Source organism: Mesorhizobium sp. WSM4842 (genome assembly GCF_055901575.1).
In genome coordinates this window covers 4,934,898-4,991,727 of the sequence record NZ_CM148372.1, presented here as the reverse complement: position 1 = coordinate 4,991,727, position 56,830 = coordinate 4,934,898, and the positions used below count along the sequence as shown (strand labels likewise).

Genomic DNA, 56,830 nt, shown 5'->3' with positions numbered 1-56,830 from the left:
AATTGGCGAGCGGCCGCATCAACGAGACGACCTGGTAGCAGTCGGTGACGTCGAACAGCACCACGGCGAGGAACGAGGCGGCCGCGATCGTCAGCGGGTATTGCCAGGCGAGATGGCTGAAGAAGCCGACATGGTAGAAATAGACGCAGAGGCCCGACAGGAAAAGCAGCGCGAATTCGACCATGCGCAAGACGCCGCTGACCATGATCGGCGACATCGTATCGCGCCGGTATTGCGACGCGACCTGACGGGCGACGTCATTCATCCCGCCAAGCTTATCGCCGCTGGCCGGGCCGTCGAATTTGCGCACCGCGTCTATCGAAAAGCGGCGTGCGGGATCGATCTCGTTCATGGGTGCATCCGCAAAGCTTTCCCTCAGGTGAATAGCAAAAGAGAGCTAAGAAACCCTTGAAACAACAGGTGGCTTTGGAGAAGCTTTTGGGGCTAGCGCCCTTGGGGCTAACGCTTGAGCGCGGCGAAATAGGCCGTCTCGATCGCGGCGGCCATCACGTCGGCGCCGAATCGCGTCTTGAGGTCGGCGGTGTCGGGCATCACACTGCTATACGCTTCGGGGTCGGCCAGCGCCACGCTCATCTTGCCGGCGAGTTCGCGCGGGTCAGGCCGGATCAGGGCAGGGGAACCGGCTCCGAAGATTTCCGGGATGCCGCCGACGGCGGTGGCGATCATCGATTTGCCGGCGGCGAGCGTTTCCAGCACGATGTAGGGCATGGCTTCCGCGCGCGAGGGAACGACAACTAGTTCGGCCAGCGCGAAGGCCTTTCGCGCCGGCATCGGCGGCAGGAAGTGCATATGGCCTTCGAGCCCGAGCCGTTTCACTTGCGCATGGTAGCGCGGCAGGTCGTCGCCGTCGCCGACCATCACCGCTTTCACCGGGCGGCCGAGCCGCGATCCGGCAAGGACCAGCGCATCGATGAAGATGTCCGGTCCCTTGAGGTCGCGCATCATGCCGATATAGAGGACGTCGGCCGCAGTCTGCTCGGTCCGCACCGGCTCGAACTCGGCGGCGCTCAGGCCGTTGTAGACAAGGTTGTTCGGGATGGGCGGTTCGCCGACCTTTCTGCGATATGTCTGCCTTTCGTAATCGGAGACAAACAGAAGATAGTCGGTGAAGCGCGCCATGAACCGTTCGAGCGCGAAGAACAGCTTCCCCGTGGCGGTGGTCTCGTCATAATGAAGAGAGCCGCCGTGAGGCGAATAAAGGCGGGCTACGCGAGACCTTGATACCCGCAACAATGAGCCGAACAGGCGGGCATAAGCGCCACCCTTGGCGCCGTGCCCGTGGAGCACGTCCGGCCGCAATTCCTTGATGATCCCAAATGTGCGCCAGGCCGAGGCGAGGTCGCCCGGTCCGACATGCCGCTGCATCGGCGTACGATGGATGCCGAGCGCCATTGTGCCCTTCATCTGTTCGAACAAATGTTCCTCGAAGTCGCCGCCCGTCGTCGAATCGCAGACGATGCCGACGGCATGCCCGGCGGCGGCCTGCGCCTCGGTCAGGTCGCGCACGTGACGAAAAATCCCTCCGACAGGTGAGCGAAAGCAGTGAACGATCCTGAGTGTGTCCGCCACGTGGACTAGAACAGGCGTTCGCGAACATAGACCGTGTCGCCGGGCAGGAGCGGGTCGGAGGTGGCCACGCGACCGGTCATGACTTTGCCGTTGATGTCGCGGGTGATATCGACGCTTTCCTGGTTGGCGCGGGGACTGAAACCGCCGGCGATGGCAATCGCCTTTTGCACGGTCAGGCCGGGAACATAGGAGTACTGGCCCGCGGCACCGACTTCGCCCATGATGAAGATCGGCCGGTAGCGGTCGATCTCGACCGAAACGTCCGGATCGCGCAGGTAACCCTGGCGTAATTTGTCGGCGATCTCGCCTTCAAGTTGCTGTGCGGTGTGGCCGCGCGCCGGTACGGCGCCGACGAGCGGGATCGACAGGTAACCGGATTGGTCGACGCTGTAGACGTTGGTCAATCCTTCCTGCTCGAACACGGTGACGCGGACCCGGTCGCCGGCGCCGAGGCGATAGGGCTGATCGAGCATTTTATGAAAGGCGGCCGGCGCCGGCCGGTAGCTGGAGCAGCCGGCAAGCAACGACACGGTGAGCAGCGCGCGGAAGAGGGAAGCAGTGCTTTTCATGCCGGACACGTACCTTCGACTGGCCGCTGTTACACCGCGGCAAACTTTGGGAGTCGAGGTCCGTTATCATCCCGTTAGGGTTAATGGCCGGTAAAGGCGCGCGGCCGAAGCGACGAGAGACGGCCGGTTCCGATGCTTTTACCTGCCGCTTGCGAGTAAAAACCTAACAGATGCTTACCGCGATATTAACGGCTGAGTTACCATAGTTGTTTACGGTGCATCCTGACCAATGCATGTCGCCCCAAAAGTGCGCAGCGGTTTTGGGGCAACGACATGCATGAAAACAAGAGCTTAAGCGCGTCGCATGAACCTGTGCAACGCGACGTGCTTTAGGTACCGGAGCAGGATGCATGTCCGTTCAATCCGCGGCCGCAGATGTCGACGTCGATCTCAGGCAGCTCTTCGCAAGCATTGCGAGGAATTGGCTGCGCATTCTAGTCGTCGCGCTAGTCATAACCGGCCTGGCGTTCGCGCTCACCTGGCTCGCCACGCCGCATTACAGGGCCGAAACACGGCTTTTGATCGAAACGCGTGAATCGGTCTATACGCGCCCCGACGGCACCAATGACAACGACAAGCCGATTCTCGACGAGGAAGGCGTGACCAGCCAGGTCGAGGTCATTTCCTCGACCGACATCCTCAAGCAGGTGGCGCAGAAGCTCAATTTGTCGCGGCTTGCCGAATTCGACGAGACGGCGGACATGCCGGTACTGAGCCGTCTGCTCGTCATCGCCGGCCTGAAAAGCGACCCCAACGAGATTCCGCCGGAAGAACGCGTGCTGACGAAGATGCGCGAGAAGCTCAACGTCTATCGCGTTGAAAAATCTCGCGTTATCGTCATCGAATTCTCCTCGGAAAATCCCCGGCTCGCTGCTGAAATTCCGAACGCCATAGCCGACGCTTACATCTCCGTCCAGGGCAATGCCAATATTGAATCGAATTCCGCCGCGACCGACTGGCTGGCGCCGGAGATCGCCGACCTGTCGAAGCGGGTGAAGGATGCCGAGGCCAAGGTAGCAAGCTACCGCGCCCAGTCCGATCTTTTGATGGGCGGCAACAATTCGGTGCTCGCGACGCAACAGCTTTCCGAACTGTCCAGCGAACTGTCGCGGGTGCGCGCCAATCGCGCCTCGGCGGAAGCGACTGCCGACAGCGTGCGCAGGGCGCTGCAGAATGGCGGCTCGCTGGATGCGGTACCGGAGGTGCTGTCTTCCGAACTCATCCAGCGGCTGCGCGAGCGGCAGGTCGAGCTCAAGACCAACATAGCCGACCTTTCCACCTCATTGCTCGATAATCATCCGCGCATCCGGGCGCTGAGGTCGCAGCTTGCCGATCTCGACCGCCAGATCCGCAACGAGGCCGAAAAGATCATGAAAGGGCTGATGACGCAGGCGCAGACCGCCCAGGCCCGCGAAAACCAGCTTGTCGCCGACGTCAACACGCTGAAGGCCGCATCGGCGCGCGCCGGCGATCAGCAGGTCGAACTGGACGCGCTGCAGCGCGAAGCGACCGCCCAGCGGCAACTGCTCGAATCCTATCTCACCCGTTACCGCGAGGCGTCCTCGCGCAAGGACAGCAACTATCTGCCGGTCGACGCCCGCGTCTTTTCCCGCGCGGTGGCCCCGTCCGAGCCCTATTTCCCAAAAATCCTGCCGATCACCGGTGCGGCCTTCGTCGGCTCGTTGCTGCTGATGGCGATGGTGACGCTTCTGCAAGAGCTGTTTTCGGGTCGCGCCATGCGGCCGGCCGCCGGCGCCCGCTTCGAGCGGATCGAACAGGTCGCGATGCCGGTTGCCCGCGAACCGTCCAACCGCGAACCGGCCGATATCGAGGACGTCGAGGATCGGGCGGAAGCGCAGGCAGAGCCGGAAGCGGCTGCCGCGGCGCCGGCAACTGCCCCAGCAACTGGCGAGGACGTCGAGCCGGCGCGCCCCACGCTTGGCGAGGTCGAAATCGACAGGGCGGTTGAAAAACTGATCACAAGCGCTGCGGCACGCGCCATATTCGTGTCGCCGGAAGGCGACGAGGCGGCCGCCTCGGCGGTGCTGGTGGCGCGTGAGGTTTCCGACGCCGGCCTGCGTGTGCTCCTGCTCGATCTCACCGCTTCGGGCGCCGCCTCGCGGCCGATGCTGGACAGCGGGCTTTTCCCGGGCATCACCAATCTGCTCGCCTCCGAAGCGCAGTTCAGCGACGTGATCCACCCCGATCTCTATTCGGACTGCCACGTCATTCCCGTCGGCACCGCCGCTCCGGTCCGCGCCATGCGCGCCGCCGACCGCCTGCCGATCATCATGCAGTCGCTGACCACCGCCTACGATCTGGTCGTGGTCGAATGCGGACCCGCAGACGCGCAAGGCATCAGCCGCCTTGTCGGCGAGGACACCGAGGTCTTCCTGTCGCTGCTGGAGCCGGACGACGAGGTGGCTCAGGCCGCAGTCGAGCTGATCGAGAGCGGCTATCCCGACCTGACGCTGGTGACGCCGGTCGGCCACGAGACGCCAGGGACGCCGATACCCGGACGGCGCTCCGCCGCCTGAGACGTCCCGGAAATCTCGGCAGCGATCAGCTGTCTTCTTCGCCCGCCGCAGGTGCTGCCTGTCCGGCGGTCCTGCGGCGCAGCATCTTGGTCAGCTTCCAGATCGTCGGGCTGTTCTTGATGACGGCTTTCAGGCGCGCGCCTTGCCGCAGGACGAACACCAGCGCGCGGCCCTTCATCGTCAGCGGAATCAGGACCTCGAAATGCTGGGTCTCGATATCGCACCACAGCCGCTTGTAGGGTTCGTCGCCGACCGAGAAATCATAGACATCGAACCCCCTCTCGCAGGCTTCCTCGATGTTGTCGAAGAACAGGAAGTCGCCGGGGCTGGCATGGGCGACGTCGTCGTCGGCGATCGCTCCGAACTCGCAGATCAGGCGTTTTCCCGAGCGGCTCGATCCGGTGACGGCGCGAAGCTTGCCCGCGACTTCGAGCCCGTGCAGCACGAAGGACGGCGTGTCGTCGGAAAGCGCTTCGACGAACAACGCGCGGAAGAAAGCACGAACCTTCGGCTCGCCGAAGACGTTAGCGACGCCCATCTTGCGGAAGCGGAACTCCTTCATCTCGAAAAATGCATCGAGCAGTCTGTTCACCTCGTCCACTGTCTGCGCCTCGATGCGGCGGTGGCTGCCGACGGCTTCTAACTTGCGCGCCTGCGAGCGGTGCCTCTTGCGCCTGCGCTTGCCGCTTGCGCGGGAGAGCAGCGCATCAAAACCTCCCGCCAAGTCGACGGCCAGCGACAGGTTGGGGCTGGGAAAATGCGGGAGGGATAGAAGCGGATTGGCAATGCCGTCGAGATCGGGCAGCAGCCGTTCCAGTGCGACGAGGTCGATGTCCGGCCGCGCCCTGGCGATCGCCGCCAGCATCGAGCGGACTGCCGCGCCATCCGCCTTGGTCAGCCAAGACGGATCGGCGGCGGCGAAATTGCCGTTGGCATGGCGGCCGCCCATGAAACGGGCGACGCGGAACGGACCGCGGCTGGTGACTTCCAGCGCCAACGAAAAAGCCGGTCGGCCGTCAGCGTTCAGCGTCACTAAGACGGTGTTCGCTTCGGCATATCTGGCCCAGTTCAGGATCCAGGCCGGGCTTTGCGCCGGCGCGAACAGCGCCGAACCGCAGAACTCGGCATAGCCCGCAAGTGCCGCACCGCCGGCGACCGAGACCGACAGGCCGGCATGATCCGCAGGCAACGCGCGCGGCGCCGCCTCCATTGCTTCGAGCCGATTGCCGTCAAATGACGCGGTGGCGTCAACCATACCTCAATCCTTTAAGGCGTATTCACCGCGATTGGGGGCTCGCATAGGCGCATTCCGTGCTTGGATGAGCCTAGGCGCAAAAGGTGAATGAATGATCGACGGGGGCGAGGCGATCCGGAAACTGGCGCTCAACGTCGTCCGCTATACCGGTCTTGCCCCGCTGGCCAAGCCGTTTGTCGGCGGCATCGGCGCCATCCTGATGCTGCACCGGGTCACCGCGAGGCCGGAAAAACCTGATAGCGTCAACCGGCATCTCAACATCGCGCCGGAGTTCCTCGACGCCGTGATCGCCGATATGACGGTGAACGGCTATACGTTCGTCTCGCTGGACGAAGCGATCGAGCGCATCAAGGCCGGCGGCAAGGATGGCCAGTTCGCGGCGATCACCGCCGACGACGCCTACCGCGACAACATGACCGAAGCGCTGCCGGTGCTGGAAAAGCACGGCGCGCCGGTCACCATCTATGTCGCGCCGGGGCTGATAAACGGCGCCGCCGATCTATGGTGGGAGGTCGTCGAGGACATCGTCAGCGCGCGCGACCGGTTGATTCTGACAACACCGGACGGTCCGGTGACGATCGATTGCTCGACCCCGGGCAAGAAACTCCAGGCCTTTGCGCGCCTGCACGACTATCTGACGCTGGACGTCGGCGAGGAGGACCAGCGCGCGGTGCTGCGCGAATTGGCGCGGTCGAACGGTATCGAGCGGGACGCGCGCCAGAGCACGTTGATGAACTGGGACGAGATCCGGACCATGGCAGGGCATCCGCTGGTGACGATCGGCGCGCACACCGTCAATCATCGCAATCTGAAGCGGCTTCCCGAAGCCGATGCGCGGCACGAGGTCGACGACGTCAGGCGCATATTGCAGGCCGAACTCGGCGAGGCGCCGCGCCATTTCGCCTATCCCTATGGCTATGCCAGCGCCGTTGGCGACCGCGAAGTCGGCTTTGCCCGCGACGCCGGCTATGCCTCGGCGGTGACGACACGCCACGGCGTGCTGCGCGCCGAACATGCCGGCTTCCTGCAGGCGCTGCCGCGCATTTCGGTCAACGGTCGCTATCAGAGCGTTGCTCATATCCGCACGATGCTGTCGGGCGTGACGACGCCGCTGGCCAATGCCGGCAAGATGCTTGTCACCATCTAGTGGATGCTATGGGGCGAGCGGCGAGGGTGTGGCATCCTTCGGCGCTGTCAAAACCACCATCAGAAGGAGGCGCGCCCCATGTCGCAATCTTTTGACACGAGCCGGTCCCTTACCGCTCTCGAACAGGATAACACGATCGTCGCCGTCATCGAATTGAGCAAGGCGAAATGGCTGATTGCCTCGCTTGTTCCGGGTTTCAAGCGCCAACCCCTCAAGAAGATCGATGCCGACGCACCATCACTGTTGAAGTTGCTGCAGCGCTGGCGCGACGAAGCCGGCCGGACCGGGCGCCAGATCAAGCGGATCGCCGTCGCCTATGAGGCGGCCGGCGACGGCTTCTGGCTGGCGCGCTGGCTGCGAGCGCGCGGTATCGAGGCTTACGCCATCCACCCCGCTAGCGTTGCGGTGTCGCGCGAGCACCGGCGCGCCAAGACCGATCGTCTCGACACCGAGCTTCTGATGCGCGCCTTTCTCGGCTGGCTGCGCGGCGAGAAGCGCCATTGCAGTATGGCGCCGATCCCGACGCTCGAAGAGGAGGACGCGCGGCGGCCGAACCGCGAGCGGGAGACCCTGGTCGGCGACAAGACGCGGATTATCAACCACATCAAGGCGATCCTCGCCCGCTTCGGCATCCGCAGCTTCCGGCTGAGCCTGCGCCAGGCGGCGGACAGGCTCGAGACCATCCGCACGGCGGAGGGAACACCGCTGCCGGACAACACTCGCGCCGAGCTCTACCGCCTCCTTGAGCGGCTCAGCCTGGTGCGCGAGCAGATCCGCACGATCGAGCAGGAACGCCTGCGCCGACTCGCCGCGGCTCCGGCTGCGGCGAACGGTCCGCACGCGATGGTTCGCCTGCTGGCGCGGGTCATCGGCGTCGGTGTCGAGACGGCGGACATGCTGGTCCACGAGATGCTGTCCCGCAAGCTGCGCGATCGCCGCGCCGTGGCGCGCTATGCCGGTCTCACGGGGTCGCCGGACGAGAGCGGCAAACGCCGCCGCGAGAAGGGACTGGCACGCGCCGGCAACGCCCGCGTCCGGCGCGGCATGATCCAGTTGGCGTGGCGCTTTCTCCGGTTCCAAAAGGACAGTGGTCTCGCCCGATGGTTCCAGGCGCGCACGGCCGACGGGCGCAAAACCACGCGCAAGACGATGATCGTGGCGCTGGCGCGCAAGCTGCTGATCGGGTTGTGGCGTCTCGTCATCACGGGCGAGCCGCCGCAGGGCGTCACATTACGTGCGGCGTGATGGGGGCACGCAGGATAGAGGAGAACACAACCCAATTGGCGGCCCCGGTAGCGGGGTCTGCCGATGACGATCCGAGGTGGCGGCAACCCGAATTTTCACATGGTCATTTCATTTCGATCCGCCTAGTAGAATGGGTCCGCCGCCCCGGAGCTTCGCCGCCGATGCGCATGGCTGCATCATGGTTTAGATCCAACTGAGATCTACCGAATACAAGTCTGCCCCGCGACCTCCGCGCCTGGGCCTCATAGCGAACTCCCCCTCGGAACTGTCGTCGGCTGCCGAATGGCGCGCGCCCGATCATTCAAGCCTGCCGCCCGTGCTCATGACCGTCAAGGACAAGTCCGCTGCGCGATGGGCCCCCGGCCCATCCTTGACCGTCACTGCGCGCGGCGGCCAGTTCGAAGTCAAGGTCGGGACGAGGAGATGGTCACCAGCTGGCCGAACAAGGAGATGAGGAAACGAAGCAAGATCAAGCTTGACAATCATCGCCCCATACAGGTGAAAGTCTGACACTTGGCACCGGTGGACGGCAAGAACCGACCCCTTGCGGACCATCCCTGATGGGAGGTCAAGGGAACGTCGTGACCCCTAGCTGCCGTTCCGTGGAACCACCTTGGAAGTCCGGGTCAGGTCAAACCCGGTCGTTTGCGAATGGCAATTTTGAAGCCGTGTGCGAAAACGCGATCTTCGGTCGATAGGCGGGACTTATGCCGGGTGTCCCGTTGTCGCAAGTGCGCCACGGGATGGAGGTCCAATGGACGATCAATAAAACTAGAATTATGCTGGTAGTGGCAGAACCGACTGGGATTGGACTTCTCCGCTACAAAGGCGGAAACTGTGCGTTGAGGTCAAAAGGAATAATTGCCAACGCCGTCCTTCGGGTAAGCTTGGTGCCTCCCTCCTCATCGGCCGCCATTTCCTTTAGGATGCTTCAGGATTGCGGGAGCTGGCTATGGCCGTGGATCGCGTTCAGCGCAGAATGGCTGCCATCCTTGCAGCCGATGTGGTCGGCTACAGCCGGCTGATAGGCAGGGATGAGGAAGGTACTCTTGCGACCCTGAGAGCCTATCGCCAGATCATTGACCGGCTGATTGTGCACCATGAGGGACGGGTGTTCGGCAGCGCCGGAGACAGTGTCATCGCGGAGTTCGCAAGCCCTGTCGAGGCGCTGCGGTGTGCCACCGAAATCCAGTTGGAAATCGATAGACAGAACGCCGACCTCCCCGAGCCAGGCCGCCTGCGATTTCGCATCGGCATCAACCTCGGCGATGTCGTCGTAGAGGGTGACAACCTCATGGGCGACGGCGTCAACGTCGCCGCGCGTTTGGAACCGTTATCACGGCCGGGCGGAATATGTGTCTCCGAGGCGATCTATGCGCAGGCTCGCGATCGGCTTTCGCTCGATTTCATCGATCTTGGCGAGCACAAGGTGAAGAATATCGCCCGGCCTGTGCACGTCTATCGTGTACCCCTCGCTTCGGAGGAACAGGTCAGGTCGCCTTTTCGCGGTCTCGACGTCTTCGAATTTGAAAACGCCGACCTCTTTTTCGGCAGAGCGCGGGCGATCACTGCTTGCACCGAAAGGCTGGAACAGCTCGCAGCCAACGGCAAAGCATTTTTGCTCATCTACGGGATGAGCGGCTCCGGTAAGTCTTCTCTTCTGCGCGCGGGGCTGATGCCTTCAATCACCCGACCCGGCGCAGTGGTAGGCATCAGTTTGTGGCGCCGTTGCCTGATCCGCCCGTCCGAAGGGCCTGATGCTGTCGCCTCGTTGACCGCGGGACTCCTTCGCGAAGGTGCTTTGCCCGAGTTGGCTCTCGAACTGACAGCGGCAGAGCTGACTCAACTCTGTCGAAGCGCTCCCGATCGCGCGATGACTCTGATCCGCCAGGCACTCGGCAAAGCAGCCACCGCCGCTGGCTCGGTCCCTTCGCAAATACGATTGCTGATCGCCATCGATCAGACAGAGGAGCTGTTCACGACGGAGAAGGAACCGGCGTCGCGCGAAGCGCTTGTGCGGCTCTTGGCGGCGTTCGCCGGCAGCGGACTGGTCTGGGTGATTGCGACGATCCGGTCGGATTTCTTTCACCGCTGCGGCGAAGTCCGAGGTTTCTCGGCGCTGAAGGACGGCCTCGGCAGCTATGAGCTCTTGCCGCCGACGAGCCCTGAGATCGCCCAGATCATTCGCGAGCCGGCTCGTGCTGCCGCACTCCGCTTCGAGGAGCGCGCCGATCTGGGGCGGCTCGATGATGTGCTGCAGGACGCGGCAGCCGCCGATCCCGGATCGTTGCCGCTTCTCGAATTCGTTCTCGATGCGCTGTACGAGGTAGGCCGGGAGCGCCGGATCCTCACCTTTGCTGCGTATCGTGCGCTTGGCGGCCTCGAAGGGGCGATCGCGCGCCGCGCCGATGAAGTCGTCGACGCGCTCCCGCCCGACATCCAGGAGGCATTGCCGGCGGTGCTGCGCGCTCTCACCACGGTGCGTCCGGGCGATGAAACTGTTACGGCAAGTCCAGTCCTGCTCAGCGAAGTGGCTGGAAAGCCGGCACGATTGGCTCTCGTCGACGCGTTGATCGCCGCCCGGCTCCTCGTCAGTGATGAAGATGCCGCGGGCCATGTCTTCGTCCGCGTGGCCCATGAGGCGCTGCTCAGCCGCTGGCCGCGCGCCAGCGACATTGTCAACGCGAATAGGAGCTTCCTCGAGACGCGGGCTCGGCTCAAGGCTGACGCCCATCGATGGCACTCGGACAACAAGAACCGCGATCTTTTGCTGCCGTCCGGCAAGCGTCTCGCCGAGGGCGAGGAATTGCTGCTGTCGAGACGCCAGGAAGTCGACGATCAAGTCGTTGAATACATCGAGGCGTCCTCACGTGCCCAGAAGAAGAGAGAGGAGAAGGACCGGCAAGCAGAGCGGGCACTGATCGAGGCTGCTGAAGTAGCAAGACGCGAACGCTTGGAGCGCGAGGCCGACCGGCTCGCGGGAGAAGCTGAGCGTCGGGATCTGGCAGCAACTGCTGCGATACAGCTGGCACGACGTACGCGCTATGCGGCCATCGTCGCGACGGTGTTGGCTCTCTTGGCTGGAGCAGGCGCATTCATTGGGTTCAGAGGACAGCAGGAAGCAATGCGGCAGGCGGTGCTGGCGCAAATGAGCGCGGACAAGGCCAGGTCGGCCGAGAGGAAGGCCCTTGAGGCGCGCGACCAGGCGCTGCGCAACCAGTCTCTTTCGCTTGCGTTTCTTTCGCAGCAAACCGCAACGAGCGGTAATACTGAGGCCGCGGTTTTGCTGGCGCTCGAAGCGCTGCCGACGGGCACATCTGAACACAGACGCCCGTACATCGTTGAAGCGGAGGCCGCGCTTTACAAGGCTTTGTTAGCGCATCGTCAAACGAGGATCTTCCACCAAGACGCCAGTGTGACACATGCAGCTTTCAATCGGACCGGCGACCGCATTGTCACCTCATCGCATGACGCGACGGCACGCATTTGGGACGCCCTGAATGGTACCGAGACTGCGGTTCTGAAGGGCCACCAAGGCGCCGTTGAGAGAGCCGAGTTCAGCCCGGACGGAAGCCGCGTCATTACAGTTGCTAGAGATGGCACCGCGCGCATCTGGAACGCCACCTCAGGGGAGCAGCTCTTTTTACTTCAGCCGGTCGGCAATTTTCCTACGGCGATTTTCAGCCCAAACGGCACTCGGGTGCTGACAGCGGGGGAGAACAGCGATGCATCACTCTGGGACGCTCAAACCGGAAGGAAAATCCTAAGTGTAGAGAGACGTGGAAGCTCCCTGGCTAGCTTTAGTCCCGATGGCCAGAGCTTCGCAATCGCACAACGCGATCAACGCTCCGTTCTTATCTGGAATGCGGAAGATGGCAAACTGAACCGGACTCTGCGGGTTAACGCTTGGCCGTACAGCGTCGCATTCAGCCCGGACGGAAGCCGGATCCTGATAACCTCGTGGGGCCCGATTTCATACCCTTTCCTTTCGCATCTTTGGGACGTGTCGAAAGGCATGGAAATTGCGACATTGGCCGGTCACAAGAGCGACACACAATTACAAGGCGTAATGTTCAGTCACGACGGTCGTCGAATTGCGACGGTATCACTCGATGGTAGCGCACGACTCTGGGACGGAATCTCGGGTAATTTGCTTGGCGTGCTCGGCCAGGAGTCCTCGGGGCTCAAACTAAGTTACATGGGCCCGGATGAGCGCGATCAGGAGATGAACAGCGTCTTCAGCCAGGACGATCGGTTCTTGGCTGCCGCTTCCCTCAACGGCACGGTTCGTATTTGGGATGTCGAGCGCACGTCGCTGCTCACCACCATCATCGGCCATGACGCCTTGGTCGAGCACGTGGAATTCAGCCCAGTTAACAACAGCATTCTTCTCACTGCATCGCACGATCGCACCGCTCGGCTCTGGGATATCGACGGGGTTCTGACAACTGCGCTGTCCCATGAATATCCGCCGACCTTTGCGGTCTTTAGTCCCGATAATGTGCACCTTTTGACTGGAGGTGGGGATAGCGCAGCGCACCTGTGGGAGGTTGTAAGCGGACGTCAGATAGCCGAGCTTGACACACACGAAACTGTCCAAAGTGCGACGTTCAGCCGTGATGGAAGTCGCGTTGCAACCGCATCCCTTGGGGGCCGAGTTCTTGTTTGGGACGTTGCAAGCAGACGCGAGGTCGCGCAGCTCAAATCTCGTGACGGGCTACTTCAAGTTCAATTTAGTCCCAAGGGAGACCTGTTAGCGACGGGTTCGGCTCACGGTACCGCACAGTTGTGGGACGCGGCAAGCGGCGCCGAACTGGCCACCATCAAGACAAGCGGGAAATTGCCACAGGCGATTTTCGGCCGGGACGGGGATCTCGTCCTTACCGCGACGGACGACAACGCTGCCCACCTTTTGAAGACCGACGGAACTGAATTCAAGGTTCTCATCGGGCATCAGAACCGAATCACCGCGGCCGCTTTCAGTCCAGACGGCCAACTGGTTGTCACGGGTTCACTCGACCGCACCGCGCGGATCTGGTCGATCAAGGACGGAAATAGTGTCGCGACGCTGAAGGGCCACAGCGACGAGCTGACAGCAGTCGCGTTTAGCCAGGACGGTCAGTCTCTCCTAACTGCCTCACGCGATGGGACCGTTCGAATCTGGAGCGTTCCGGTAGGAACAGAAAAGGTCGTTCTCAGGGGTCACAGCGGCGCAGTGGACAGCGCGCAAATCAGTCCTAACGGTTTGTATGTCGTGACGACGTCGTCTCAGGATCGCACGGTCAGGCTCTGGGCGGCGCAGTCGGGGCGCGAGATCGCAGTGCTTGCCAGCCGGGAGGACGAGGCCAACCGACCGGCGCTGATGCGGGCGGCTTTCAATTCCGATGGAACGAGGATCGCAATCGTGTCCGGTGATGATAGCGTCCGAATAATTCGCGCGTTCCAAACACCTCTGGACCTCATTGACTACGCACGTGCGATTGTTCCACGCGAACTGACCGCCTGCGAACGGCGACGTTTCTTCCTTCCTGTCGAAGGTGAAGTTGGCGACTGTCCAAGCTGATATCGCTCCAATGCGCTGTCGACCTCACCACGCGATGGTCGGCGTCAGCCGTTCCGAGCTAAGAGCGAATGGCAGTTCTGAGGTTCAAAAATTCCGCCTTGCTGAACCGCAATTTTGAAGCCGGGTGCAAAAAAAAGCGATCTTCGGTTGATAAACGGAGCCTATGCCAGCCCACCTTCTCGTACGTGCGCCCTAGAGGAGGTCTAACGGGACGGCCAATCAGCGACGTTTATGCAGCCAGCGGCAAGGGTGCTAGAGCAAGGGCATTGGTGAGCGGCCGGGAAGCGTCGACTCCCGCCGTTGGATGTTTGTCAACTGAACAGCCGCTTCTGGCGCCGCACGCGCGTTCCGATCGGCGACACGGAAGGCAGAAAACCACCCTGAGCTGCCCTACGCGTCGGGTAGCAAGCGTCAGGCTTTCACCACTAGTCTAGCGGCGGCGTGCAAACCTCAGTTCTTCGGCCGCGGGGGCTCCAGGATCAGCCATTTGATGATGCCCATGGCCGGCAGCACCCAGAGCATGCCGCTGAGCAGGAAGAACAGGAAATGCGCCCACGGTCCCGATTCCGCCAGTTGGGCAACCGCAACGATCGATGCGACCAGCGCATAGACGATGACCAGCGCCACCAGCAGGAAGGTTCCGATCAGCTTCTTCAGGCGAATGGGCATTTCGCGATCCCGTTGATCCCTATCGCTTAGGCCCAACGGAAGAGGCACGCAACAGCCAAGAAGCGGCGCGACGGCGTGCCGCGCTGTCCGGTCTTGCCAGCGGGGTTGCGATGGTTCACCAATCCGCGACTGCAACCTGCCGGGACAAGCCTATGGCTGCCATATCAGCTGCCGCGCCTTTCGTGGCCCGCGACCGCGACCTGCGCAACCGGGCGCTGGTGCGCGGCTGGCTCTACGTCGTGCTTCTGGTGCTGTTCTTACTGGTGCTGGTCGGCGGCGCCACCAGGCTCACCGAGTCCGGCTTGTCGATCACCGAATGGAAGCCGATCCACGGCATCATCCCGCCGCTCAACGACGCCGAATGGCAGGAGGAGTTCCAGCGCTACCAGCAGATCCCGCAATATGCCGAGCTCAACAAGGGCATGAGCCTCGAAGCGTTCAAGTCGATCTTCTGGTGGGAATGGGTGCACCGGATCCTGGCGCGCGGTGTCGGCGTGGTTTTTGCCGTGCCGCTGGTGTTCTTCTGGGCGACGCGTCGCATCGAGCGCGGGCTTGGGCCGAAACTGATCGGGATTCTTCTTCTCGGCGGCCTGCAGGGCGCGATCGGCTGGTGGATGGTGGCGTCCGGGCTGGTCGACCGGGTCTCCGTCAGCCAATACCGGCTGGCAACGCATCTGACCCTGGCCGCGCTGATCTTCACCGCGACCATGGTGGTCGCGCGTGGATTGGCCCCGCACTCCGCGCCCGCCGCCGACCGTTCGACGCAGCGTCTGGCCGGCTTCCTGGTGTTGCTGGCGCTGATCCAGATCTATCTCGGCGGGCTGGTCGCCGGCCTCGATGCCGGCCTGAGCTACAACACCTGGCCGCTGATGGACGGCAAACTTATCCCCGGCGATCTGTTGATCCTCGAGCCGGCATGGCGCAACTTCTTCGAGAGCCCGAAGACGGTTCAGTTCATCCACCGGCTCGGCGCCTACACGACCTTCGTCGCAGCACTTTGGCACATGATCGCGACGCACCGCCGCCAGCCAGGCACGACGCATGCGCACCGCGCGACGCTGTTGTTTCTGCTGGTGCTGGCGCAGGCCTTGATCGGCATCGGCACGCTACTGATGCACGTGCCGCTGCACATGGCGCTGATGCATCAGGCATTTGCGCTTGTCCTGCTGGGTTTCGCCGCAGCGCATTGGCGCGGCACCAAGGGCGCTTATCCCATGCCCAACCAGATCGCCGTCAGAGGCTGAGCCGCACCGTCCTGATCGCCGTGGCAATGGACAATTCGCGGTTCTCATCGACCGCATTGCCGTCTTCATGATGCCATGACGCCGACAGGCAGCCATAGGCGATGGCGTGATCCAGGATGGCTGGCGGCGCCTGGCCGAGCGTTCTGGCGAAGGTCTCGGCCATGTGGGCAATGCGCAGGGGATCGCGGCAAAGGTCGTCGCGCTCGAGCGGATTGTAGAACATGTTCGCCGCATCGAAGCCGGGATCCCCAAGAACGCCCTTCGGGTCGATCGCCAGCCAGTCACGCGGTCCCAGCATGATGTTGTCGTGATGCAGGTCGCCATGCAGCGGCAGCACGTCGACAGGATCGGCCAACAGCCGTTCCGCGGTCGCAGCCGCTTCGACGTAAAGGCTCTTTTCGCCGGCGTCGTGATCGATCTTCGCCTTGTTGAACAGGCTGGAAAACCGTACCCGCAGCGGCTGCAGATCCGGTGGGGCAGGGTGGTCAGATGGCGAGAACAGTCTTGCCATCAACTCGGCCGCGATTGCTGTGGCAGCGTTGTCTCCCTGCTCCGCGAGAACCTGTGACAGCAAGGTTTCGCCGGCATATTCGAGCAGCATGCAGTGACCGTCGCGGCCGAGCAGCCGCACCGCGCCTTCGCCGCGCCGCCAGGCGAGAAAATGCTCGCCGCGCAACTCGTCTTCGACATCGTCGAAAGCTTTAAGGGCCTTGACGATCGCCGGCGAACCGTCCGCGCGAACAACCTTCCAGACGCGGCTGCTGAACGTCTCGGCAATCAGTTCTGGCGCGTTGACCTTCCAGCGTTCTGGAAATGCAGGAGCGTCCATTCAGTGCTCGAGGCCCAGCATCAGATCCATGTTCTGCACGGCAGCACCCGAGGCGCCCTTGCCGAGGTTGTCGTAGACGGCGAGCAGCAGCGCCTGGGCCCTGTCGTCGTTGGCGAAGACATAGAGCTTCATCCGGTTGGTGCCGTTGTAGATTTCGGGATCGATCTCCGGCACGCGCTCAAGCTGCACATAGGGCGCCACCTCGACCACGCCGCCATCGATGGCGGCGAAATGGTCGGCAATCGCCGCATGAAGCTCGGCGCCGGTCGGCACATAGTCGAGGCCGCCGAGCTGCAGCGGCACCACGGTAATCATGCCTTGCGCGAAATTGCCGACCGCAGGCTGCATGATCGGATCATGCGACAGCTTCGCATAGGTCCTGAGCTCCGGCACATGCTTGTGCTGCAGGGTCAGCCCGTAGGGCAGGAATTCCGACGCATCCTCGCCCTTGGCGACATAGTCCTCGATCATCGGCCGGCCGCCGCCCGAATAGCCCGTAATGCCATTGACGGTGACCGGAAAATCCGGCGGCAACAGCCCGGCCGCCACCAGCGGCCTGAGCGTCGCGATCGGGCCTTGCGGCCAGCAGCCCGGATTGGCGACGCGCTTCGCCCTGGCGATTGTCTTCGCCTGATCCTTGTCCATTTCGGCGAAACCATACTCCCAGCCCTCGGCCACGCGATGCGCGGTCGAGGCGTCGATGACCTTGGTGGTGTCGTTGGTGATCAGCGAGACGCTTTCCTTCGCGGCTGCGTCCGGCAGGCAGAGGATCGCGACATCGGCGGCGTTGAGGAACTCGGCTCTAGCTGCCGGTTCCTTGCGGCGCTCGGTCGGAATGGAGATGATCTCCAGGTCGCCGCGCTCGGCAAGCAGCGCCCTGATCTGGATACCGGTGGTGCCGTGCTCGCCGTCGATGAAGATTTTCGGTTTCATTGCCTGCCTTTAATTCCTGATAGTTATATGCCGCTTGCCTGATTCAATGCGGCAACGACGTTATTGCCGCTGTTCAGCTCTTCGAGTCGGGCCTTTCGTTCCGCCAGCAGCCCGAGATAGTGCATGGCCACCGTCGACCCGGCAATTGCCGTTATATCGGCGTGATCATAGGCCGGCGCAACCTCCACGACATCGGCGCCGACGATATCGACCTGATTGATCTGGCGCAGTACCGACAGGATTTTTGCCGAGGACGGCCCACCGGCGACCGGTGTGCCGGTGCCGGGCGCGAAGGCCGGGTCCAGGCAATCGATATCGAAGGTGACATAGGCCTTCTTGCCGCCGGTGCGGTCGACGATGGCATAGGCGATATCGGACGCGCGCATTTCCTCGACTTCGTGGCCGTACAGGATCTTGATGCCGAAGGTGTCGGGTGCATGGGTGCGGATGCCGATCTGGATCGAACGGTCGGGATCGATAATCCCCTCCTTGACCGCGCGGCCGACGAAGGAGCCGTGATCGATGCGCTTGCCATCGTCCGGCCAGGTGTCCTGATGGGCGTCGAACTGGACCAGGGCCAGCGGGCCGTGGATGGCGGCATGCGCCTTGAGCAGCGGCCACGTGACGAAATGGTCGCCGCCGAGCGATAGCAGGAAGACGCCGGATTTCAGGATCTTTGCCGCCTCGCGCTCGATCGTCCCTGGCGTCTTCTGGTGATTGCCACTGTCGAGCAGGCAATCGCCATAGTCGACCACGGCGAGATGTTCGAACAGATCGCGCGAGAACGGATATTGCGGATCGTTGTCGAGGATGGTCGAGGCGCGGCGAATCGCTTGCGGTCCGAAACGCGCGCCCGGCCGGTTGGTGACGGCGGCGTCGAAGGGGATGCCCCACACCACCGCGTCCGCGCCCTTCACGTCCTTCGTGTATTTGCGTCGCATGAACGACAGCGCGCCGGCATAGGTCGGCTCGAAGGACGCACCTGTCCTGGCCCGGGCGGTGAAGGCGTGGTCGATGTTGGTGTTCGGCATGAAGGTCTCCTGTGCGTCGAGGCGCAACCTTATTGGATATAATTCTCAGAAATGCGACCCCCTCCGAGGCCATGGCCATTCGAGCTCGGTCACAAATTCTTGCTTGCCAGGTGAGCCCGCATGGCAAACCCGGAAATTGCGTAGGTAAGCATGAATGCAACCGAAAGTAGAAAGCTATGCCCTCATCGGATGGCATCGGCCGGGAGCGGAACAGATATGGGCGCACGCCACCCGGCCAAACCGACCGCTACGGCGGCGGCATCGATCTCGTCGACCTGATTGCTGGCGACCTGCTGATTGCCGTCGGTTCGAGGTTGCAGAACGGTCGCTTCAGCCGGCATTGACCTGACTTTTCGGCATTTGCGAAGCCGGCTTCGTTCACTGGGCTGTCACGTGCGTCGCTTAACGGGTTCCCATCCGGTACGGAGCGATTCTCATGCAAACGACCTGGCTGAACCTTCTGCTTTCTGCCGCCCTGGTGCTCGTCACAGGCTCGGCATCGGCAGGCGAAACACGCGCCAGACAGATTCTCGACCGTTTCGAACACGCCAACCAATGGCGCGACCATGTCATGGTGGCGGCACACCGCGCCGGCAGCATGCAGGCCCGCAAGACGCTCTATGCGGAGAACTCGATCGCCGCCGTCGAGGCATCGATCGCGCTTGGTGCCGAAATCGTCGAGGTCGACGTCAGGCGCTCCAAGGACGGCGAGTTCGTCGTCATGCACGACAACTGGCTCGACCGCACGACGAACTGCAAGGGCGAGGTGGTCAAGCGCACGCTGGCCGAACTCAAGACCTGCAGACTGGTGATCGAGGGCACTGGCGCCGTCACCGATGAGCCGGTTTCGACGCTGCGCGAGATGCTGGTGGCGACCAAGGACAGGATCCTCATTAACATCGACAACAAGCTCGACGTCGACAGCCTGGCCGGCATGATCGCGGTTGCGCGCGACCTGGGCATGGCCGAGCAGGTGATCGTCAAGGAAAACCTGTGGAACCCGGCCAGGATCACCACTGTCAAGGCCGCCATGGGCGCGATCGGCAGCGGTTTCCAGTTCATGCCGATCATCGCCGACGACGCGGTTCGCGACGCCGGTTTCGCCGAGAAAGTCAGCGGGGCCTTTTCGCCGCGCGCGGTCGAGATGATCAACTGGCGGGCCGGCGCGGAGGCGTTGACCGACACCGGCGGTCCGCTGTTCAGCCCCCGCATGCGCGCGGCGGCGATAAGGGGCGACTGGCACATCTGGGCCAATACCTACGCCATCGTCAACAAGCCGGGCGGCTTTCTCGCCGGCGGGCGCGGCGACGAACTGGCGGTGCTCGCCAATCTGCCGCGCGAGACGTACGGCTTCTGGGCCGAGCGCGGCGCCACCATCATCCAGACCGACGAGCCGAAAGCGGCGATCGACTGGCTGGCGGCAAACGGCTACCGCGTGCCATATTCTAATGAGGCGCGACCGGCGGAGCCGGCGAACACCGCGAGCATCAACTAGACGTGGAGCGGAGCGGGCAAGGGTGCCGCTTCGCCAGCTCGCCGTCAGGCGGCCATCGCTACGCCGTCCAACTCCTTGACGGCATCCTTGGGCAGATCGAGTTCGGCTGCGGCAAGATTCTCCCTGAGATGCTCGACCGATGAGGTGCCGGGGATGAGCAGGATATTGGGCGCGCGTTGGAGCAGCCAGGCGAGCGCGACCTGCATCGGCGTGGCGCCCAGGCGCTGAGCGACGCCGGATAGGGAAGACGACTGCAGCGGGTTGAAGCCGCCGAGCGGAAAGAACGGCACATAGGCGATACCGTCACAGGCGAGTTTGTCGATCAAGGCATCGTCGCCCCTGTGCCCCAAATTGTACTGGTTCTGCACGCAGACGATCCTGGCGATCCGTCGCGCCTCTTCGATCTGCGCTGACGTGACATTGCTTAGCCCGATGTGACTCACCAAACCCTGCCGCTGCAACTCGGCCAGCACAGTGAACGGCGCCTCGATCGACCCTTCGGCAGGGCCATGCGCGTCGAACATGATCCTGAGATTGACCACGTCCAGCACGTCGAGCCCGAGATTGCGCAGATTGTCGTGCACCGCCTGGGTCAGCGCTTCGGCCGAGAAGGCCGGCAGCCATGATCCGTCTTCGCCGCGCCGGGCGCCGATCTTGGTGACAATGACGAGGTCGTCCGGATAGGGCGCGAGCGCCTCGCGGATGAGCAGATTGGTGACGTGCGGCCCGTAGAAATCGCTGGTGTCGATGTGGTTCACCCCAAGCGCAACGGCTTCGCGCAGCGCGGCCAATGCCGCGCCATGGTTCTTGGGCGGACCAAATACGCCGGGTCCTGCGAGCTGCATGGCGCCGTAGCCGAGTCGCTTCACGGTGCGGTCGCCGAGAGTGAATGAGCCGGACTGGTCGATGCTGGACATAGTCTATCTCCGTTCAGGATAGGGCTGAGATAGGCGCTGTCCGATCTCACGATAATTGGGTACATTCCGCACGGGCTGTACGGAATATCGAACAATGAAGATTGATCTCGGAGACCTGAACGCCTTCGTAGCCGTAGCGCGAGCCAAGGGTTTTCGCGATGGCGCCCGCGCGAGCGGCGGCAGTGCGTCGGGCTTGAGCGAGGCGGTGCGCCGCCTCGAGACGCAGCTCGGTGTCAGGCTGCTCAACAGGACGACCCGCAGCGTCGTCTTGACCGAAGCGGGCGCGAGCCTGCTGGCCCGGCTCGGCCCAGCCTTGACCGAGGTGGAATCGGCCCTCGACGTTGTGAATGGCTTCCGCGACAGGCCGGCAGGTACGTTGCGCCTTAATGTGCCGGTCAGCGCGGCGCGGCTGGTGCTGCCCAGCATCGTCCCGGGGTTTCTCGCTGCCTATCCCGGCATCCGGCTGGAGGTGATCGCCGAGGAGAGCTTTGTCGACGTGCTGGCGGCAGGCTGCGATGCCGGGATCCGTTACGACGAGCGGCTGGAACAGGACATGATCGCGGTGCCGATCGGACCGCGCCTTCAGCGCTTTGCCACCGCCGCCAGCCCTGCCTACCTTGACCGCCATGGCCGGCCGGAACACCCGCGCGACCTTCTCGGTCACGCCTGCCTGCGCGGCCGCTTCGCCAGTGGTGCGATGCCGCCGTGGGAATTCGAGCGTGCCGGCGAGGTGGTGCGGGTCGATCCGACGGGGCCGCTTCTCGTGACCATGGGTGGAGCGGCCGATCTCGCCGTCGATGCCGCTATCGCCGGTACCGGCATTGTCAGCCTGTTCGAGGACTGGCTTCGCCCTCACTTTGAGAGCGGTGTGCTCGAACCCGTCCTCGAACCTTGGTGGCAGAGCTTCCCCGGGCCGTTCCTCTATTATCCCGGCCGGCGTCTCGTGCCAGCGCCGTTGCGGGCGTTTATCGACTTCATCAAAGTACCAGCCGATCGTTCCTAAATTTGGATCATGTTAGTAATCACCAAAAGAAAAGGCCGCCCGGAGGCGGCCTTTTTGAATGTCTGAAGCTGCGCAGTGCTTAGCGCTTCGAGAACTGGAACGAGCGGCGGGCCTTCGCCTTGCCGTACTTCTTGCGCTCGACGACGCGGCTGTCGCGGGTCAGGAAGCCGCCCTTTTTGAGCACGGCGCGCAGCGCCGGCTCGTAATAGGTCAGCGCCTTGGAGATGCCGTGACGCACGGCACCGGCCTGGCCGGAAAGGCCGCCGCCGATGACCGTGGCGACGATGTCGTACTGGCCGGCGCGGTTGGCGGCGATGATCGGCTGGTTGAGGATCATCTGCAGGACCGGGCGCGCGAAATATTCGGCGAACACCTTGTCATTGACGACGATCTTACCGGAGCCGGGCTTCACCCAGACACGCGCGATGGCGTTCTTGCGCTTGCCGGTGGCATAGGCGCGGCCCGACTTGTCGAGCTTCTGGACATGGACGGGTGCCGCCGGCTGCGTGTTGGAGTTGCCGGTGGCAGTTCCGAGTTCTGCGAGCGAGGAAAGCTCAGCCATTTTACGAAACCTTCTTGTTCTTGGCGTTCAGCTTGGCCACGTCGAGCGTGACGGGCTGCTGGGCGACATGCGGATGTTCCGTGCCTGCATAGACGCGGAGATTCTTCATCTGGCGACGGCCGAGCGGACCACGCGGGATCATGCGTTCAACGGCCTTCTCGACGACACGCTCGGGGAAACGGCCCTCGAGCAACTGGCGCGCGGTGCGCTCCTTGATGCCGCCGGGGTGGCCGGTGTGCCAGTAATAGACCTTGTCGGTGAATTTCTTGCCGGTGAACACCACCTTGTCGGCATTGATGACGATGACGTTGTCGCCGTCGTCGACATGCGGGGTGAAGGTGGGCTTGTGCTTGCCGCGAAGATGATTGGCGATGACAGTGGCGAGACGGCCGACGACGAGACCCTCGGCGTCGATCAGCACCCACTTCTTCACCACATCCGCAGGCTTCTGCGAAAAGGTTGCCATGGATTGTTGCTTTCGGTTCGGACCTTCCCCCATTCACGATCGACAAGGGAAGGCGTTTCTTGTTGCTTGGATTGACGCAGAGCGCTCGCCCGCCGCCAATAACAAAACGGCGGCCTTTGCGGGCCGCTGTTCTGTGAGGGCTTATAGGTGAGGGCGGTTATCGCGTCAAGGCTGATGAAAACCAATAGGGCAGGAAAAATATAGTAAAAACAAATGTTTGAGCGAAAGGTATTATTTTACCACATCATCAAACCGCTTCGGCGGGATCGAATAGGTTCCCGCGGCGTGCGCTACCGTGTGTCCTCCCGGTCCGGCGACGATGTCGATTTCGAACACCATCAGGCTCTTGCCCAGCTTCAGGATCCGGCAATGGCCGTCGATCGGTCCGGCCTCGGCTTTGCGGACGAAATTGATGTTGAGATTGGTGGTGACCGAAAGCGCATCCGGCCCGGCATGCGAAAGCACGCAGACATAGCCGCCAATGTCGGCCAGCGTGAACAGCGACGGGCCCGACACGGTTCCGCCGGGGCGCAAATGCCGCTCGTCGGCATTCAGGCGCACCGTGCAGCCGCCTGGAAATACGTCGGTCGCCTCGTAGAAGGTGAACTGGTCGTTGAGCTGCGGATAAATTTTCTCAATCAGCGTATTGACCTGCGCGGCAGTCAGCACCGGCTTGAGATTGTTTTGGGCGGGCATAGGCGGTTTCCTGTAGGTGGCGCCGGTATTGGCCGGCGGTCTCAAGGCGGGCACTTGGCTGAGGCCGCGCTGCCGAGAAAACACGTCTCAAGGCTGTTCTTCAATCGGCAGCGTGCTAGTTCTTTTGTTCCATGGCCCGCGAATCCGATGCCCGCTGGCCGATGAAGAGGTTGGAGACATGGCTGAAATCGTCGCCATCAAGCCGGCTGTTGCCGAAGGTCCGGTTGTCGCGAGGCTGGACAAGGGCGTGCTCCGCCTCACGCTCACCATTCCGCCGGCCAATGCCCTGTCGCTGGCGGTGATGGCGGCGCTGACGGCGGAACTCGACCGCGCCAAATCAGACAGATCCGTCCGCGTCATCATCCTGGCGGCGACCGGAAAGGTGTTCTGCGCCGGGCACGACCTCAAGGAAATGACCGCGCGCCGCGCCGACGCCGATCGCGGCAAGGCATTCTTCGAGGAGACGTTTTCGGCTTGTGCGGCACTGATGCAGGCGATCGTGCGCCATCCCAGGCCGGTGATCGCCGAGGTCGATGGTCTGGCGACGGCGGCCGGGGCGCAACTGGTGGCGAGCTGCGATCTGGCGATCGCCTCGCATGAGGCGACCTTCTGCACGCCGGGCGTCAACATCGGGCTGTTCTGCTCGACGCCGATGGTGGCCCTGTCGCGCAACGTCTCGCGCAAGCACGCGATGGAGATGCTTTTGACCGGCGAGACGATCGATGCGGCGACGGCCAAGGAATTCGGCCTGGTCAATCGGGTCGTGCCGCGCGAATATCTGAATCAGATTGTCACCAAATACGCGCAAACCATTGCTGCCAAATCGTCTTTGGTCGTGAAGACCGGCAAGGAAGCCTTCTACGCGCAGGCCGAGATGGGGCTGGCCGAGGCCTATGCCTACACTGGCCGCGTCATGGTTGACAACATGCTGGCGCGCGACGCGGAAGAGGGCATCGGCGCCTTCATCGGCAAGCGCAAGCCGGAATGGACAGACGAATAGATATGGAACCCCGCATCTCTATCATCACCATCGCCGTCGACGATCTCGAGCGCGCCACGCGCTTCTACGAGGCGATGGGCCTGACCCGCCATGCCGGCATCACCGACGGCGTCACCTTCTTCCAGATGGGCGGCGTCATTCTCGGGCTGTTTCCGCGCGAAAGCGCCGAAGCGGATTCAGGCATCACCTTCGGCACGGCGCCGTCGGCGATCTACCTCGCCTACAACACCCGCTCCGACACGGAAGTCGATCACGTGCTTGCGATGGCCGAGAAGGCCGGCGGTCGTATCGTCAAGCCGGCCGGCCGCGCCTTCTGGGGCGGCTGGTACGGTTATTTCGCCGACACGGAAGGGCATGTCTGGGAAGTGGCGCACAATCCGGCTTTTCCGATCGCGGAAGACGGCAGCATCTCGCTGCCGGGCTGATACCACTGCCAGATGGCATATCGCAAGCAACTGATGCGACTGAAGGCTCCCTATCTCAAGCGCATCCTGATCGAGCCGGCGAGGGTCGAAGATTGGGAAAAATATCCGTGGAACCTGCCGATCTTCCGCGGCCACGATTTCGAACTCGAATTCACCACGCCGATCACCATCATCGTCGGTGAGAACGGCACCGGCAAATCGACATTGCTCGAGGCGATCGGCGCGCTGGCCGGATACGATGAGGCCGGCGGCGGTAAGGGCTACATGCCCATCGACCACTCCCGCGCCATCGACAAGAGCGGCGCGGCACTGGCGGAAACGCTGCGCGGCCACTGGCTGCCGAAGGTCACCGCCGGCTGGTTCTTTCGCGCCGAATCTTTTTACTCCGTGGCCCGCTATCTCGATCAGGCCGCCATCGACGCCCATGCGGCGCCGCCCGACTTCCTGTCCTGGTCGCATGGCGAGGGTTTCATCCGGTTCTTCGAGGAGCGCTGCCGCCGGCAAGGTATCTACATCCTAGACGAGCCGGAAAGCGCCTTGTCGCCGACGCGCCAGATCGAGCTTCTCAAGATGCTGCGGCGGATGGATCTATCAGGCACGGCGCAAGTGATCATGGCGACGCATTCGCCGCTGCTGATGGCCTGTCCCGGCGCGCGGCTGTTCCGCATCAGCCGGTTCGGCCTCGACCCGACCGATTTTCACGATACCGATCATTTCCGCATGATGCGCAGTTTCTGCAACGACCCGGATGGTTTTCTCGCCGAAGCTCTGTATGAGGACGAGGCATGAACCACGACGCCTACGACAATGCCTATATCGCCGGCATTCTCAATTCGGTGAAGACCATCGCCATGGTCGGCGCGTCCGCCAACGATGTGCGGCCGAGCTACTTCGTGCTGAAATACCTGCTGGGCAAGGGATTTTCGGTGTTCCCGATCAACCCCGGCCAGGCCAGCAAGGAAATCCTTGGCCGGATGACCTATGCCAGGCTCGCCGATGTTCCCGAGCCGATCGACATGGTCGACGTGTTTCGCGGCTCGGCGGCAGTGCCGGGCGTCGTCGACGAGGTCTTGCGGCTCGATCCGTTGCCGAAAGTTATCTGGATGCAGCTTGGCGTACGCCACGACGAGGCGGCGGCGCGCGCCGAGGCCGCCGGCATCAAGGTGGTGATGAACCGCTGCCCCAAGATCGAGTATGGCAAGCTGTCGGGCGAAATCGGCTGGACCGGCGTCAACTCAGGCGTGCTGTCGTCGAAGAAGCCGCTGATGCGGCCGGGATTCCAGAGTTTTGGCGTCCGCCAGAAGTAGGTAGTGAATGGTGAATGGTGAATAGAAGGATTTTTCTGGAAGGCGGGCAAAGCGGCATATGAGCCGCTTGCAATCAGGATGAGGCTGGCCGACTTTGCCATCCACCATCCACCATCCACCATCCACCATCCACCATCCACCATCCACCATTCAGCATTCAGGGGAGATTTTCGATGACCCGCACGCCCGGTTTCAACACGCTCGCCGTCCATGCGGGGGCCAAGCCCGATCCGGCGACCGGCGCGCGTGCCACGCCGATCTACCAGACGACCTCCTTTGTCTTCGATGATGCCGATCATGCCGCCTCGCTGTTCGGACTAAAAGCCTTCGGCAACATCTATACCCGGATCATGAACCCGACGCAGGCGGTGCTGGAAGAGCGTATCGCGGCGCTCGAAGGCGGCACGGCGGGGCTGGCGGTGGCGTCGGGCCATGCCGCGCAGGTGCTCGTCTTCCATAATCTGATGCAGCCCGGCGACAATTTCGTCGCCGCGACAAGGCTTTACGGCGGCTCGATCAACCAGTTCGGCCACGCCTTCAAGAATTTCGGCTGGCAGGTGCGCTGGGCCGACACCAACGACATCTCGACCTTCGAAAGCCAGATCGACGAAAAGACCAAGGCGATCTTCATCGAGAGCCTGGCCAATCCGGGCGGTGTCTTCGTCGACATCGAGAAGATCGGCGACATCGCCCGTAAACACGGCCTGCCGCTGATCGTCGACAACACGCTGGCCTCGCCCTATCTGGTGCGCCCGATCGAGCATGGCGCCGACATTGTCGTGCATTCGCTGACCAAGTTCATCGGCGGCCACGGCAATTCGATCGGCGGCGCCATTGTCGACGGCGGCACCTTCGACTGGTCGAAATCCGGCAAATATCCGATGCTGTCGGAGCCGCGCCCCGAATATGGCGGCCTCGTCCTGCACGAAACCTTCGGCAATTTCGCTTTCGCCATTGCCGCGCGCGTGCTTGGCCTGCGCGACATGGGCCCGGCGATCTCGCCCTTCAACGCATTCCTGATCCTGACCGGGCTGGAAACCCTGCCGCTCAGGATGCAGCGCCATTGCGACAATGCGGTCACTGTCGCCGGTTGGCTGTCCAATCACCCAAAGATCGCCTGGGTGTCCTATCCCGGCCTGCCCAGCGACAACAACAATGCGCTGCAGAAGAAGTATTCGCCGCTTGGTGCCGGTGCGGTGTTCACCTTCGGCCTGAAGGGCGGCTATGCGGCGGGCATCAAATTCGTCGAGGCGCTCGAACTGTTCTCGCACCTTGCCAATGTCGGCGACACCAAGTCGCTGGTCATTCACCCGGCATCGACCACGCACCGGCAATTGTCGGACGATCAGAAGGTCGCCGCCGGCGCTGGGCCGGATACGGTCAGGCTCTCTGTCGGCATTGAGGATGTCAACGACATCGTCGCCGATCTGGAACAGGCTCTCGCCAAGGTTTGATCCCCGCTGGAAGGAGTTTCCATGACCGCGCCGAAATTTCTCTCCGTCGATATTGAAAGCGTCGAGCCGGAACCTGGCGCGCCGGCGCCAGATCGCCTGATTTCAGGCGATCCAAAGTTCCGCACCTGGAATGTCGAGGAACGCGACGGCGGGCTCTATGCCGGCATCTGGGAGGCGACGCCGGGCAAATGGCGCATCGAGTATGACGAATGGGAGTTCTGCCACATCCTGTCGGGCGTCTCGGTGATATCAGAGGACGCCGGCGAGGCGCGCACCGTCAGGGCCGGCAACAGTTTCGTGCTCAGGCCTGGGTTTAAGGGCAGCTGGGAAGTGCTTGAAACGACTCGCAAGGAGTATGTGATCAAGCTTTGATCACCGTCCGGTGTGCACGGTGAGCGTTTCCAGCCCGTGGAAATGATAGGTATCGCGGAAGCGCGGCTGTTCGGCCAGATGGAGCTGGGGTAGGCGCTCGAACAAGGTTTTCAGCGACACCTGCAATTCGAGCCGGGCGAGCGGCGCGCCGATGCAGAAATGAATGCCGGCGCCGAACGAGACGTTCTTCTGGTCCGCGCGATCCGGCCGGAAGGCGAAGGGTTCGGCAAACGCCGCCGGGTCGTGGTTGGCCATGCCGAGCAGCAGGCCGATCGTCTCGCCCGGCCGCACGATCACGCCTGGCCCGGCCTCAATCTCCTCATAGGCGTGGCGTGTGAACATGTGCAGCGGCGCATCGAAGCGCAGGCATTCCTCGACCGTGGCGGCTGTCGTTTGAGGCGAGGGGAAGAAGCGGCGCGGGTCGCCGCCTTGCGCGAGGATCGCGCGCACCGCATTGCCGGTCTGATGGACGGTTGCCTCGTGGCCGGCATTGAGCAGCAGGATAGCCGAGGACACCAGCTCGTCCTCCGAGAGTTTTTGGTTGTCCTCCTGCGCCGAGATCAGCAGCGACAATAGATCGTCGCCGGGGTTTTTGCGCCGCTCGGCAACATAGCCACGCAGGAAATCCGAAAAATCCCGCGCCGCGCGATTGGCCGTCTCTTCCGTTTCGCGTGTGCGGCCATGCATGTACATGGCGACCATCCGATGCGACCAGTCGAGCAGTTGCGGTCCCATCTCGACCGGCACGCCGAGCATTTCGGCAATGATGGTGATCGGCAAAGGCGATGCAAAAGCCGGCAGCAGGTCGACCTGGCCCGGTTCGAAGCGGTCGATCAGCTCGTTGGCGAGCGCCTCGACACGCGGCCTGAGGCGTTCGACCTGGCGCGAGACGAAGGCGCGGTTGACCAGCGTTCTGAGCCTGGTGTGAACGGGCGGTTCCAGCTCCAGCATCGAATTGGCCTCGATGCCGTCGAAGGCGCTGAGATGCGTGCGTTCCCGGCCGATGCCGCTTCTGTCCGGGATGCCGGCCGGGTTCTGGCGGCCGAAGCGGCGGTCGCGCAGCAGCCGGCTGACGTCGTCGAAGCCGCCAAAGCACCAGAAGCCGAACTCTTCCCAGAAGAAGACGTTCGATGTGTCGTGCATAAAGGCATAGGCCTCGTAAGGGTTTTGGAAGAAAGCCGGCTCGTGCGGATCGAGCCGCATATGGCGGGTGGCCGGATCGAAGGCCAGGTAAGTTGGTGGCACCAAATCGGTCATTCTGGATCATTAGCGCGGCTTGCCAGCTTGGCGCCAGACCGTATGTTGGCGCCCAGTGATCCTTCGAGTTGAGCCAGCCGAAGCGGCTGCGGAAAGACTGACTTGATGAATGTGATCGTGGTTGGCGCAGGCATCGCAGGGCTTTCGACGGCGTGGTCGCTGGTCAAGGCAGGGCACCGGGTCTCGATCGTCGAGCAGGGGTCGATTCCCAATCCGCTTGCTGCCTCAGGCGACCATCACCGCATCATCCGCCGCGCCTATGGTGCAGCGGCGGGCTATGGCCGGCTGATCACCGAGGCCTATGAGGCCTGGGACGAGATGTGGGCCGATCTCGGCGAAAACCATCTCGACCGGCGCGGCTTCATCTGCATTTCGCGGGAGCCGGGAGACGAAGCCGAGGAATACCGCGAGGGCATGGAAGCCGGGAACTACCCCTTCGAACTGTTCGAGCCGGACGCCGCGGTTAGACGCTGGCGGTTCCTGGAGCCCGGTTCGTTCCGCTACGCGTATTTTTCACCGGATGGCGGTGCGCTGCATTGCCGCAGGATCGCCGCCGGCCTGGCCATATGGCTCCGCGCGAACAGCGCCAATGTCTACGAAAACAGCAAGGTGGTTGAGGTCGACGCCGAGGCCGGCCGTATCGTGCTTGAAAGCGGCGAGACGATGCAGGCCGATCGCATCGTCGTCGCCGCCGGCGCCTGGGTGCTGAAACTGTTTCCGGAATTGGACGGCGAACTGAAGACCTGGCGCACCGCGCTCGCCTATGTCGAACCGCCGGCGGATCTGAAAGCCGCATGGCGGACAGCCCCGGTCATCCTCAATGTCGGCGGCGCTGTCGACGGCTACGTGATCCCGCCGTCCGGCGGCGCCGGCATGAAATTCGGCTCAGGGCTGCACCGGGTGCCGACCAGCGACGCCGACTGGAACCGCCAGCCGGTGGCGGGTGAGGGCGAGGCGATCCGCAACCTGTTTTCGCCACCGATCGCCCGTGTCGAGGAATACAAGGTCACCGAGGTCGCCACCTGCGCCTACACCTTCACCGCCGACGAAAAATTCCTGGCGCATGAGAAGGGCAAGTGCCTTGTTGTCTCGGCCTGCTCCGGCCACGGCTACAAATTCGGCGCAGCGGTCGGCCGGCGTGTCGCGGCTTGCGTCGACGACGGCGATTTCGGCGGGCTGAAGAAATGGCTGCGGGCGGAATAGTTTCCAATCGCCAACGCCAAACAGGCTAAAATCTGCAATGGCTGCTAGCCGCCTAGAGGGTAGAAGAAAAGCGCTATGGCTGCGATCGTAAGCAAAACGAAAAAGACGGCATATGCGTAGGCTGTCGTCGGTTCGGATGCGCTTTTCCATTTCAGCGATGAAGCATCGTACAAATCATATCGCGTAAAAACAAACGCGGCGGCTATTCCAAATACAATCACAACCGACACCAGCATGTTTTGCCGTTACCCCCTGCAGTGCCTTAGCGTATACACGCGCCGCCAGCTGGACGAACCGTCCCTGACCATCACGCGGCGCACCACTGTCTGGTAGGAGGCGGGAACCTCGATGATGCGTCGCTGTTCAGGCTGCACCAGAACCTCTTCGGCGATGCTCTCATGCTCGGCGGCACCAACGACGCGGCGCCTGCGCTCCGGCTGCAGCACCACGGTCTCGGCCACGTGGTCGAGGAAGTCAGTTTCCCTGATCACGGCACTTCCCCTGTTTGAGCCTTCAGCGCAAGTTCAACGTTGAATTGTAGGGGAAGCCGCATCGCGGGAAAGCAGTTTCGAGATATTTCGTTAAGCGACGCGGTTAAGAAAGTGCTACGCAGCCGTGCTGCTTCAACAGCAGCAGATGGCTGCCGAAATAGCCTCGGGCGAATTCTGTGCAGAAAGCTTGATTCGACTTAACCGGATGGCTAGGAGGGGCGGCCTTGCGCTAGGGTGAGCCGACATCCTATTTACAGGACAACGATCCAGAACCGATTCTGCCCGACTTGCTAATTTCCCGGCGCCGGAATCCCACCTTTGAAAAGGGATAGTCCATGAAAAACCCCATCGAAACCTACATGAACCTCGTTCCGATGGTGGTCGAACAGACCAATCGCGGCGAGCGGGCCTACGACATTTTCTCGCGGCTCCTGAAAGAGCGCATCATTTTCATCACCGGCCCGGTCGAGGACGGCATGGCGACGCTGGTCTGCGCGCAGCTCCTGTTTCTCGAGGCGGAGAATCCGAAGAAGGAAATCAACCTCTACATCAATTCGCCTGGCGGCGTCGTCACGTCCGGCATGGCGATCTACGACACCATGCAGTTCATCAAGCCGGCGGTAGCGACGCTGTGCATCGGCCAGGCGGCCTCGATGGGTTCGCTGCTCTTGACCGCAGGCGAGAAGGGCATGCGCTTCGCCACGCCGAATGCCCGCATCATGGTCCACCAGCCTTCCGGTGGCTTCCAGGGCCAGGCTTCCGACATCGAGCGCCACGCCCAGGACATCATCAAGCTGAAGCGCCGTCTCAACGAGGTCTATGTCAAGCACACCGGCAAGAGCTACGACGAGATCGAGAAGACGCTCGACCGCGACCATTTCATGACCGCCGACGAGGCCAAGGATTTCGGCCTCATCGACAAGGTCATTTCGTCGCGCGAGCCGGCTGAGGTTGCCGCCGCATAAGCCTGGTGGCAGTGGATGGTGGGAAAACACGCTTTTGATGCCGCTTGCGGCATTTCGGCCACAATTGGCTGTTCCCTCGACGGGAGCAATTGCCTACGTTAAGCCTATGTTGATTTTCGACGGCTTAGCTTTGTGTGGGGTTGGTGCGAATCATTGCGACGTTTTCTGATATGTGTTTCGTATGGAATGCGTTGCGGGAGCCGGAATACTGGCGGCGGCGATTTCCCGCGATAGATTGAGTTATGCGCCCTTTCAACCAGACCATCGGCGGGCGGCTATGAAAGGACATGAAAATGAGCAAGGTCGGCAACAACGGCGGTGATTCCAAGAACACGCTTTATTGCTCGTTTTGCGGCAAAAGCCAGCACGAAGTCCGCAAGCTGATCGCCGGCCCGACGGTGTTCATCTGCGACGAATGCGTCGAGCTCTGCATGGACATTATCCGCGAGGAGAACAAGACCTCGATGGTGAAGTCACGCGAGGGCGTGCCGACCCCGCAGGAGATCCTCAAGGTTCTCGACGACTACGTCATCGGCCAGCCCTACGCCAAGCGCGTGCTGTCGGTGGCCGTCCACAACCATTACAAGCGCCTCGCGCATGCCGGCAAGAACAACGACGTCGAGCTGGCGAAGTCCAACATTTTGCTGATCGGCCCGACCGGTTGCGGCAAGACGCTGCTTGCGCAGACGCTGGCCCGCATCATCGACGTGCCGTTCACCATGGCCGATGCGACGACACTGACCGAGGCGGGCTATGTCGGCGAGGATGTCGAGAACATCATCCTGAAACTGTTGCAGTCGGCCGACTACAATGTCGAGCGCGCCCAGCGCGGCATCGTCTACATCGATGAGATCGACAAGATCTCGCGCAAGTCGGACAATCCTTCGATCACCCGCGATGTGTCGGGTGAAGGCGTCCAGCAGGCGCTGTTGAAGATCATGGAAGGCACGGTCGCCTCCGTCCCGCCGCAGGGCGGCAGGAAGCATCCGCAGCAGGAATTCCTGCAGGTCGACACCGCCAACATACTGTTCATCTGCGGCGGCGCCTTCGCCGGCCTCGACAAGATCATTTCGGACCGCGGTCGCAAGACCTCGATCGGCTTCGGCGCCACCGTCGCTTCGCCCGAGGATCGCCGCACCGGCGATGTTTTCCGCCTGGTCGAGCCCGAAGATCTGTTGAAGTTCGGCCTCATTCCCGAGTTCGTTGGCCGTCTGCCGGTCCTGGCGACGCTGGAGGACCTCGACGAGCCGGCGCTGATCCAGATCCTGACCGAGCCCAAGAACGCGCTGGTCAAGCAGTATCAGCGGCTGTTCGAGATGGAGAATGTCGACCTGACCTTCCATGAGAATGCGCTGTCGGCGATCGCCAAGCGCGCCATCGAGCGCAAGACCGGCGCGCGCGGCCTGCGCTCGATCATGGAAGCGATCCTGCTCGACACGATGTTCGAGCTGCCGGCGCTGGAAGGCGTGCGCGAAGTGGTTATTTCGGAAGAGGTGGTGTCCGGCAACGCCAGGCCGCTCTACATCTATTCCGAGCAGAAGGAAAAGAAGGGCAACGTCAGCGCCTGACGTGAGCCTCTGCAGTGGAAATTCTTCAAACGGCGCCGCGAGGCGCCGTTTTGTTTTGCGGACGGGCCGACCTATGATGAACGGATTGTGACAGATTGGATGAACGGATTGTGACAGATTGGATGAACGGTTTCGTGTTGACCCTTGATCTTTGCCCCCCGTGCCTCCAACTAACGGAGGAAGGCCGGGGTGCCGAATTCTGTGCTGTAAAACTCCCGTCACAAACGGTGGTAGGCGGAACGATCCTCGGTCGTTAATATGAGATTCGCGGTTGGCCGATTGGCGGTCGCGACATGAAAGGTTGGACAATGGCCAAAATATCCAAGGCTCCCAGCGACGGCGTCTTCGCAGTCCTCCCACTGCGCGACATCGTGGTGTTCCCGCACATGATCGTTCCGCTCTTTGTCGGGCGTGAAAAGTCGATCAAGGCGCTGGAGGAGGTGATGGGTCAGGAAAAGCAGATCCTGCTTGCGACCCAGATGAATGCCGCCGATGACGATCCCGAGTCCGATGCGATCTTCGACATCGGCACGCTCGCTAATGTGCTGCAATTGCTGAAGCTGCCGGACGGCACCGTTAAGGTGCTGGTCGAAGGCGCCTCGCGCGCGAAAATCGTTTCGTTCACCGACCGTCCCGACTTCCACGAGGCCCGCGCCGCGGCGCTGGTCGAACCGGATGAGGAAGAGGTCGAGGTCGAGGCGCTGGCCCGTTCCGTCGTCACCGACTTCGAGAACTACGTCAAGCTGAACAAGAAGATCTCGCCCGAAGTGGTGGGTGCCGCCAGCCAGATCGACGACTATTCCAAGCTCGCCGATACGGTTGCCTCGCATCTTGCCATCAAGATCCCCGAGAAGCAGGAGATGCTGGCCACGCTTTCGGTCAAGGAGCGGCTGGAAAAGGCGATGGGCTTCATGGAAGCCGAAATCTCCGTCCTGCAGGTCGAGAAGCGCATCCGCTCGCGCGTCAAGCGCCAGATGGAGAAGACGCAGCGCGAATACTACCTCAACGAGCAGATGAAGGCGATCCAGAAGGAGCTCGGCGAGGGCGAGGACGGCCGCGACGAGGCCGCCGAGATCGAGGCGCGCATCAAGAAGACCAAGCTCTCCAAGGAGGCCCGCGAAAAGGCGGAAGCCGAGCTGAAGAAGCTGCGGACGATGTCGCCGATGTCGGCTGAATCGACCGTCGTGCGCAATTATCTCGACTGGATCCTGTCGATACCATGGGGCAGGAACTCCAAGGTCAAGCAGGATCTGGCCTTCGCGCAGAACGTGCTCGACACCGACCATTTCGGCCTCGACAAGGTCAAGGACCGCATCGTCGAGTATCTCGCCGTGCAGAGTCGCCAGAAGAAGCTGAAAGGGCCAATCCTGTGCCTCGTCGGACCTCCCGGCGTCGGCAAGACCTCGCTCGGCAAGTCGATCGCCAAGGCGACCGGCCGCGAGTTTATCCGCATGGCGCTGGGCGGCGTGCGCGACGAGGCTGAAATCCGCGGTCACCGGCGCACCTATATCGGCTCGATGCCCGGAAAGGTCATCCAGTCGATGAAGAAGGCGAAGAAGTCCAACCCGCTCTTCCTGCTCGACGAGATCGACAAGATGGGCCAGGATTTCCGCGGCGACCCGTCGTCGGCCTTGCTTGAGGTGCTCGATCCCGAGCAGAACTCGACGTTCATGGACCACTACCTCGAGGTCGAATACGACCTGTCGAGCGTGATGTTCGTGACGACGGCGAACACGCTGAACATCCCTGCGCCCTTGATGGACCGCATGGAGATCATCCGTATCGCCGGCTACACCGAGGACGAGAAGATCGAGATCGCCAAGCGCCACCTGATGCCCAAGGTGATCCGCGATCATGCGCTGCAGCCGAAGGAGTTCTCCGTCGGCGAGGACGCGATCCGCGGCATCATCCAGACCTACACCCGTGAAGCGGGCGTCAGGAGCCTGGAGCGCGAGCTGATGAAGCTCGGCCGCAAGGCGGTGACCGAGATCCTGAAGACGAAGAAGAAGACGGTCGACATCACGGCGGACAATCTCGCCGATTACCTTGGTGTTCCGCGCTTCCGCTTCGGTCAGGTCGAGGCCGACGATCAGGTCGGCGTGGTCACCGGGCTCGCCTGGACGGAAGTCGGCGGCGAGCTGCTGACGATCGAAGGCGTCATGATGCCCGGTAAGGGTCGTATGACGGTGACCGGCAATCTGCGCGATGTGATGAAGGAATCGATCTCGGCGGCGGCCTCCTATGTCCGCTCGCGGGCTATCGATTTCGGCGTCGAGCCGCCGCTGTTCGACAAGCGCGACATCCACGTCCACGTGCCCGAGGGCGCAACGCCCAAGGACGGGCCGTCGGCGGGTGTGGCGATGGCGACGGCGATCGTCTCGGTGCTGACCGGCATCCCGGTCAGGGCCGATGTGGCGATGACCGGCGAAATCACGCTGCGCGGCAGGGTGCTGCCGATCGGCGGGCTCAAGGAGAAGCTGCTTGCAGCGCTGCGCGGCGGCATCAAGAAGGTGCTGATCCCGGAAGACAATGCCAAGGATCTGGCGGAGATTCCGGACAACGTGAAGAACGGTATGGAGATCGTTCCGGTCGGGCGGGTCGGTGAAGTCTTGCGACATGCGCTGGTGCGTATGCCGGAGCCGATCGATTGGGTTGAACCGGTCAATGCGCCGGCTGCGGTGGATGCCGGAGACGACGCCGGCAAGTCGCTAGCTCATTAGCACCTTCTAAAGTTGCAATGCACAAGAGAGAGCCGGGCCGAGCGCCCGGCTTTTTCATGTGAAAAACCCCGGAATTCCGCGGTTTTTTCGACTCTTTTGACGCTTTTCGACTTGGTTGCGGAAGCGCTTCTTTCTAAAGTCCGTTTCCTGCCGGATGAGTCTACGTTCCGGTTTCTCATGGAAGGGAATTTTTATGAACAAGAACGAACTGGTGTCCGCTGTCGCCGATGCCGCGAGTATTTCGAAGGGTGACGCGCAGTCGGCGGTTGATGCGGTGTTCTCCGTCATCACCGGCGAACTGAAGAAGGGCGGCGATGTCCGGCTTGTCGGCTTCGGAAATTTCACCGTGTCAAAACGCGCTGCCTCGACCGGCCGCAATCCGCAGACCGGCGCGGAAGTGCAGATTCCGGCGCGCACCGTGCCGAAGTTTTCGGCCGGCAAGGGCCTCAAGGACGCAGTCAACTAAGCGGCCTTCGTACCCTTTTCAGAGATCAGAAAAGCCGGGCATGCCCGGCTTTTCTTTTGCGCCCACTTTGGCGGGCTCTATTGTCGAGATAACAGCGGACGGCTCTATGCCGTCGGCGCATCGGCGCGCATCAGCTCTTCCTTCTTGAGATCGGCCCAGAGTGCTGGTGGCAGCTTCGCGTCGAGCAGCGACCGGTTGCTTTCGACCTCGCTCGGCCGCTGTCCGCCGGGGATCACCGACACGACCGAAGGATGCAGCAGCGGAAATTGCAATGCCGCCTCGATCAGGCGCACGCCGTGGCGTTTGCAGATGGCCTCGATGCGCGCGACGCGGTCGATGATGTCCTGCGGCGCCTCGGAATAATTGTAGTAGGCGCCGGGCTTCGGACCGGTTGCCAGAATGCCGGAATTATACGGCCCGCCGAGAACGATGCCGATGCCGCGCTTCTGGCATAGCGGCAGGAAGGATTGCAGCGCCTCCTGCTCCAGCAGCGTATAGCGCCCGGCAAGCAGGAAAAGATCGAAGTCGCCACGCTCGGCAAGTGTCTGGGCAACCTGCCATTCGTTGATGCCGCCGCCGAACGCCTTGATGACGCCCTGATCACGCAGGGACAGCAGCCCGTAATAGCCCGAGCGCATGAACTCCTCGATGCGTTGGTCCGAGGCCTCCTTGCTGCCGTGCGTGAAGATGTCGACATCATGCACGAAAAGGATGTCGATGCGGTCGACGCCGAGGCGCTCGAGCGAGGCTTCGAAGGAGCGCATGACGCCGTCATAGCTGTAGTCGTAGACCTCGCGGCGCGACGGCGTGTCGAAGAACTTGCCGATGCCGGTGCGTTGGTCCGGCGGGCAGGCGCGCATGATGCGGCCGACCTTGCTCGACAGCACGTAGTCGTCGCGCTTTTTCGAGCGCAGGAACGGATTGAGCCGCGTTTCCGACAGGCCAAGCCCGTAGAGCGGCGCGGTGTCGTAGTAGCGGCAGCCGACCCGCCAGGCGGTCTCCAGAGTGGCGTTGGCATCTTCATCGGAGACGGCGCGATAGAGGTTTCCGAGCGGCGCCGTGCCGAAGCCGAGTTCCGTGAAACTGATGCCGCCATTGCCGATGCGGTCGAAATGCCGTGTCTTCATGTCCTGTTGTTTCCTCACCTGTGCAATTGCCACGACACTATCACGCCTGGGGCGCTGCAAAAGCAGCCGTTGGACACGAATTTTCACGGTGATAGGATGAGCAAAAACAAGCTGTTCGGGGAAGATGTGACCAAACAATCCAGACAGGTTTTTGACACCGGTAAGCTGGTGGGCCTGTGACGAGAACACCGGCGCAAATCTGTTCAGGATTGCGCGCGACGAGCTTGGCAGCGTGCTGGCGCGGACGGACGAGAGCCGTATCGATGCGCGCCCGCCATACCAACATGGAGTAGGCGTCATGCGCTACGAGCTGATGCTGCCGCACCAGATCCGCAAGGCGATCGCCGAGAACTGGCCGGTCGTGCTCCCGCTCGGCGTGCTCGAATACCATGGCGAGCACATGGCCGTCGGCATGGATACGCTGGCCGTCGTCAAGATGCTGGAGCTGTTCGAAAAGGAAGCCGACATCGTCATCCTGCCGCCGTTCTACTACGGCGCGGCGAGCTACGCGGTGGCGCCGCCGGAGGGCAATGGCTCGGTTCAGGTCGGCGGCAATGCGCTGGCGCCGTTCGGCGAAGAGCTGTTCTACAGCCTGCTGCGCATCGGCTTTCGCAACATCCACGCCATCATCCACCACCAGACCGAGAATTTTGCCGCCGGCATGCCGACCGATCTCGCCTTCAAGACCGCCGGCCGGCAGGCGATCTTCCGTTTCCTGGAGAAGGAACGCGGCGAGGGCTGGTGGGGCTCGGAGACGATGGCAGGCTATTATGCCGAACACGCCGAAGGCGCCAATTACTTCAACTGGGTGCAGGTGCATCCGCTGATGCCGGCTGCAATGAACGGCCAATATCCGTTTGACCATGCCGGCATCGGAGAAACGTCGCTGATGCTGGCGCTGTGCCCGGAAGCGGTGGACGCCGGCCATTTTACCGACAATACGGGATGGTACACTGCGACCGCTCCCGACGCCTCGGCGGAACTGGGGCAAAAGGGCGTCGCCATGATCCTCGGTCATCTGCGGGCGATACTGGCGCGCTAACGGACGCGCCTTTTCGAGCGTTGCAGAAGCGCAGAATGAAAGCCGTAGCGATCCTTCGCGCCCCCCTCTGTCCTGCCGGACATCTCCCCCACTTGGGGGGAGATCGGAGGTCATCCCGGCTTTCGCCAATCTCCATCGTCGCAGAAGTGAGCGGAGCAGCGAAACTGCCAATCTCCCCCCTTGTGGGGGAGATGTCCGGCAGGACAGAGGGGGGCGCTGTCCCTCGGCATCAAAGGTTCTGCACCCGCGGCGAAAGTCACGGCGTCGAGAGCAGGGGCTTCCGCTTCGCTGAAAGCCGGTCGACAATTGCCTACTTCACCGCGCCCGCGGTCATGCCCATGATCAGATAGCGCTCCAGCGCGATGCCGATGACGGCAAGCGGCGTGATCGCGGCGGTGGCCAGCGCCGCCATCGACCACCAGTTGATGCCTTGCGAGCCGGTCTGGCTCGCCACCATGACGGGAATGGTCTTGGCGTCGGTCGAGGTCAGCAGTGCGGCGAAGAAATACTCATTCCAGCACAGCACCATCGCCAGGATGAAGGCGGCGACCATGCCCGGCAGCGCGATTGGCATGACGATGCGGAAGAAGGCGCCCCAGATCGACAGGCCGTCGACGAGGGCTGCTTCCTCCAGTTCGACCGGGATCGAATTGAACTGGTCGCGCATGATCCAGATGACGATCGGCAGCACCATCAGCGTGTAGAGCAGGATCAGCCCGATGCGCGTGTCGAGCATGCCGACTTCCCGGTACAGCACGAGAAAGGGCAGGGCGAGCACGACCGGCGGCAGGATCAGCTGCGACAGGAAGAAGAAGGAGATGTCCTCATTCTTGAACCAGGCGAAGTGATAGCGGTAGCGGGTGAGGCCGTAGGCGGCGAGACTGCCGATGACAATGGCGAGGCTCGACGCGCCGACCGAGGTGATGACGGAGTTCATGAAGCGCTTGATGAACTCGTCGCGCACCGTCGAGGTCCGGAAGATCGAGTCCGGCGACAGGCCGAGCGAGCGCCAGCCCTTCCAGTCCGGCCAGAAGTCGACGAACGGGATGAGATGGCCCTGGGTGACGTCGACCGCGGTTTTGAACGAGGTGGTTATCGTCCAGTAGATCGGGAACAGGCAGATGAAGGCCCAGAACACCAGCGCGCCATAGATGAAGACGCGGTTGGCGAAAAAGCTCGCCGGCGAGCGGATTTCGGAAGCGGCATACTCGGTGGTCTGAACGCTCATGTCGCCGCCCCTATCAGTTGACGTTGCGCACGAAGCGGTTGGCGAATTTCAACAGCCACGTCACGAATACGATGATGATGATGAGGTAGGCCATCGCCAGCATGGTGCCGTAGCCGACATTCGAGCGGTCGCGATACTCGCGATAGATGAAGCTCGATACGGAATCGGTCGCGCCGCCCGGGCCGCCGGAGGTGACGGTGATAATGATGTCGGCAAGCTTCAGTTTGAAGATGATGCGCAGGATGATCGCCGTCACCGACACCGGCAGCATCAGCGGGAAGGTGACCTGCCAGAAGGTCTGCCAGGCATTGGCGCCGTCTACCCTGGCCGCCTCAAGAACTTCGCGCGACATCGCCTGAAGGCCGGCGAGCAGCATGATCATCATGAACGGGATAAAGGTCCAGGCATCCAGCACCATGATCGAGATGCGGGCGGTGATCGGGTTTGAGAAGAAGGCGGGATTTTCCCAGCCGAGCTGGCGCGCCAGGGTTGCGGCCGGCCCGAACCGGTATTCCATCAGCGACTTGCCGATCATCCATGACACCGCGACCGGCGACAGCATCAACGGCATGAGGAAGACGACACGGAAGAATTTGCGCGCCCTGATCTGTGCGTTGAGCAGCAAGGCAAGGCCGAAGGCGATGACATATTCGACCAGCACCGCAAGCACATAGAGCACCATGTTGAACAGCGCGTTGCGGTAGTAGGGGTCGGCCAGCATCTGCCAGAAATTGTCGAGCCCGTTGAACTTCCGGCCGGAGAAAGAACTAAGGTTCCAGTCGGTCAGCGCGATGTAGAGGCCGAACAGCGTCGGGAAGATCACCATGGCGACGGTGAACAGCAGCGCCGGCAGCAGGAACAGCGCGCGCTGGCCGTCTTCGCCGCGTGTCAGCACCTGGCCGATGCCGAGTGCTGTACCCCACAGCACATAGGCATGAACGACCGGCCGCCAGGTCTCGAAGCCGACTGCATTGACGTCGGTCTTGTACAGGATCTGAACTGCGATCACCGCCAGAAGGCCGAGCGTCGCAGCAGCCATCAACGCCCGGCCGAGCCGCTTGCGGCCCGGCGATATCAGATCGGATGGAGCGGCGTTTGCCGGCCACGCATTGGTGGGCAAAGTCTGGTCAGCCACGCGTCTCGTCCGTTCACTGAAGGCTTTTATGACCGGCTGGCCGGTCAAGCTGCGGTCCGGCGGCTTCGCGTCGCCGGACCACGGTTCCTAGAATCTCAGCCTACATGCCAAGCGAGGCCTTGTAGAGCTTGATCTGGTTTTCGCGGCCGATCTGGTCGGTCAGCTTCTCCCAGGCGGCCGCAATGGCGTCGGCGCCTTCCTGCGCCGTCATCTTGCCGGCAAATGTGTTGGCCAGGATGTCCTCGGCGGCACTGTAATATTGGAAGATGCCGGGGATGCGTGGCTCGATTGCGGCGTTCGGATGGTTGTAGCTGTCGGCCTCCGACTTCAGATACGAGGTGATGAACGCCTCGTCGTAACCGGCCGCCACCCATTCTGGAATGTCGAAATGCGAGTTGCGGTAGGGCTGGAAGCCGGACGGATATGCCGCGCACCAGAGCGACAGGTCCTTGCCGCCGAGATGGGCAGCGGCAGACCAGGCCGCCTTCTTCTTCTTTTCGTCGCTGTCGACCCGTGCCATGACGTAGACGCCCCAGCCGAGATAGGCGCAGTTCGGCGCATGGTTCGGGCCGCTGGCCAGCTTGTCCCACTGGCCGGTCTTGGAATTGTAGACGTCGTCCGAGCCTGGCAGGATCGAGAAGCCGGTGACGTCGCCTACGACCGAACTGTCGTTGGTCTTGACGTTGGAGCCGACGTCGCCCCACCAGGTGACCATCGAACCGGTGCCGGCCAGGAATTGCTGGAAGGCGGTGGTGTTCGGGTCGGCGTTGATCTGGTCGGCGGGCTCGGAAGGCAGCGCGTCGATCACGTCCTGGATCGCCCGCACCCAGGCCGGATTGTTGATGCGCGGCTTCATCGTATCGGCATCGAACAGCCAAGCCTTGTCGTCAGGATGCTTGGCATAGGCGCTGGCGCGGCTGCCGAGGAAGTAGAAGCCGAAGCCGCCCCACGCCTTGGGCGCGTCGAGATAACCGAAGACATCCTGGCCCTGGAACTGCTTGCCCTTGAGGAACTTGGTCACGGCCTGCACCTGCTGCCAGGTCTTCGGCACGCCCCATTCGCCCCCGCCGCCGCCTTCCTGCCACGCCTTGGCAAGGTCGGCATCGGCAAACACGTCGGTGCGGTAGTTGAAGTTGTGCGCGTCGCCGTCGACGGTCACGCGGTACTGCTTGCCGTCCCAGGTGCCGACCGGTGGCTGCAGATAGGCCACGACGTCCTTCATGTCGATCTGGTCCTTGACCCAGTCCGGCATTTCGGAGGTCAGGCCCTTGCCGCAGACGTCGCCTTCGAATGGCGCGCCCATCTCGATGATGTCGAAATCGACGGTGCCGGTGGCGATCGACTGCTGCAGGCGGGCGTTGTAGTCCGCCTGCGCCAGGTCGATCCAGTTGATCTTGGCGCCGGTATAGGTCTCCCACGGCTTCAGGAAGCCGCGAAACAGCACATTATGCAGGTTCTGGTTGTTGAGCCCCATGAAGGTGAGCTGGACGCCGGCGAATTCGCCTTCCTTGACGCTGGCCTTGGTCGCCTCCAGGCAGAGCTCGCCGACCTGCTGGAAGTCGGCATCGGTCGGCTGGCCCTTACCGACACCGGGGATCTGCAGGATCTGCGCGCGCAGCTCGCCTGCGGCGGAAGCAGGGCGCGTCAGTGCGCCAAGCCCGGCGCCGGATGCCGCGGCGATCGCCGCCATGCTGGCAGCGCCCTTTAAGACATCGCGGCGAGTGGCTCCCGCGCGCATAAATTGGTTGTAAAGGCTGACTTTCATCTCGTTCCTCCCAGAATCTCAATGGTGATTGTTTTGAATGCAGAAGCGCTGATCGCGTTCCCCAAAAACAGCGGCTCCTGGAAATGGCGGCCCAAACTTTCCTCCCGCGACGCTTCGACTCCCGATGTCCGGACGAGCGCTTGGTGCCCGGAACAGGGTCAGAACCCGAGCCCTTTCACTATTCTCGCAACCAAGTGCCGTGTCAACGATGATGGGGTTTTTTATCTATAAAAGACTGACTTGCCCTAGCTGTTTGCGTTGTTTAGCTTCACCGCAACGAAAGGAGGGCCGATGGCTCAAGTCGCGATCAGCAATGTGGCCAAGGCGTTCGGGACCGTCAAGGTCCTGCACGATGTCAGCGTCGACATCGCCGACGGGCAGTTCGTAGTGCTGGTTGGCCCTTCGGGGTGCGGCAAGTCCACGCTGCTCAGGATGGTGGCAGGGCTGGAGACCGTTTCCGGCGGCACGATCGCCATCGGCGACCGTGTCGTCAACCATCTGCCGCCGGCCAAGCGCGACATCGCCATGGTGTTCCAGAACTATGCGCTCTATCCGCACAAGACGGTCGAGCAGAACATGGCCTTTGCGCTGAAGCTGCGCAAGACCGACCCGGCAGTGGTAGCCGAGCGGGTCAAGCGCGCTGCCGATATCCTTGATCTCAGCCCGTATCTCAAGCGCTATCCGCGCCAGCTCTCGGGCGGCCAGCGCCAGCGCGTCGCCATGGGCCGCGCCATCGTGCGCAACCCGCAGGTATTTCTGTTCGACGAGCCGCTGTCTAACCTCGACGCAAAGCTGCGCGTCCAGATGCGCACCGAGATCAAGGAGCTGCACCAGCGGCTGAAGACCACCACCATCTATGTCACGCACGACCAGATCGAGGCCATGACCATGGCCGACAAGATCGTGGTGATGCGTGACGGCCGCATCGAGCAGGTCGGCGCGCCACTGGAACTGTTCGACCGGCCGGCCAATCTGTTCGTCGCCGGCTTCATCGGCTCGCCGTCGATGAACCTGCTCAAGGGCGTGGTGCGCAAGGGCGACAAGCCTGTCGTCGAGATCGCCGGGACGCCGTTTCCGATTGCTGCGAACAGCGCCGTGGAGGATGGGCGCAAGGTGGTCTACGGCGTACGGCCCGAGCATCTCGAAATCCACCCCGACGGCGTGCCGGCGAAGATTTCCGTCGTCGAGCCGACCGGTTCCGAAACGCTGGTCTTCTTGCGCTTCGGCGAGGGCGAGATGGTGGCGCTGTTCCGTGAGCGCCACGATTTCAAGCCGGGCGACACGCTGCATCTGAAACCCCGGCTCGACCAGGTCCATCTCTTCGACTCAGAGACCGGCCGTCGTCTTTAACACTTTGAATTTGCGCCTGAAAACCGACAACACTTTTCGGGATCATGCGCCAGGTTTCGCATCAAAAAGCCCGTTCGGGAGGGAATTATGCTCAAAGGGATCAATCCGCTGCTCAATGCCGACGTGCTCCAGGCGCTGCGTGCGATGGGCCATGGCGACGATTTGATCATCGCCGACACCAACTTCCCCTCCGATTCGGTGGCGCGCCAGACCGTGCTCGGCCGGCTGCTGCGTATCGATGCGCCGGCCGCGGACGTGGTCAAGGCGGTGCTGTCGCTCTATCCGCTGGACAATTTCGTCGACGACGCGGCCGCCCGCATGGAGATCGTCGGCAAGCCGGACGAGATTCCCGCAGTGCAGACGGAAGTGCAACGAGAGATCGACGCGGCGGAGGGCAAGGGCTGGCCGATGATCCCGGTCGAGCGCTACGCCTTCTACGAACGTGCCAAGAAAGCCTATTGCGTCATCCAGACCGGCGAGCGCCGCTTCTATGGCTGTTTCGCCTTCCGCAAGGGCGTCGTGCCGCCGGATGCGGAGTAGCAGGATGCCAGGCAAGCCTGTCGTCATATTGGGGGTCTTCGTCGCCGACACCGCTTACCGCGCCGCGCGCCAGCCGCGCATGGGCGAGACGCTCCTTGGCACATCCTTCACCCTTGGCCCGGGCGGCAAGGGCTCCAACCAGTCGGTTGCCGCCGGCCGTCTCGGTGCCGACATCACCTTCCTGACGCGCCTCGGCGTCGATCCCTTTGCCGACATGGCCAGGCAAACCTGGGCGCAGGCCAACGTGAAGAGCGCCGTCATCGACACGCCGGAAAGCTACACGGGTGCGGCTTATATCTTCGTCGAGGAGACGACCGGCAACAACGCCATCATCGTCAGCCCGGGTGCGGCCATGCTGATTTCGCCCGACGACATCGAGGCTAACGCCGGCCTGATCCGCTCGGCCGGCGTCTTCGTCACCCAGCTCGAACAGCCGATCGAGGCGGCGCTGCGGGCGCTGGAGATCGCGCGCGGGGCAGGGGTAACGACCATCCTCAATCCGGCGCCCGCGGCAAGCCTGCCCGAGCGCATCCACACGCTTTGCGACTATGTCACGCCCAATGAGACCGAGGCCGAGGAACTGACCGGCATCAAGGTGTCCTCCATCGACGACGCCCGCCGCGCCGCCGATCGTTTGCTTGGAAAGGGCGTCGGCGCCGTCATCGTGACGCTCGGTGAAAAAGGCGCGCTGTTGCACACGGCCAGCCGCTCCGACCATGTCGGCGCGATCAATGCCGGCCCTGTGGTCGAGACCACCGGAGCAGGCGACGCCTTCAATGGCGGCCTGGCCGCAGCACTTGCGAGAGGGGTGGAACCGCTGCAAGCGGTCCGCTTCGCCTGCGCCGTCGCCGGCATCTCGGTCACCCGGCCCGGCACGGCGCCGTCGATGCCGACGCTGCAGGAGGTCGAGGCATTGCTCGCCAAGGGGTGAGGCCGCGCAGCCTCGCCGGCGCTCTCGACTTTAGTCCGTTCCGACCACGGTGACATATTAGTCACAGTTAATGTAAATCGGAAAACCCATCTTGCGTCATTGGCACAGGTGTCCCGTAATGGGTCACTGGGTCTGGCGCCGCAATTGCACGGTCAGCGATGCCGGGGGGCAATCTTGACCTGGCAAGGGGGGGTGATTGGGGGGCCCCGCCGCTTCGCAAATGGAGCGGCGGGGTCTTTCACGGCACCACACCATCACAAGCCGCCGACGGATAGGAATGTTTTGCAATGCTCGCGGAGGCGATCTAGCCGCGAACGCCGGACAATTCGCGGACCTCTGCCCGCAGCGCCCGTAACTCCGCGAGGATGATGGCCTGATCGCTGTGCAGCGTTGCCCTGTCGGCCGATTCTACGGCCTCATGCTCGGCCTCCATCGCCGAAACAATCACGCCGATGAACAGATTGAGCACGGTGAACGAGGTCGCGATGATGAATGGGATGAAGAACAGCCAGGCGGTCGGATAGACCTCCATGACCGGGCGCACCACGCCGTCCGACCAGCCTTCGAGAGTCATGACCTGGAAAAGCGTGAAGAGCGATTCCGGTATGCCGCCGAACAGTTGGGGAAAGGACGAGCCGTAGAGCTTCGTCGCCATCACCGCAAAGACGTAGAACACCAGCCCGAGCAACAGCATGATCGAGCCCATGCCGGGCAAGGCGGTGATGAAGCCGGTGACGACACGGCGCAGCGACGGAACGATGCTGATCAGGCGCAGGACCCGCAGGATGCGCAGCGCCCGCAGCACGGAGAGCGAACCGGTCGCGGGGATAAGCGCGAAACCGACGACCAAGAGGTCGAAGATGCGCCATGGATCGCGGAAGAAATGCGTCCTGTAGACGACCACCCGGATCGCGAGTTCGAGCACGAAGACGCCGAGGATCGCGCGGTCGATGGCCGTTAGAAGCGGGCCAAAAACAGCAATCGCATCGGGCGAGGTTTCGAGGCCGAGCGTGACGGCGTTGATCAGGATCAGAACCATGATCGTGAGGTCGAAATGGCGCGATTCGATGAGCGATTTCAGGGCGTCCAAGGCTTCTTCTCCGTTAGAGCATCGGACCCAAAGTGGGAACCGGGTTCGGGAAAATCCAATGCTCAACGCATATGACGGGCTTGGAGCGCAACAAATACAAAAAGTTGAAACTCCCAGGAAACCGAAAGTCGAAACTTTTGTATTAAGGAACCAAGTAGTTCGGCACAGAGGATTTGGTTCTTCGACTGAGCCTGAACGGGATTGTCGACGGTCCAGCTGCACAATCTCCAACGTCTGCGATTAGCCGCAGGCCACCACACCTTCGTCATCCTAGGGCGGAGCAGGAGCGAAGCGACGTCGCGGAGACCCTGGGATCCATTCCGTGACATCAGCCGAAGAATGCAGCGGCTCAGAACGGCGCTTGCATCCGCAACGGTGCTCGTTACCCTTCCGCCATGACCGGCTATGCCTACATGACCGCCAGCCAGAAGCGCGGCACGATCTACATCGGCGTCACCAACGATCTCGGCCGCCGCATGCCGGAGCACAAATCCGGCCAGGGCTCGCGCTTCACCAGCCGCTACGGCGTGCAGCGTCTGGTCTGGTACGAGGAACATTTCGACATTCGTGACGCCATCCAGCGCGAGAAGTCGCTGAAGCGCTGGCCGCGCCAATGGAAGATCGAGCTGATCGAGAAGACCAATCCAGAGTGGTTCGAGCTTTTTCGCGGAACCGGGTGGTAGCGTTCGGTTCTGGGCCGCTGCATTCTTCGGCAGAGGTAACGGAATGGATCCCAGGGTCTGCGCCGCGTCGCTTCGCTCCTTGCTCCGCCCTGGGATGACGAAGTGGAGGGATGCTTCGGCTAACCTCGAAGGTTTGCGATCTGCCACTGAGATTCGCCACTGACGGGAATTATCGACGTTCGCTGCCGATCGCCGATCTGTCAAAATCACTGTGTCGAGGCTCTAGTGACCGCGTTCATTCGCGGCAGCGCGAAGGATTGCGTCGCTCGTCGGGACCAAGATGCAGCGATCATCTGCCAACTCGCCAGGAACCATGCGGGGGAGCAGCGGGTTTGGCTTGGATGCCGACACGTTCGGTCCACCATTCTCCAAGGAGAATACGATGACATTAGCAAGCAAGACCACAGCAGTTGCCGCGGCGTTGGCTATGCTGGCTTCGCCGGCACTATCCCAGACAAGCTCACCTGCGCCCGCCGCACCTGCGCCAGATCGTGGCTCAGAGCCAGCGTCGAGCGGGCCAACCGAAGACTCCATGCGCAATATGATGCGCAATATGATGCGTGAGATGATGACTGAGATGCTCGAGGAGAGAATGCAGGAGCATCGCCGCCCCCGAGCAGAACGACGAGGTGGCGATCGTTGGCATCGCGATTTCCGAAGAGGTCCGCATGACGGGCGCCGAATGGGAGGCGGGATGATGCATGGCGCGCGGATGCGAATGATGTTCGCCATAGTGGACGCCGACGGCGATGGTGCGCTTTCTCAAACCGAGGTTCAGGATTTCATCGGGCGGATATTCAACGCCGTCGACGAGAACGGCGATGACAGCGTCGACAGGGAGGAAATCCGATCCTTCTTCCACGGAGGTGCCGACGAAACGGGTGAATAAATCACTGCAAGTCTTGCGCGTTCCTGGACGGAAATTCAGGAGAGGAATTCGGAAATGGCTGGTCTCGTTGGCAAGTTTGTCGGGAAAACCCCGGCGCCTCGCAAGGGCATGGCTAGTCCCAACCAGAACAGAATGGCTGAGCTCAGCGAGCGCCGCACCGAGCTGAATCTGCAGATCAGCCTGCTCAACGAACATGAAACCACACGACTGATCGAAACCGCTCTGACGGAGCGTTTGAAGGTATCGACGCCGGCAGATGACGAACTGCCCCAGCTAGCTCACAACGTCGATCCGCAAGCGGTGATGAGCCAAATCGAACGGATCTCTAAAAATCGAACCAAGCGCTAGAAATTATCGGGTGCCAAGGTCGACCCGAATATCTGAATTGCCGGTCCGGCATTCAGAGTTTTTTTCATTTCCAATCACCTAAGTGATTGAAAATGGCGCGAGTGACGGGGCTCGAACCCGCGACCTCCGGCGTGACAGGCCGGCACTCTAACCAACTGAGCTACACCCGCGCAAGACGAGCACGGTCAGCCGTGTTCGTCGTTGGGGCGGTGGATAAGGCGTAAGCCACCGGGTGTCAAGCGGAGCGCGACAGCATAACAGCAAACAGGAGAAGGTTTTTTGACAAGCCGAATTTTGTTGCCGAAAACGATCGGCGGCGAGGGCGTTGTGCGCTCATTTGGCCTTGCGAACCCCGTCCTAACTGCTTAAAGGTCCGGCCCGGAGCGGGCGATTAGCTCAGTTGGTAGAGCGCTTCGTTTACACCGAAGATGTCGGCGGTTCGAGCCCGTCATCGCCCACCATAAAATCAATAACTTCCGCCCAGAAGACGAAGTTACCTCCGGGTTCATTGAACTGGGAGGCAATTCAAAACGGCACCCGCTCTCCATCAAATACCGGGACTAGCAGCCTCTGTTATCTATCAGGCCGTCCGGCATTGTTGTGTTGCAAAGTTTCGCGTCCACAAGCAGCGCCGCGTCCAAGTTTAGCACCAAATGCAAGTTTGCTCCCTCCAGGTTTGCGCCCGACAGCCGCGCTTGCGCAAGGCGCGCGCCCCTTAGGCTTGCACCAGTCAAGACCGCTCCTGACAGGCTCGCATTTGACAGGTTTGCGCCAGAAAGGCTCGCCTTCGACAGGTTCGCATTCGACAGATTCGCGCCTGGCAAGTTCGCGTAATTTAGGCTGGCGCCAGATAGTTCCGCGCCGGAGAGATTCGCACCGCTAAGGTCCGCGCCATTCATGTTTGCTTCTTTAAGGTCGGCGCCCGTCAGGTTCGCATTGGTCAGAATCGCGCCCGGCAGATAGCTCCCCGTCATGCTGGCGCCCGATAGGTCGCAGTCTGCGCATATTGGCTTGGACCTGAGACGCTCGACCGCATCCAAATCGAACGCAGTCGTGGAAGAAGTGCCCAAGCCCAACGGCCAGCGCAGTGAAAACTGTCAGTTGTTTTATCCGCCATCCCAGCATGTTTACGGCTCTTTTTGGAAAAATGCGACCTGCGGTTGTACTGTCGCAGATCGCCCGCGTCTTGGCGTCGTTCCTAGTGTCGCGCCATCTGTCAACGATGCCTAGAAGCTAGGCGGCGCGCCCAGTCGGTCAACGCGATAGACCACAGGCCATGCCGCCGAATGGTATCATGGGGACCGGCTACCAAACACGATCTCAGGGTTGTTGTGGGCTCTAAACGCGGAACAGATCAGGGCCGGGCGGCGTTAGGCAGCACTGGGAACCCCGAATGACTCCTCCGGGTTCCAGTTGAGCCGGCGGAAATGCCCCTCGGTTCCCTCCGGGACATCTCGCCAGTTCATTCGACTATCAGCGCTTTCAAGGTTGCACGTGAGCAGAGCGACAGGCGCTCGCTGACTTCGGGGCAAACCTAATCGTTCTTAGTTTCCGCACGTTTTGTCGGGTTAGGGCGGGCGGCTCGGGATTGCAAATCCATCGAGCGAACAAGCGATCTGTGACGGACCCACTGAGCCGGCGATGGGCGGCAACGTGACTGCGCCGCCGTTGCTCGAACAAAGTTGCGTTTAGCGTTGAAATATACTTTTCTATCTCGACGAGATAATAGAGCTAAAAAAGTACATTTGTTGTTTAATTATTGTTAACCATGTGTTAGCCGAAGTTATCCGGTTAACGCTTGAGGCAACTATTGAGGTTATGTTTCGTACATCGCTGATAAATGAGTCATACCAATGTGCGGATTCGGGGGCTATTTCGGTTCGATCCGGGATGCGGAAGCTTTGCTTGCGCGGATGATCGCTGCGATCGCCCATCGCGGGCCGGATGAGCAAGGGAAATTTGTGGCAGCCGACGCCGGGCTCGGGCATGCGCGGCTGTCCGTGATCGGGATCGGTGACGGCCAGCAGCCGATGTCCGACGTGTCAGGCGATTTGACGATTGCGTTCAACGGCGAGATTTTCAACTACCTGGAGCTGCGCGAAGGGCTGATGGCCAAGGGCCGGCGCTTCCGTACTTCGAGCGACACAGAGGTTATCCTGCAGCTGTATGACGAGATGGGCGAAGACTGCCTGTCGCTTCTGAACGGCGATTTCGCCTTCGCGATATGGGATAACAGGCGTCGCCGTATGGTGCTTGCACGAGACCGGATGGGTGTCCGGCCGCTGTTCTACACGAGCAAGGACGGCGTGCTTTACTTTGCGTCGGAGATCAAAGCCCTGCTGAAGGTGCCCGGCGTCTCGGCCGAAATCGATCCGATAGCACTCGACCAGATCTTTACGCTGTGGGCGCCGATCGCTCCCCGCACGGCTTTCCGCAATATCCACGAGCTGGAGCCGGCGAGCATGATGATCGCGACACAGGGGCAAGTCACGGTCAAACGCTATTGGCACCTCGACTATCCGCATCGGGACGCGCCGTCGAAGGTCACGCACGAGGACGATGCGGCCGAGGAACTGCAGGCCCTTTTGACCGATGCGGTGAGGCTTCGCATGCGCGCCGACGTGCCGGTCGGTTCTTATCTTTCGGGCGGGCTCGATTCATCCCTTGTTTCGGCGCTTGCCGCCGGCATGACTCCTCGGAGGCTGCAGACATTTTCCGTGACGTTCGACAGCACCGAGCACGACGAAAGCGCCTTCCAGACCGAGATGGCTTCAGCACTTGGCGCCCGGCATCGAACCATTGCCTGCCAGGCCGGCGATATCGCCGGCGTCTTCCCCGAAGTCATTCGCTTTGCCGAGCGGCCGATCATCCGCACGGCCCCGGCTCCCCTCTATCAGTTGTCCGGCCTCGTTCGCCAGGCGGGCCTGAAAGTGGTGCTGACCGGCGAGGGCGCCGACGAGGTCTTCGCGGGGTACGATGTCTTCAGGGAAGCGCGTGTTCGCCGGTTCTGCGGACGGCAGCCGGCGTCGCGCATGAGGCCGCAGCTGTTCCGCAGGCTTTATCCCTATCTGCCGGGTCTGCAGCAGCAGTCCGTGGAGTACCTGGCTGCGTTCTTCGGCGCCGGCAACACTGCGCTCGACGATCCGCTGTTCTCGCATCGGCCGCGCTTCAAGACCACGGCGGCGGCGAAGATTTTCTTTTCCGGCGACCTGCGTGCGACGTTGAAGGGCTATGACGCGGCCGAGGACCTGGTCAGCCGGTTGCCCCAAGCATTTTCCCTGTGGCACCCGCTGCATCAGGCGCAATATCTCGAAAGCCGCTTCCTTCTGCCGGGCTATATCCTGTCCAGCCAAGGCGATCGGATGGCCATGGCGCACGGTATCGAAGGACGTTTCCCTTTCCTTGATCCTCGTTTGGTGGAGTTCGCAGGGAGACTTCTGCCGGAAATGAAGCTGAAGGGATTGGTCGAAAAGCACATACTGCGCAAGGCAGCCAAGCACCTGCTTCCCACCGCGATCCGGGAGCGCACCAAACAGCCTTACCGAGCCCCGGACGCCAGCTCCTTTGTTGGAGCCGGAGAACTGGATTATGTACGCGACTTGCTGAGTGAAGCGAGCATCGCTGCCGGCGGACTGTTCAACGCCAAGGCGGTGGCGAACCTTCATGAGAAATGCCGCACGCAGCCAGCATCCGGGTTCCGCGACAACGCGGCCTTCGTCGGCATCCTATCGACCCAACTATGGCAGAAAAATTTTGCCGGCCAAGAAGTCAGTGCAGCACGAGCGGCCTGAGAAATCCAAGGAAGGAAAAAATGATGATTACAATCAAGGACAAGGTCAGAGCCTTTATCGTTGACAACTTCTTGTTTGGCGACACGTCGTACGAACTTGCAGATACAGCCTCGCTGATCGAGAACGACATCATCGACTCGACGGCCGTGGTGGAACTCGTGGCCTTCATTGAGGACAATTTCGGTATTGCGATGGTCGATTCCGACATTGTACCGGCCAACTTGGATTCGGTTGACCGTATTTCGTCCTTCATCAAGGCGAAAGCGGGAACGCCGGTAGTCTAGGCGCGATCGGCGAGGAGCGCCCGTGCGGATCGAACATTTTCTGGCCGCGAAGGCCGCTGCCCATCCCGCCAAAACGGCATTGATCACCAAGGACAGAAGGCTGAGCTTCGAAGAACTGGACGATCTTTCGAGCCGCCTGGCCGCAGCCCTTTTCGCGAATGGCGTCAGGCGCAACGACCGGGTCCTGATCTTCATGGACAATTGCTGGGAGGCTGCGGTTTCGATTTTCGCCGTCCTCAAGGCAGGGGCGACATTTAGTCCGATCAACGCATCCACCAAGGCCGAAAAGCTTGCCTACATCATCGGCGATTGCGACGCTGCGGCGATCCTCACGCAAGCAAAACTGATGCCCGTGGTCGCCGAGGCGTGCGGCGGCAACACCGGCATCTTCGTGGCTTCCACCGCTGGTGCCGATAACCAATGCCCGGCTGGGGCGACGTCCCTGGCGGACTGTCTGACGCTCGAAGCCGGGGAGATCGACCACCGCGGCATCGACGTCGATCTGGCCATGCTGATTTACACCTCAGGCTCAACGGGCCGGCCCAAGGGCGTGATGATGACGCACCGCAATTGCGACGCGGCCGCGGACTCGATCACCACCTATCTGCGCAACTCTCCAGACGACATCATTTTGAATGTTCTTCCACTCTCTTTCGACTATGGCCTCTATCAGTTGCTGATGGCCGTCAGGCTCGGCGCCACGCTCGTGCTCGAGAAGTCCTTCGCCTTTCCTCAAGCGATCTTTGAGCGTATCCGCGAGGAAGGCGCCACCGGTTTTCCGCTTGTGCCGACGATGGCAGCGATGATCCTGCAGATGCGTGACCTGGAGCCGGGCTTCCTGCCCAGCGTTCGCTATATTTCCAACACGGCGGCTGCCTTGCCGCCGGCGCATATAGAACGTCTGCGGTTCCTTTTTCCCGGTGTCAGGCTCTATTCGATGTATGGCCTGACGGAATGCAAGCGCTGCACCTACCTGCCGCCCGAGGAGCTCGATCGCCGGCCGGGGTCGGTCGGCATAGCCATCCCGAACACCGAAGCCTTTGTCGTCGACGACCACGGGCAACGCGTGCCGCCAGGCGTGGCGGGTGAGCTGGTCATTCGCGGACCGCACGTCATGCAGGGTTATTGGCGAAACGAAGCTGCGACGGAACGAGTGCTCAGAGCGGGCCCGGTTCCTTGGGAGAAGGTTCTCTACACCGGTGACCTGTTCAGGACCGATGAGGACGGCTTTCTCTATTTCGTCGGCCGCAAGGACGACATCATAAAGACGCGGGGAGAGAAGGTGGCCCCGAAGGAAGTGGAAGCCGTGCTTCACGCCCATCCTGGCATCGCGGAAGCCGTTGTCGTCGGCGTGCCGGATCCGGTGCTCGGGCATGCGATCGGTGCGCTCGTCATACGCTCGGATCCGAAGCTCAGTGAAACTGATGTCATGCGCCACTGCGCACGTCACCTTGAGGACTTCATGGTGCCCAAAATCATCGAGTTCCGCTTGGAATTGCCGAAGACGGATACGGGCAAGGTCAGCCGTCGGCTTGCGGTAGAGATGATGGAGGCCGCGCAATGAGTGTTCGCCCGACCCAAGACGCGCAGACCTTTCTGGCGCAGGCTCTGGCGATCGACCCTGCCGCCGAAACGGACAGAATCGTGACGGCCTTGCGCAAGCAGTTGCGCGGCATCCGCAAGCGCGGCCTCGTCCTCGGTCTTTCCGGCGGGATCGATTCCAGCGTTTCGGTCGCCTTGGCCGCGAGGGCCATCGGCGGCCAGAATGTACTCTGCCTCTTCATGCCGGAAAACGATTCCGATCCGGAAAGTCTACGGCTCGGCCGGCTTGTCGCCGATACTTTCGGTGTCGAGGCTATTGTGGAGGATATCGGGCCGGCCCTGCGTGCGATGGGCTGCTACCAGCGTCGCAACGCTTTCATCCGCGAACTGGTCCCGGAATACGGCGAAGGCTGGGCCTCGAAGATCGTGATTGCGAACGCCCTCGAGGGCGAGGGCTACAACATTTCGTCGCTGGTGGTGCAGGACCCCAAGGGCAAGCAGACCAAAATAAGAATGCCACTCCCGGTCTATCTCGGTATCGTCGCCGCCACCAACATGAAGCAGCGCACCCGCAAGCAGATCGAATATTATCATGCCGATCGGCTGAACTTCGCCGTTCTTGGAACGCCCAACCGGCTGGAATACGATCAGGGCTTCTTCGTCAAGAACGGTGACGGCGCGGCGGACGTCAAGCCGATCGCCCACCTCTATAAAACGCAGGTCTACGCGCTCGCGGCCTATCTCGGCGTTCCCGAGGAAATCCGTATCCGGCCGCCGACCACCGACACCTATTCGCTGGCGCAGACGCAGGAGGAGTTCTACTTCTCGCTTCCCTATGACCGCATGGATATTTGCCTTTGCGGTATCAACAACGGCGTGGCCGCCGAAGCGGTGGGGCAGGCGGCGGGATTGACTGCCTCGCAAGTTGAACGCGTCTGGACCGACATCGCCGCCAAGCGCAAGGCGACGCGCTATCTGCATCTGCGTCCGCAACTTGTTGATGAAGTCGAGGAAGTCGATACCTGACCTGCCTCTCCAACCTAAAGCGCGTCGCGTTTGACCGGCCTCAACCGGCCTCATGCGACGCGCTTTAGGTTGTTGTTTTTATGCATGTCGTTATCGCGAAACCGCTGCACACTTTTGCGCGACATGCATTAGCCACGGCGAGCCCTACAGGGTGACCGATGTTCCGCACCCACATTGCCCTGTCCGTCTTGATCTGTGATCGGCTTTCCGTGGACGAGCAAAGGAAGTTTCTCGATGGAGACTACGTTGGAGGTTCTCGGGTTCGCCTTGCGCTCTGGCGAGAGGCTGGCGAACCGGAATGCGGTAGGCCAGTCGGACGGAAATCGGCGGTGCTGGACTAGTTGCCGTGGACAAGGCTTAATGCTGCGCGGCGAGATTGCCGGGGGCGATTATGAGATCACCGCAGCAAATGACCGATGGCGGCGATGTTCTCGATGCTGTCGTCATCGGGGCCGGCTGGGCCGGCCTGGGTGTCAGCTATTGGCTGGCGCGACGGGGCCTGCGCCACAGCGTATTGGAGCGGGGCCGCATACGAGAGACCTGGCGCACACAGCGATGGGATCTATTTCGGATGAATACTCCCAACGTGCAGACCGTCATGCCGGGCGATTGCTATGACGGTCCGGATCCGGATGGTGCCCTGACGCGCGATCAGTTCGTCACTCTCCTTGAGGATTTCGCCGGGCGCAACGCGCTGCCGATCGAACCGGATACTGCGGTAAGCGAACTCACGCACGAGGATGGCGCCTATCGGCTGACCACCTCACAGGGCACGCTTTGGGCGCGCAATGTGATCGTCGCAAGCGGCAGCCTGAATTGTCCGGTGCGCCCGGTCTGGGCCGCGGCGTTGTCGCCCGCTCTCCGCCAGATCGACGCTTCCGGCTACCGCAGCGCTGCCGATCTGCCCGATGGAGCGGTGCTGGTGGTCGGAAGCGGCCAATCTGGTGCTCAGATCGCGGAGGAATTGGCAGACGCAGGTCGAACGGTCTTCCTTGCGACCAGTCGTGTCGGACGGCTTCCACGGCGCTACCGGGGTCGCGACATCATGGTCTGGCTGCTCGAAAGCGGGTTTCTCGACGT

At 62.0% G+C, this 56,830-nt stretch carries 51 protein-coding genes and 2 tRNA genes (2 of these 53 only partly in view); 32 read left to right on the top strand and 21 right to left on the bottom strand.

From position 1 onward, the window contains the following. The 3 genes from AC0NIE_RS24285 to AC0NIE_RS24275 form a co-directional block, all read right to left on the bottom strand. Positions 1-352, bottom strand: the beginning of a protein-coding gene (locus tag AC0NIE_RS24285; RefSeq protein WP_473489892.1) for an undecaprenyl-phosphate glucose phosphotransferase. Its footprint begins 1,184 nt before the window's first position; only the first 352 of its 1,536 coding nucleotides appear in the window; its start codon is at positions 350-352; its stop codon lies off the left edge, out of view. Positions 353-459: 107 nt separating this feature from the next. Then, a complete protein-coding gene (locus AC0NIE_RS24280) occupies positions 460-1,590 on the bottom strand; it encodes a glycosyltransferase family 4 protein (RefSeq protein ID WP_473489891.1) in 1,131 nt (376 codons plus the stop codon). A gap of 5 nt (positions 1,591-1,595) precedes the next feature. Beyond that, a complete protein-coding gene (locus tag AC0NIE_RS24275) occupies positions 1,596-2,159 on the bottom strand; it encodes a polysaccharide biosynthesis/export family protein (RefSeq protein ID WP_095495842.1) in 564 nt (187 codons plus the stop codon). Positions 2,160-2,509: 350 nt separating this feature from the next. Between AC0NIE_RS24275 and AC0NIE_RS24270 the strand changes: the two genes are divergently transcribed. Continuing rightward, complete coding sequence (locus AC0NIE_RS24270) at positions 2,510-4,696, top strand: GumC family protein (RefSeq protein WP_473489890.1); 2,187 nt, start codon at positions 2,510-2,512, stop codon at positions 4,694-4,696. Positions 4,697-4,721: 25 nt separating this feature from the next. Here AC0NIE_RS24270 and AC0NIE_RS24265 read toward each other — a convergent pair whose 3' ends face one another. Continuing rightward, positions 4,722-5,951: a GNAT family N-acetyltransferase gene (locus AC0NIE_RS24265; protein ID WP_473489889.1), complete on the bottom strand. Its 1,230-nt coding sequence runs from the start codon at positions 5,949-5,951 to the stop codon at positions 4,722-4,724. 91 nt (positions 5,952-6,042) lie between these two features. Between AC0NIE_RS24265 and AC0NIE_RS24260 the strand changes: the two genes are divergently transcribed. The 3 genes from AC0NIE_RS24260 to AC0NIE_RS24250 all read left to right on the top strand — a co-directional run bounded on the left by AC0NIE_RS24260 (position 6,043) and on the right by AC0NIE_RS24250 (position 13,906). Further along, positions 6,043-7,098, top strand: a complete 1,056-nt coding sequence (locus AC0NIE_RS24260) for a polysaccharide deacetylase family protein (RefSeq protein ID WP_473489888.1) — start codon at positions 6,043-6,045, stop codon at positions 7,096-7,098. Between the two features lie 78 nt (positions 7,099-7,176). Next, on the top strand, positions 7,177-8,343 hold the full coding sequence (locus AC0NIE_RS24255) for an IS110 family RNA-guided transposase (protein WP_473751395.1): 1,167 nt from the start codon (positions 7,177-7,179) through the stop codon (positions 8,341-8,343). Between the two features lie 952 nt (positions 8,344-9,295). Continuing rightward, positions 9,296-13,906, top strand: coding sequence for an nSTAND1 domain-containing NTPase (locus AC0NIE_RS24250; protein ID WP_473488866.1), 4,611 nt, complete (start codon positions 9,296-9,298; stop codon positions 13,904-13,906). Between the two features lie 450 nt (positions 13,907-14,356). Here the strand turns inward: AC0NIE_RS24250 and AC0NIE_RS24245 are convergent, their stop codons facing one another. Further along, positions 14,357-14,575: a DUF2842 domain-containing protein gene (locus AC0NIE_RS24245; RefSeq protein ID WP_029353452.1), complete on the bottom strand. Its 219-nt coding sequence runs from the start codon at positions 14,573-14,575 to the stop codon at positions 14,357-14,359. Between the two features lie 152 nt (positions 14,576-14,727). On the opposite strand from AC0NIE_RS24245, the gene AC0NIE_RS24240 reads away from it, so the two are divergent. Continuing rightward, positions 14,728-15,819, top strand: coding sequence for a COX15/CtaA family protein (locus AC0NIE_RS24240; RefSeq protein ID WP_473488867.1), 1,092 nt, complete (start codon positions 14,728-14,730; stop codon positions 15,817-15,819). On the opposite strand, the gene AC0NIE_RS24235 is transcribed toward AC0NIE_RS24240, so the two are convergent. Genes AC0NIE_RS24235 through speB form a run of 3 tightly spaced genes read right to left on the bottom strand, consistent with a single transcriptional unit; the run spans position 15,809 to position 18,612 of the window. Next, the gene (locus AC0NIE_RS24235) at positions 15,809-16,648 is read right to left on the bottom strand and encodes an aminoglycoside phosphotransferase family protein (protein WP_473488868.1); all 840 of its coding nucleotides are present in this window, start codon (positions 16,646-16,648) and stop codon (positions 15,809-15,811) included. The genes AC0NIE_RS24240 and AC0NIE_RS24235 overlap by 11 nt on opposite strands. Continuing rightward, a complete protein-coding gene (gene argC, locus AC0NIE_RS24230; RefSeq protein WP_473488869.1) occupies positions 16,649-17,581 on the bottom strand; it encodes an N-acetyl-gamma-glutamyl-phosphate reductase in 933 nt (310 codons plus the stop codon). Between the two features lie 23 nt (positions 17,582-17,604). Further along, a complete protein-coding gene (gene speB / locus AC0NIE_RS24225; RefSeq protein ID WP_473488870.1) occupies positions 17,605-18,612 on the bottom strand; it encodes an agmatinase in 1,008 nt (335 codons plus the stop codon). A gap of 176 nt (positions 18,613-18,788) precedes the next feature. Here speB and AC0NIE_RS24220 point away from each other — a divergent pair, with 176 nt between their 5' ends. Continuing rightward, a complete protein-coding gene (locus AC0NIE_RS24220) occupies positions 18,789-18,956 on the top strand; it encodes a hypothetical protein (RefSeq protein WP_473488871.1) in 168 nt (55 codons plus the stop codon). Between the two features lie 92 nt (positions 18,957-19,048). After that, complete coding sequence (locus AC0NIE_RS24215; RefSeq protein WP_473488872.1) at positions 19,049-20,107, top strand: glycerophosphodiester phosphodiesterase family protein; 1,059 nt, start codon at positions 19,049-19,051, stop codon at positions 20,105-20,107. 44 nt (positions 20,108-20,151) lie between these two features. Here the strand turns inward: AC0NIE_RS24215 and AC0NIE_RS24210 are convergent, their stop codons facing one another. After that, positions 20,152-21,024: an aldo/keto reductase family oxidoreductase gene (locus AC0NIE_RS24210; RefSeq protein ID WP_473488873.1), complete on the bottom strand. Its 873-nt coding sequence runs from the start codon at positions 21,022-21,024 to the stop codon at positions 20,152-20,154. A 94-nt stretch (positions 21,025-21,118) separates the two neighbouring features. Here AC0NIE_RS24210 and AC0NIE_RS24205 point away from each other — a divergent pair, with 94 nt between their 5' ends. Then, positions 21,119-22,027, top strand: a complete 909-nt coding sequence (locus tag AC0NIE_RS24205) for a LysR family transcriptional regulator (RefSeq protein ID WP_473488874.1) — start codon at positions 21,119-21,121, stop codon at positions 22,025-22,027. 79 nt (positions 22,028-22,106) lie between these two features. On the opposite strand, the gene rpsI is transcribed toward AC0NIE_RS24205, so the two are convergent. The 3 genes from rpsI to AC0NIE_RS24190 all read right to left on the bottom strand — a co-directional run bounded on the left by rpsI (position 22,107) and on the right by AC0NIE_RS24190 (position 23,751). After that, complete coding sequence (rpsI, locus tag AC0NIE_RS24200) at positions 22,107-22,589, bottom strand: 30S ribosomal protein S9 (RefSeq protein WP_473488875.1); 483 nt, start codon at positions 22,587-22,589, stop codon at positions 22,107-22,109. Position 22,590: 1 nt separating this feature from the next. Next, positions 22,591-23,055: a 50S ribosomal protein L13 gene (gene rplM / locus AC0NIE_RS24195; RefSeq protein WP_023798353.1), complete on the bottom strand. Its 465-nt coding sequence runs from the start codon at positions 23,053-23,055 to the stop codon at positions 22,591-22,593. Between the two features lie 231 nt (positions 23,056-23,286). Beyond that, positions 23,287-23,751, bottom strand: a complete 465-nt coding sequence (locus AC0NIE_RS24190) for a PaaI family thioesterase (RefSeq protein WP_473488876.1) — start codon at positions 23,749-23,751, stop codon at positions 23,287-23,289. A 178-nt stretch (positions 23,752-23,929) separates the two neighbouring features. On the opposite strand from AC0NIE_RS24190, the gene AC0NIE_RS24185 reads away from it, so the two are divergent. The 6 genes from AC0NIE_RS24185 to AC0NIE_RS24160 all read left to right on the top strand — a co-directional run bounded on the left by AC0NIE_RS24185 (position 23,930) and on the right by AC0NIE_RS24160 (position 28,309). Beyond that, positions 23,930-24,751: an enoyl-CoA hydratase gene (locus tag AC0NIE_RS24185; protein WP_473488877.1), complete on the top strand. Its 822-nt coding sequence runs from the start codon at positions 23,930-23,932 to the stop codon at positions 24,749-24,751. A 2-nt stretch (positions 24,752-24,753) separates the two neighbouring features. After that, positions 24,754-25,176: a VOC family protein gene (locus AC0NIE_RS24180; protein ID WP_352954477.1), complete on the top strand. Its 423-nt coding sequence runs from the start codon at positions 24,754-24,756 to the stop codon at positions 25,174-25,176. Positions 25,177-25,188: 12 nt separating this feature from the next. Next, positions 25,189-25,965 carry an AAA family ATPase gene (locus AC0NIE_RS24175; protein ID WP_473488878.1) on the top strand — a complete coding sequence of 259 codons (777 nt, stop codon included), beginning with the start codon at positions 25,189-25,191 and terminating at the stop codon, positions 25,963-25,965. After that, the gene (locus AC0NIE_RS24170) at positions 25,962-26,483 is read left to right on the top strand and encodes a CoA-binding protein (RefSeq protein ID WP_473488879.1); all 522 of its coding nucleotides are present in this window, start codon (positions 25,962-25,964) and stop codon (positions 26,481-26,483) included. The genes AC0NIE_RS24175 and AC0NIE_RS24170 overlap by 4 nt, the downstream gene beginning before the upstream one ends. Before the next feature lie 173 nt (positions 26,484-26,656). After that, complete coding sequence (locus tag AC0NIE_RS24165) at positions 26,657-27,937, top strand: O-acetylhomoserine aminocarboxypropyltransferase (RefSeq protein ID WP_473488880.1); 1,281 nt, start codon at positions 26,657-26,659, stop codon at positions 27,935-27,937. Positions 27,938-27,958: 21 nt separating this feature from the next. Further along, positions 27,959-28,309: a cupin domain-containing protein gene (locus tag AC0NIE_RS24160; protein WP_473488881.1), complete on the top strand. Its 351-nt coding sequence runs from the start codon at positions 27,959-27,961 to the stop codon at positions 28,307-28,309. Here AC0NIE_RS24160 and AC0NIE_RS24155 read toward each other — a convergent pair whose 3' ends face one another. After that, a complete protein-coding gene (locus AC0NIE_RS24155; RefSeq protein ID WP_473488882.1) occupies positions 28,310-29,566 on the bottom strand; it encodes a cytochrome P450 in 1,257 nt (418 codons plus the stop codon). A 105-nt stretch (positions 29,567-29,671) separates the two neighbouring features. On the opposite strand from AC0NIE_RS24155, the gene AC0NIE_RS24150 reads away from it, so the two are divergent. Next, positions 29,672-30,769 carry an NAD(P)/FAD-dependent oxidoreductase gene (locus AC0NIE_RS24150; RefSeq protein ID WP_473488909.1) on the top strand — a complete coding sequence of 366 codons (1,098 nt, stop codon included), beginning with the start codon at positions 29,672-29,674 and terminating at the stop codon, positions 30,767-30,769. A 245-nt stretch (positions 30,770-31,014) separates the two neighbouring features. On the opposite strand, the gene AC0NIE_RS24145 is transcribed toward AC0NIE_RS24150, so the two are convergent. Beyond that, positions 31,015-31,260 carry a hypothetical protein gene (locus tag AC0NIE_RS24145; RefSeq protein WP_473488883.1) on the bottom strand — a complete coding sequence of 82 codons (246 nt, stop codon included), beginning with the start codon at positions 31,258-31,260 and terminating at the stop codon, positions 31,015-31,017. Positions 31,261-31,595: 335 nt separating this feature from the next. Here AC0NIE_RS24145 and clpP point away from each other — a divergent pair, with 335 nt between their 5' ends. The 4 genes from clpP (at position 31,596) to AC0NIE_RS24125 (ending at position 36,979) form a co-directional block, all read left to right on the top strand. Further along, positions 31,596-32,225 (top strand): ATP-dependent Clp endopeptidase proteolytic subunit ClpP, encoded by a 630-nt coding sequence (gene clpP, locus AC0NIE_RS24140; protein ID WP_292393103.1) that lies wholly within the window; start codon positions 31,596-31,598, stop codon positions 32,223-32,225. Between the two features lie 293 nt (positions 32,226-32,518). Further along, positions 32,519-33,793: an ATP-dependent Clp protease ATP-binding subunit ClpX gene (gene clpX / locus AC0NIE_RS24135; protein WP_029353486.1), complete on the top strand. Its 1,275-nt coding sequence runs from the start codon at positions 32,519-32,521 to the stop codon at positions 33,791-33,793. A gap of 308 nt (positions 33,794-34,101) precedes the next feature. Continuing rightward, positions 34,102-36,513: an endopeptidase La gene (gene lon / locus AC0NIE_RS24130; protein WP_292186529.1), complete on the top strand. Its 2,412-nt coding sequence runs from the start codon at positions 34,102-34,104 to the stop codon at positions 36,511-36,513. Positions 36,514-36,706: 193 nt separating this feature from the next. Further along, complete coding sequence (locus AC0NIE_RS24125; RefSeq protein WP_023798342.1) at positions 36,707-36,979, top strand: HU family DNA-binding protein; 273 nt, start codon at positions 36,707-36,709, stop codon at positions 36,977-36,979. A 104-nt stretch (positions 36,980-37,083) separates the two neighbouring features. Here the strand turns inward: AC0NIE_RS24125 and AC0NIE_RS24120 are convergent, their stop codons facing one another. Next, positions 37,084-38,106 (bottom strand): aldo/keto reductase, encoded by a 1,023-nt coding sequence (locus tag AC0NIE_RS24120; RefSeq protein ID WP_473488884.1) that lies wholly within the window; start codon positions 38,104-38,106, stop codon positions 37,084-37,086. Positions 38,107-38,404: 298 nt separating this feature from the next. Between AC0NIE_RS24120 and AC0NIE_RS24115 the strand changes: the two genes are divergently transcribed. Then, a complete protein-coding gene (locus AC0NIE_RS24115) occupies positions 38,405-39,148 on the top strand; it encodes a creatininase family protein (RefSeq protein ID WP_473488910.1) in 744 nt (247 codons plus the stop codon). Positions 39,149-39,458: 310 nt separating this feature from the next. On the opposite strand, the gene AC0NIE_RS24110 is transcribed toward AC0NIE_RS24115, so the two are convergent. The 3 genes from AC0NIE_RS24110 to AC0NIE_RS24100 form a co-directional block, all read right to left on the bottom strand. Beyond that, positions 39,459-40,376 carry a carbohydrate ABC transporter permease gene (locus AC0NIE_RS24110; RefSeq protein WP_473488885.1) on the bottom strand — a complete coding sequence of 306 codons (918 nt, stop codon included), beginning with the start codon at positions 40,374-40,376 and terminating at the stop codon, positions 39,459-39,461. A gap of 13 nt (positions 40,377-40,389) precedes the next feature. Then, complete coding sequence (locus tag AC0NIE_RS24105) at positions 40,390-41,511, bottom strand: carbohydrate ABC transporter permease (RefSeq protein WP_473488886.1); 1,122 nt, start codon at positions 41,509-41,511, stop codon at positions 40,390-40,392. Between the two features lie 100 nt (positions 41,512-41,611). After that, the gene (locus AC0NIE_RS24100; RefSeq protein ID WP_123150057.1) at positions 41,612-43,276 is read right to left on the bottom strand and encodes an ABC transporter substrate-binding protein; all 1,665 of its coding nucleotides are present in this window, start codon (positions 43,274-43,276) and stop codon (positions 41,612-41,614) included. 291 nt (positions 43,277-43,567) lie between these two features. Between AC0NIE_RS24100 and AC0NIE_RS24095 the strand changes: the two genes are divergently transcribed. The 3 genes from AC0NIE_RS24095 (at position 43,568) to rbsK (ending at position 46,097) form a co-directional block, all read left to right on the top strand. Further along, positions 43,568-44,626, top strand: coding sequence for an ABC transporter ATP-binding protein (locus tag AC0NIE_RS24095; protein WP_473488887.1), 1,059 nt, complete (start codon positions 43,568-43,570; stop codon positions 44,624-44,626). Positions 44,627-44,713: 87 nt separating this feature from the next. Then, a complete protein-coding gene (locus AC0NIE_RS24090; RefSeq protein WP_473488889.1) occupies positions 44,714-45,166 on the top strand; it encodes an RbsD/FucU family protein in 453 nt (150 codons plus the stop codon). 4 nt (positions 45,167-45,170) lie between these two features. Then, positions 45,171-46,097, top strand: a complete 927-nt coding sequence (gene rbsK, locus AC0NIE_RS24085) for a ribokinase (RefSeq protein WP_473488890.1) — start codon at positions 45,171-45,173, stop codon at positions 46,095-46,097. Between the two features lie 304 nt (positions 46,098-46,401). On the opposite strand, the gene AC0NIE_RS24080 is transcribed toward rbsK, so the two are convergent. Then, the gene (locus AC0NIE_RS24080; protein WP_473488891.1) at positions 46,402-47,187 is read right to left on the bottom strand and encodes an ion transporter; all 786 of its coding nucleotides are present in this window, start codon (positions 47,185-47,187) and stop codon (positions 46,402-46,404) included. A gap of 395 nt (positions 47,188-47,582) precedes the next feature. Between AC0NIE_RS24080 and AC0NIE_RS24075 the strand changes: the two genes are divergently transcribed. The 3 genes from AC0NIE_RS24075 to AC0NIE_RS24065 all read left to right on the top strand — a co-directional run bounded on the left by AC0NIE_RS24075 (position 47,583) and on the right by AC0NIE_RS24065 (position 49,107). Beyond that, the gene (locus AC0NIE_RS24075; RefSeq protein ID WP_065009969.1) at positions 47,583-47,870 is read left to right on the top strand and encodes a GIY-YIG nuclease family protein; all 288 of its coding nucleotides are present in this window, start codon (positions 47,583-47,585) and stop codon (positions 47,868-47,870) included. Between the two features lie 532 nt (positions 47,871-48,402). Next, a complete protein-coding gene (locus tag AC0NIE_RS24070; RefSeq protein WP_473488892.1) occupies positions 48,403-48,759 on the top strand; it encodes an EF-hand domain-containing protein in 357 nt (118 codons plus the stop codon). A gap of 54 nt (positions 48,760-48,813) precedes the next feature. Beyond that, positions 48,814-49,107, top strand: coding sequence for a hypothetical protein (locus AC0NIE_RS24065; protein WP_473488893.1), 294 nt, complete (start codon positions 48,814-48,816; stop codon positions 49,105-49,107). 93 nt (positions 49,108-49,200) lie between these two features. Here the strand turns inward: AC0NIE_RS24065 and AC0NIE_RS24060 are convergent. Beyond that, positions 49,201-49,277: transfer RNA gene (locus AC0NIE_RS24060), tRNA-Asp, on the bottom strand. 215 nt (positions 49,278-49,492) lie between these two features. Here AC0NIE_RS24060 and AC0NIE_RS24055 point away from each other — a divergent pair. Continuing rightward, positions 49,493-49,568 (top strand) — tRNA-Val (locus tag AC0NIE_RS24055). Positions 49,569-49,667: 99 nt separating this feature from the next. On the opposite strand, the gene AC0NIE_RS24050 is transcribed toward AC0NIE_RS24055, so the two are convergent. Further along, the gene (locus AC0NIE_RS24050; protein WP_474047308.1) at positions 49,668-50,147 is read right to left on the bottom strand and encodes a pentapeptide repeat-containing protein; all 480 of its coding nucleotides are present in this window, start codon (positions 50,145-50,147) and stop codon (positions 49,668-49,670) included. A gap of 813 nt (positions 50,148-50,960) precedes the next feature. On the opposite strand from AC0NIE_RS24050, the gene asnB reads away from it, so the two are divergent. The 5 genes from asnB to AC0NIE_RS24025 all read left to right on the top strand — a co-directional run. After that, positions 50,961-52,898, top strand: a complete 1,938-nt coding sequence (asnB, locus tag AC0NIE_RS24045) for an asparagine synthase (glutamine-hydrolyzing) (RefSeq protein ID WP_473488895.1) — start codon at positions 50,961-50,963, stop codon at positions 52,896-52,898. A 20-nt stretch (positions 52,899-52,918) separates the two neighbouring features. After that, on the top strand, positions 52,919-53,182 hold the full coding sequence (locus AC0NIE_RS24040) for an acyl carrier protein (RefSeq protein ID WP_473488896.1): 264 nt from the start codon (positions 52,919-52,921) through the stop codon (positions 53,180-53,182). Between the two features lie 22 nt (positions 53,183-53,204). Beyond that, positions 53,205-54,746, top strand: a complete 1,542-nt coding sequence (locus AC0NIE_RS24035) for a class I adenylate-forming enzyme family protein (RefSeq protein WP_473488897.1) — start codon at positions 53,205-53,207, stop codon at positions 54,744-54,746. Then, positions 54,743-55,750 (top strand): NAD(+) synthase, encoded by a 1,008-nt coding sequence (gene nadE / locus AC0NIE_RS24030; protein WP_473488898.1) that lies wholly within the window; start codon positions 54,743-54,745, stop codon positions 55,748-55,750. The genes AC0NIE_RS24035 and nadE overlap by 4 nt, the downstream gene beginning before the upstream one ends. A 391-nt stretch (positions 55,751-56,141) precedes the next feature. Continuing rightward, positions 56,142-56,830, top strand: partial view of a flavin-containing monooxygenase gene (locus tag AC0NIE_RS24025; protein WP_473488899.1) — the 5' portion only. It continues 568 nt past the right edge of the window; 689 of the gene's 1,257 nt are visible here — the first part of the coding sequence; its start codon is at positions 56,142-56,144; its stop codon lies beyond the right edge, outside the window.

Bases quoted from the DNA above. Each gene is read 5' to 3' on its own strand.
- AC0NIE_RS24185 (WP_473488877.1), top strand. From the start codon at position 23,930: ATGGCTGAAATCGTCGCCATCAAGCCGGCTGTTGCCGAAGGTCCGGTT.
- AC0NIE_RS24205 (WP_473488874.1), top strand. From the start codon at position 21,119: ATGAAGATTGATCTCGGAGACCTGAACGCCTTCGTAGCCGTAGCGCGA.
- AC0NIE_RS24250 (WP_473488866.1), top strand. From the start codon at position 9,296: ATGGCCGTGGATCGCGTTCAGCGCAGAATGGCTGCCATCCTTGCAGCC.
- AC0NIE_RS24095 (WP_473488887.1), top strand. From the start codon at position 43,568: ATGGCTCAAGTCGCGATCAGCAATGTGGCCAAGGCGTTCGGGACCGTC.
- AC0NIE_RS24070 (WP_473488892.1), top strand. From the start codon at position 48,403: ATGCGCAATATGATGCGCAATATGATGCGTGAGATGATGACTGAGATG.
- rplM (WP_023798353.1), bottom strand. From the start codon at position 23,055: ATGGCAACCTTTTCGCAGAAGCCTGCGGATGTGGTGAAGAAGTGGGTG.
- rbsK (WP_473488890.1), top strand. From the start codon at position 45,171: ATGCCAGGCAAGCCTGTCGTCATATTGGGGGTCTTCGTCGCCGACACC.
- AC0NIE_RS24220 (WP_473488871.1), top strand. From the start codon at position 18,789: ATGCCCTCATCGGATGGCATCGGCCGGGAGCGGAACAGATATGGGCGC.
- AC0NIE_RS24040 (WP_473488896.1), top strand. From the start codon at position 52,919: ATGATGATTACAATCAAGGACAAGGTCAGAGCCTTTATCGTTGACAAC.
- AC0NIE_RS24075 (WP_065009969.1), top strand. From the start codon at position 47,583: ATGACCGGCTATGCCTACATGACCGCCAGCCAGAAGCGCGGCACGATC.
- AC0NIE_RS24265 (WP_473489889.1), bottom strand. From the start codon at position 5,951: ATGGTTGACGCCACCGCGTCATTTGACGGCAATCGGCTCGAAGCAATG.
- asnB (WP_473488895.1), top strand. From the start codon at position 50,961: ATGTGCGGATTCGGGGGCTATTTCGGTTCGATCCGGGATGCGGAAGCT.
- AC0NIE_RS24175 (WP_473488878.1), top strand. From the start codon at position 25,189: ATGGCATATCGCAAGCAACTGATGCGACTGAAGGCTCCCTATCTCAAG.
- clpX (WP_029353486.1), top strand. From the start codon at position 32,519: ATGAGCAAGGTCGGCAACAACGGCGGTGATTCCAAGAACACGCTTTAT.
- lon (WP_292186529.1), top strand. From the start codon at position 34,102: ATGGCCAAAATATCCAAGGCTCCCAGCGACGGCGTCTTCGCAGTCCTC.
- AC0NIE_RS24090 (WP_473488889.1), top strand. From the start codon at position 44,714: ATGCTCAAAGGGATCAATCCGCTGCTCAATGCCGACGTGCTCCAGGCG.
- AC0NIE_RS24240 (WP_473488867.1), top strand. From the start codon at position 14,728: ATGGCTGCCATATCAGCTGCCGCGCCTTTCGTGGCCCGCGACCGCGAC.
- AC0NIE_RS24245 (WP_029353452.1), bottom strand. From the start codon at position 14,575: ATGCCCATTCGCCTGAAGAAGCTGATCGGAACCTTCCTGCTGGTGGCG.
- AC0NIE_RS24210 (WP_473488873.1), bottom strand. From the start codon at position 21,024: ATGTCCAGCATCGACCAGTCCGGCTCATTCACTCTCGGCGACCGCACC.
- AC0NIE_RS24115 (WP_473488910.1), top strand. From the start codon at position 38,405: ATGCGCTACGAGCTGATGCTGCCGCACCAGATCCGCAAGGCGATCGCC.
- nadE (WP_473488898.1), top strand. From the start codon at position 54,743: ATGAGTGTTCGCCCGACCCAAGACGCGCAGACCTTTCTGGCGCAGGCT.
- AC0NIE_RS24275 (WP_095495842.1), bottom strand. From the start codon at position 2,159: ATGAAAAGCACTGCTTCCCTCTTCCGCGCGCTGCTCACCGTGTCGTTG.
- AC0NIE_RS24165 (WP_473488880.1), top strand. From the start codon at position 26,657: ATGACCCGCACGCCCGGTTTCAACACGCTCGCCGTCCATGCGGGGGCC.
- AC0NIE_RS24260 (WP_473489888.1), top strand. From the start codon at position 6,043: ATGATCGACGGGGGCGAGGCGATCCGGAAACTGGCGCTCAACGTCGTC.
- AC0NIE_RS24190 (WP_473488876.1), bottom strand. From the start codon at position 23,751: ATGCCCGCCCAAAACAATCTCAAGCCGGTGCTGACTGCCGCGCAGGTC.
- AC0NIE_RS24270 (WP_473489890.1), top strand. From the start codon at position 2,510: ATGTCCGTTCAATCCGCGGCCGCAGATGTCGACGTCGATCTCAGGCAG.
- AC0NIE_RS24155 (WP_473488882.1), bottom strand. From the start codon at position 29,566: ATGACCGATTTGGTGCCACCAACTTACCTGGCCTTCGATCCGGCCACC.
- AC0NIE_RS24100 (WP_123150057.1), bottom strand. From the start codon at position 43,276: ATGAAAGTCAGCCTTTACAACCAATTTATGCGCGCGGGAGCCACTCGC.
- AC0NIE_RS24065 (WP_473488893.1), top strand. From the start codon at position 48,814: ATGGCTGGTCTCGTTGGCAAGTTTGTCGGGAAAACCCCGGCGCCTCGC.
- argC (WP_473488869.1), bottom strand. From the start codon at position 17,581: ATGAAACCGAAAATCTTCATCGACGGCGAGCACGGCACCACCGGTATC.
- speB (WP_473488870.1), bottom strand. From the start codon at position 18,612: ATGCCGAACACCAACATCGACCACGCCTTCACCGCCCGGGCCAGGACA.
- AC0NIE_RS24125 (WP_023798342.1), top strand. From the start codon at position 36,707: ATGAACAAGAACGAACTGGTGTCCGCTGTCGCCGATGCCGCGAGTATT.
- AC0NIE_RS24215 (WP_473488872.1), top strand. From the start codon at position 19,049: ATGCAAACGACCTGGCTGAACCTTCTGCTTTCTGCCGCCCTGGTGCTC.
- AC0NIE_RS24120 (WP_473488884.1), bottom strand. From the start codon at position 38,106: ATGAAGACACGGCATTTCGACCGCATCGGCAATGGCGGCATCAGTTTC.
- clpP (WP_292393103.1), top strand. From the start codon at position 31,596: ATGAAAAACCCCATCGAAACCTACATGAACCTCGTTCCGATGGTGGTC.
- rpsI (WP_473488875.1), bottom strand. From the start codon at position 22,589: ATGGCTGAGCTTTCCTCGCTCGCAGAACTCGGAACTGCCACCGGCAAC.
- AC0NIE_RS24160 (WP_473488881.1), top strand. From the start codon at position 27,959: ATGACCGCGCCGAAATTTCTCTCCGTCGATATTGAAAGCGTCGAGCCG.
- AC0NIE_RS24170 (WP_473488879.1), top strand. From the start codon at position 25,962: ATGAACCACGACGCCTACGACAATGCCTATATCGCCGGCATTCTCAAT.
- AC0NIE_RS24235 (WP_473488868.1), bottom strand. From the start codon at position 16,648: ATGGACGCTCCTGCATTTCCAGAACGCTGGAAGGTCAACGCGCCAGAA.
- AC0NIE_RS24110 (WP_473488885.1), bottom strand. From the start codon at position 40,376: ATGAGCGTTCAGACCACCGAGTATGCCGCTTCCGAAATCCGCTCGCCG.
- AC0NIE_RS24150 (WP_473488909.1), top strand. From the start codon at position 29,672: ATGAATGTGATCGTGGTTGGCGCAGGCATCGCAGGGCTTTCGACGGCG.
- AC0NIE_RS24255 (WP_473751395.1), top strand. From the start codon at position 7,177: ATGTCGCAATCTTTTGACACGAGCCGGTCCCTTACCGCTCTCGAACAG.
- AC0NIE_RS24180 (WP_352954477.1), top strand. From the start codon at position 24,754: ATGGAACCCCGCATCTCTATCATCACCATCGCCGTCGACGATCTCGAG.